This window comes from Arthrobacter gandavensis, assembly GCF_015355785.1.
Classification (GTDB): domain Bacteria; phylum Actinomycetota; class Actinomycetes; order Actinomycetales; family Micrococcaceae; genus Arthrobacter_B; species Arthrobacter_B gandavensis_A.
This window is the reverse complement of record NZ_JADKYW010000005.1, coordinates 933,394-988,704: the sequence shown is the minus strand read 5'-3', so window position 1 is coordinate 988,704 and position 55,311 is coordinate 933,394. Positions and strand designations below refer to the sequence as shown.

General features: G+C 66.5%; 58 protein-coding genes, 1 tRNA gene and 1 riboswitch (1 of these 60 only partly in view). Of the genes, 23 read left to right on the top strand and 36 right to left on the bottom strand.

The features are described 5' to 3' along the window. A protein-coding gene (locus ITX31_RS09780; protein ID WP_194783186.1) for a helix-turn-helix transcriptional regulator crosses the window boundary here: on the bottom strand, positions 1-12 show its 5' end (the start). The gene continues 681 nt to the left of window position 1, outside the view; 12 of the gene's 693 nt are visible here — the first part of the coding sequence; the start codon lies at positions 10-12; the stop codon falls past the left edge of the window. A 70-nt stretch (positions 13-82) separates the two neighbouring features. Between ITX31_RS09780 and ITX31_RS09775 the strand changes: the two genes are divergently transcribed. Further along, the gene (locus ITX31_RS09775; RefSeq protein ID WP_194783185.1) at positions 83-796 is read left to right on the top strand and encodes an alpha/beta fold hydrolase; all 714 of its coding nucleotides are present in this window, start codon (positions 83-85) and stop codon (positions 794-796) included. 9 nt (positions 797-805) lie between these two features. Here the strand turns inward: ITX31_RS09775 and ITX31_RS09770 are convergent, their stop codons facing one another. From ITX31_RS09770 to cynS, 3 genes are all read right to left on the bottom strand, one after another. Further along, positions 806-1,939 (bottom strand): Vms1/Ankzf1 family peptidyl-tRNA hydrolase, encoded by a 1,134-nt coding sequence (locus ITX31_RS09770; protein WP_194783184.1) that lies wholly within the window; start codon positions 1,937-1,939, stop codon positions 806-808. 224 nt (positions 1,940-2,163) lie between these two features. Next, positions 2,164-2,991 (bottom strand): formate/nitrite transporter family protein, encoded by an 828-nt coding sequence (locus tag ITX31_RS09765; RefSeq protein ID WP_194783183.1) that lies wholly within the window; start codon positions 2,989-2,991, stop codon positions 2,164-2,166. A gap of 10 nt (positions 2,992-3,001) precedes the next feature. After that, entirely contained in the window at positions 3,002-3,454 is a 453-nt protein-coding gene (gene cynS, locus ITX31_RS09760) for a cyanase (protein WP_194783182.1), read from the bottom strand. Between the two features lie 219 nt (positions 3,455-3,673). Here cynS and ITX31_RS09755 point away from each other — a divergent pair, with 219 nt between their 5' ends. Both ITX31_RS09755 and ITX31_RS09750 read left to right on the top strand, forming a co-directional pair. After that, a complete protein-coding gene (locus ITX31_RS09755; RefSeq protein ID WP_194783181.1) occupies positions 3,674-4,411 on the top strand; it encodes a helix-turn-helix transcriptional regulator in 738 nt (245 codons plus the stop codon). A 61-nt stretch (positions 4,412-4,472) separates the two neighbouring features. After that, on the top strand, positions 4,473-4,700 hold the full coding sequence (locus ITX31_RS09750) for a hypothetical protein (protein ID WP_194783650.1): 228 nt from the start codon (positions 4,473-4,475) through the stop codon (positions 4,698-4,700). Between the two features lie 21 nt (positions 4,701-4,721). On the opposite strand, the gene ITX31_RS09745 is transcribed toward ITX31_RS09750, so the two are convergent. The 3 genes from ITX31_RS09745 to ITX31_RS09735 all read right to left on the bottom strand — a co-directional run bounded on the left by ITX31_RS09745 (position 4,722) and on the right by ITX31_RS09735 (position 7,188). Then, a complete protein-coding gene (locus ITX31_RS09745) occupies positions 4,722-5,861 on the bottom strand; it encodes a FapA family protein (protein ID WP_228529125.1) in 1,140 nt (379 codons plus the stop codon). A gap of 117 nt (positions 5,862-5,978) precedes the next feature. After that, positions 5,979-6,305 (bottom strand): hypothetical protein, encoded by a 327-nt coding sequence (locus ITX31_RS09740; RefSeq protein ID WP_194783179.1) that lies wholly within the window; start codon positions 6,303-6,305, stop codon positions 5,979-5,981. 88 nt (positions 6,306-6,393) lie between these two features. Next, a complete protein-coding gene (locus ITX31_RS09735) occupies positions 6,394-7,188 on the bottom strand; it encodes a FadR/GntR family transcriptional regulator (RefSeq protein ID WP_194783178.1) in 795 nt (264 codons plus the stop codon). 183 nt (positions 7,189-7,371) lie between these two features. Here ITX31_RS09735 and ITX31_RS09730 point away from each other — a divergent pair, with 183 nt between their 5' ends. The 4 genes from ITX31_RS09730 to ITX31_RS09715 all read left to right on the top strand — a co-directional run bounded on the left by ITX31_RS09730 (position 7,372) and on the right by ITX31_RS09715 (position 11,027). Next, a complete protein-coding gene (locus ITX31_RS09730) occupies positions 7,372-8,856 on the top strand; it encodes an amidase (RefSeq protein WP_194783177.1) in 1,485 nt (494 codons plus the stop codon). A 3-nt stretch (positions 8,857-8,859) separates the two neighbouring features. After that, entirely contained in the window at positions 8,860-9,588 is a 729-nt protein-coding gene (pxpA, locus tag ITX31_RS09725) for a 5-oxoprolinase subunit PxpA (RefSeq protein ID WP_194783176.1), read from the top strand. A gap of 175 nt (positions 9,589-9,763) precedes the next feature. Continuing rightward, positions 9,764-10,276: a flavodoxin family protein gene (locus ITX31_RS09720; protein ID WP_194783175.1), complete on the top strand. Its 513-nt coding sequence runs from the start codon at positions 9,764-9,766 to the stop codon at positions 10,274-10,276. A gap of 67 nt (positions 10,277-10,343) precedes the next feature. Beyond that, a complete protein-coding gene (locus ITX31_RS09715; protein ID WP_194783174.1) occupies positions 10,344-11,027 on the top strand; it encodes an NADPH-dependent F420 reductase in 684 nt (227 codons plus the stop codon). Between the two features lie 64 nt (positions 11,028-11,091). On the opposite strand, the gene ITX31_RS09710 is transcribed toward ITX31_RS09715, so the two are convergent. Together ITX31_RS09710 and ITX31_RS09705 are read right to left on the bottom strand one after the other, a co-directional pair. After that, a complete protein-coding gene (locus ITX31_RS09710) occupies positions 11,092-13,017 on the bottom strand; it encodes a glycosyltransferase family 39 protein (protein WP_194783173.1) in 1,926 nt (641 codons plus the stop codon). Next, complete coding sequence (locus ITX31_RS09705; RefSeq protein WP_228529124.1) at positions 13,010-14,062, bottom strand: glycosyltransferase family 2 protein; 1,053 nt, start codon at positions 14,060-14,062, stop codon at positions 13,010-13,012. The genes ITX31_RS09710 and ITX31_RS09705 overlap by 8 nt, the downstream gene beginning before the upstream one ends. A 233-nt stretch (positions 14,063-14,295) precedes the next feature. Between ITX31_RS09705 and ITX31_RS09700 the strand changes: the two genes are divergently transcribed. Next, positions 14,296-15,012, top strand: coding sequence for an NADPH-dependent F420 reductase (locus ITX31_RS09700; RefSeq protein ID WP_194783172.1), 717 nt, complete (start codon positions 14,296-14,298; stop codon positions 15,010-15,012). Positions 15,013-15,189: 177 nt separating this feature from the next. Here ITX31_RS09700 and ITX31_RS09695 read toward each other — a convergent pair whose 3' ends face one another. Both ITX31_RS09695 and mgtA read right to left on the bottom strand, forming a co-directional pair. Next, positions 15,190-15,504, bottom strand: a complete 315-nt coding sequence (locus tag ITX31_RS09695) for a hypothetical protein (RefSeq protein ID WP_194783171.1) — start codon at positions 15,502-15,504, stop codon at positions 15,190-15,192. 497 nt (positions 15,505-16,001) lie between these two features. Next, complete coding sequence (gene mgtA, locus ITX31_RS09690; RefSeq protein WP_194783170.1) at positions 16,002-18,683, bottom strand: magnesium-translocating P-type ATPase; 2,682 nt, start codon at positions 18,681-18,683, stop codon at positions 16,002-16,004. A 332-nt stretch (positions 18,684-19,015) separates the two neighbouring features. Between mgtA and ITX31_RS09685 the strand changes: the two genes are divergently transcribed. Next, a complete protein-coding gene (locus ITX31_RS09685; RefSeq protein WP_194783169.1) occupies positions 19,016-20,095 on the top strand; it encodes an alkene reductase in 1,080 nt (359 codons plus the stop codon). A 37-nt stretch (positions 20,096-20,132) separates the two neighbouring features. On the opposite strand, the gene ITX31_RS09680 is transcribed toward ITX31_RS09685, so the two are convergent. Continuing rightward, positions 20,133-20,852, bottom strand: a complete 720-nt coding sequence (locus ITX31_RS09680; RefSeq protein ID WP_194783168.1) for a TetR/AcrR family transcriptional regulator C-terminal domain-containing protein — start codon at positions 20,850-20,852, stop codon at positions 20,133-20,135. 248 nt (positions 20,853-21,100) lie between these two features. Here ITX31_RS09680 and ITX31_RS09675 point away from each other — a divergent pair, with 248 nt between their 5' ends. Further along, on the top strand, positions 21,101-21,415 hold the full coding sequence (locus tag ITX31_RS09675; protein WP_194783167.1) for a primase-like DNA-binding domain-containing protein: 315 nt from the start codon (positions 21,101-21,103) through the stop codon (positions 21,413-21,415). Positions 21,416-21,440: 25 nt separating this feature from the next. On the opposite strand, the gene ITX31_RS09670 is transcribed toward ITX31_RS09675, so the two are convergent. From ITX31_RS09670 to ITX31_RS09615, 13 genes are all read right to left on the bottom strand, one after another. Next, a complete protein-coding gene (locus tag ITX31_RS09670) occupies positions 21,441-21,791 on the bottom strand; it encodes a nuclear transport factor 2 family protein (RefSeq protein ID WP_194783166.1) in 351 nt (116 codons plus the stop codon). 343 nt (positions 21,792-22,134) lie between these two features. After that, complete coding sequence (locus ITX31_RS09665; protein WP_194783165.1) at positions 22,135-23,394, bottom strand: glycosyltransferase 87 family protein; 1,260 nt, start codon at positions 23,392-23,394, stop codon at positions 22,135-22,137. Positions 23,395-23,416: 22 nt separating this feature from the next. Continuing rightward, entirely contained in the window at positions 23,417-23,974 is a 558-nt protein-coding gene (locus tag ITX31_RS09660; RefSeq protein WP_194783164.1) for a TOPRIM nucleotidyl transferase/hydrolase domain-containing protein, read from the bottom strand. Between the two features lie 18 nt (positions 23,975-23,992). Further along, positions 23,993-24,418: a hypothetical protein gene (locus ITX31_RS09655; protein ID WP_194783163.1), complete on the bottom strand. Its 426-nt coding sequence runs from the start codon at positions 24,416-24,418 to the stop codon at positions 23,993-23,995. 115 nt (positions 24,419-24,533) lie between these two features. Further along, a complete protein-coding gene (locus tag ITX31_RS15840; RefSeq protein ID WP_267240603.1) occupies positions 24,534-25,685 on the bottom strand; it encodes an aminotransferase class III-fold pyridoxal phosphate-dependent enzyme in 1,152 nt (383 codons plus the stop codon). Positions 25,686-25,996: 311 nt separating this feature from the next. Next, on the bottom strand, positions 25,997-27,430 hold the full coding sequence (locus ITX31_RS15835) for a phosphotransferase (RefSeq protein ID WP_228529123.1): 1,434 nt from the start codon (positions 27,428-27,430) through the stop codon (positions 25,997-25,999). 128 nt (positions 27,431-27,558) lie between these two features. Continuing rightward, positions 27,559-28,017, bottom strand: coding sequence for a universal stress protein (locus tag ITX31_RS09645; RefSeq protein WP_194783162.1), 459 nt, complete (start codon positions 28,015-28,017; stop codon positions 27,559-27,561). Positions 28,018-28,211: 194 nt separating this feature from the next. Further along, on the bottom strand, positions 28,212-30,176 hold the full coding sequence (locus ITX31_RS09640) for a heavy metal translocating P-type ATPase (RefSeq protein ID WP_194783161.1): 1,965 nt from the start codon (positions 30,174-30,176) through the stop codon (positions 28,212-28,214). Positions 30,177-30,322: 146 nt separating this feature from the next. After that, on the bottom strand, positions 30,323-31,036 hold the full coding sequence (locus ITX31_RS09635) for an IclR family transcriptional regulator (protein ID WP_194783160.1): 714 nt from the start codon (positions 31,034-31,036) through the stop codon (positions 30,323-30,325). Between the two features lie 15 nt (positions 31,037-31,051). After that, positions 31,052-31,876 carry a metal ABC transporter permease gene (locus tag ITX31_RS09630; RefSeq protein WP_194783607.1) on the bottom strand — a complete coding sequence of 275 codons (825 nt, stop codon included), beginning with the start codon at positions 31,874-31,876 and terminating at the stop codon, positions 31,052-31,054. A 35-nt stretch (positions 31,877-31,911) separates the two neighbouring features. Further along, complete coding sequence (locus ITX31_RS09625; RefSeq protein WP_194783159.1) at positions 31,912-32,682, bottom strand: metal ABC transporter ATP-binding protein; 771 nt, start codon at positions 32,680-32,682, stop codon at positions 31,912-31,914. Continuing rightward, positions 32,679-33,623, bottom strand: coding sequence for a metal ABC transporter substrate-binding protein (locus ITX31_RS09620; RefSeq protein WP_194783158.1), 945 nt, complete (start codon positions 33,621-33,623; stop codon positions 32,679-32,681). The genes ITX31_RS09625 and ITX31_RS09620 overlap by 4 nt, the downstream gene beginning before the upstream one ends. Positions 33,624-33,777: 154 nt before the next feature. After that, positions 33,778-34,002 (bottom strand): hypothetical protein, encoded by a 225-nt coding sequence (locus ITX31_RS09615; protein WP_152225581.1) that lies wholly within the window; start codon positions 34,000-34,002, stop codon positions 33,778-33,780. A 163-nt stretch (positions 34,003-34,165) separates the two neighbouring features. On the opposite strand from ITX31_RS09615, the gene ITX31_RS09610 reads away from it, so the two are divergent. Next, a complete protein-coding gene (locus ITX31_RS09610) occupies positions 34,166-34,684 on the top strand; it encodes a mycothiol transferase (protein WP_194783157.1) in 519 nt (172 codons plus the stop codon). Between the two features lie 5 nt (positions 34,685-34,689). Continuing rightward, positions 34,690-34,986, top strand: coding sequence for a hypothetical protein (locus ITX31_RS09605; protein ID WP_323745632.1), 297 nt, complete (start codon positions 34,690-34,692; stop codon positions 34,984-34,986). A 9-nt stretch (positions 34,987-34,995) separates the two neighbouring features. Here ITX31_RS09605 and ITX31_RS09600 read toward each other — a convergent pair whose 3' ends face one another. Beyond that, complete coding sequence (locus tag ITX31_RS09600) at positions 34,996-35,403, bottom strand: four-helix bundle copper-binding protein (RefSeq protein WP_194783156.1); 408 nt, start codon at positions 35,401-35,403, stop codon at positions 34,996-34,998. A 167-nt stretch (positions 35,404-35,570) separates the two neighbouring features. Between ITX31_RS09600 and ITX31_RS09595 the strand changes: the two genes are divergently transcribed. The 3 genes from ITX31_RS09595 to ITX31_RS09585 all read left to right on the top strand — a co-directional run bounded on the left by ITX31_RS09595 (position 35,571) and on the right by ITX31_RS09585 (position 36,701). Continuing rightward, positions 35,571-35,643 (top strand) — tRNA-Ala (locus ITX31_RS09595). A 145-nt stretch (positions 35,644-35,788) separates the two neighbouring features. Further along, positions 35,789-36,163, top strand: a complete 375-nt coding sequence (locus ITX31_RS09590; RefSeq protein ID WP_152225587.1) for a nuclear transport factor 2 family protein — start codon at positions 35,789-35,791, stop codon at positions 36,161-36,163. A 31-nt stretch (positions 36,164-36,194) separates the two neighbouring features. Continuing rightward, on the top strand, positions 36,195-36,701 hold the full coding sequence (locus ITX31_RS09585; RefSeq protein WP_194783155.1) for a GNAT family N-acetyltransferase: 507 nt from the start codon (positions 36,195-36,197) through the stop codon (positions 36,699-36,701). On the opposite strand, the gene ITX31_RS09580 is transcribed toward ITX31_RS09585, so the two are convergent. After that, on the bottom strand, positions 36,698-37,282 hold the full coding sequence (locus ITX31_RS09580) for a hypothetical protein (RefSeq protein ID WP_194783154.1): 585 nt from the start codon (positions 37,280-37,282) through the stop codon (positions 36,698-36,700). The two genes, ITX31_RS09585 and ITX31_RS09580, sit on opposite strands and share 4 nt — an antisense overlap. Continuing rightward, on the bottom strand, positions 37,279-37,878 hold the full coding sequence (locus ITX31_RS09575) for a hypothetical protein (RefSeq protein WP_194783153.1): 600 nt from the start codon (positions 37,876-37,878) through the stop codon (positions 37,279-37,281). Before ITX31_RS09575 ends, ITX31_RS09580 begins: the two co-directional genes overlap by 4 nt. A gap of 290 nt (positions 37,879-38,168) precedes the next feature. Between ITX31_RS09575 and ITX31_RS09570 the strand changes: the two genes are divergently transcribed. The 3 genes from ITX31_RS09570 (at position 38,169) to ITX31_RS09560 (ending at position 42,490) form a co-directional block, all read left to right on the top strand. Further along, positions 38,169-40,529, top strand: a complete 2,361-nt coding sequence (locus ITX31_RS09570) for a transglycosylase domain-containing protein (RefSeq protein WP_194783152.1) — start codon at positions 38,169-38,171, stop codon at positions 40,527-40,529. 132 nt (positions 40,530-40,661) lie between these two features. Further along, entirely contained in the window at positions 40,662-41,612 is a 951-nt protein-coding gene (locus ITX31_RS09565) for an ABC transporter ATP-binding protein (protein WP_323745631.1), read from the top strand. Further along, positions 41,609-42,490 (top strand): ABC transporter permease, encoded by an 882-nt coding sequence (locus tag ITX31_RS09560; RefSeq protein ID WP_194783151.1) that lies wholly within the window; start codon positions 41,609-41,611, stop codon positions 42,488-42,490. Before ITX31_RS09565 ends, ITX31_RS09560 begins: the two co-directional genes overlap by 4 nt. Before the next feature lie 64 nt (positions 42,491-42,554). On the opposite strand, the gene ITX31_RS09555 is transcribed toward ITX31_RS09560, so the two are convergent. The 5 genes from ITX31_RS09555 to ITX31_RS09535 all read right to left on the bottom strand — a co-directional run bounded on the left by ITX31_RS09555 (position 42,555) and on the right by ITX31_RS09535 (position 45,871). After that, entirely contained in the window at positions 42,555-43,823 is a 1,269-nt protein-coding gene (locus ITX31_RS09555) for an Nramp family divalent metal transporter (protein WP_416354802.1), read from the bottom strand. Positions 43,824-43,930: 107 nt separating this feature from the next. Further along, a complete protein-coding gene (locus tag ITX31_RS09550; RefSeq protein ID WP_194783150.1) occupies positions 43,931-44,176 on the bottom strand; it encodes a PLDc N-terminal domain-containing protein in 246 nt (81 codons plus the stop codon). Between the two features lie 388 nt (positions 44,177-44,564). Beyond that, positions 44,565-44,939: a DUF1622 domain-containing protein gene (locus ITX31_RS09545; RefSeq protein WP_194783149.1), complete on the bottom strand. Its 375-nt coding sequence runs from the start codon at positions 44,937-44,939 to the stop codon at positions 44,565-44,567. 80 nt (positions 44,940-45,019) lie between these two features. Further along, positions 45,020-45,334, bottom strand: a complete 315-nt coding sequence (locus ITX31_RS09540; RefSeq protein WP_194783148.1) for a hypothetical protein — start codon at positions 45,332-45,334, stop codon at positions 45,020-45,022. Positions 45,335-45,394: 60 nt separating this feature from the next. Continuing rightward, positions 45,395-45,871, bottom strand: a complete 477-nt coding sequence (locus ITX31_RS09535) for a hypothetical protein (protein WP_194783147.1) — start codon at positions 45,869-45,871, stop codon at positions 45,395-45,397. Between the two features lie 126 nt (positions 45,872-45,997). Here ITX31_RS09535 and ITX31_RS09530 point away from each other — a divergent pair, with 126 nt between their 5' ends. Beyond that, positions 45,998-47,296, top strand: a complete 1,299-nt coding sequence (locus ITX31_RS09530; RefSeq protein WP_228529122.1) for an MFS transporter — start codon at positions 45,998-46,000, stop codon at positions 47,294-47,296. Positions 47,297-47,318: 22 nt separating this feature from the next. On the opposite strand, the gene ITX31_RS09525 is transcribed toward ITX31_RS09530, so the two are convergent. Beyond that, positions 47,319-48,809: an amino acid permease gene (locus tag ITX31_RS09525; RefSeq protein ID WP_194783602.1), complete on the bottom strand. Its 1,491-nt coding sequence runs from the start codon at positions 48,807-48,809 to the stop codon at positions 47,319-47,321. Between the two features lie 529 nt (positions 48,810-49,338). Between ITX31_RS09525 and ITX31_RS09520 the strand changes: the two genes are divergently transcribed. Continuing rightward, a complete protein-coding gene (locus tag ITX31_RS09520) occupies positions 49,339-50,865 on the top strand; it encodes an acetyl-CoA hydrolase/transferase family protein (protein ID WP_194783146.1) in 1,527 nt (508 codons plus the stop codon). Between the two features lie 24 nt (positions 50,866-50,889). Here ITX31_RS09520 and ITX31_RS09515 read toward each other — a convergent pair whose 3' ends face one another. Continuing rightward, positions 50,890-51,243, bottom strand: a complete 354-nt coding sequence (locus tag ITX31_RS09515) for a DMT family transporter (protein WP_194783145.1) — start codon at positions 51,241-51,243, stop codon at positions 50,890-50,892. Between the two features lie 2 nt (positions 51,244-51,245). After that, positions 51,246-51,560 carry a DMT family transporter gene (locus tag ITX31_RS09510; protein ID WP_194783144.1) on the bottom strand — a complete coding sequence of 105 codons (315 nt, stop codon included), beginning with the start codon at positions 51,558-51,560 and terminating at the stop codon, positions 51,246-51,248. A 9-nt stretch (positions 51,561-51,569) separates the two neighbouring features. After that, positions 51,570-51,637: riboswitch (guanidine-III (ykkC-III) riboswitch) on the bottom strand. Between the two features lie 409 nt (positions 51,638-52,046). Here ITX31_RS09510 and ITX31_RS09505 point away from each other — a divergent pair. From ITX31_RS09505 to ITX31_RS09495, 3 genes are all read left to right on the top strand, one after another. Further along, positions 52,047-52,994 carry a nucleoside hydrolase gene (locus tag ITX31_RS09505; protein WP_194783143.1) on the top strand — a complete coding sequence of 316 codons (948 nt, stop codon included), beginning with the start codon at positions 52,047-52,049 and terminating at the stop codon, positions 52,992-52,994. 38 nt (positions 52,995-53,032) lie between these two features. Then, positions 53,033-54,415: an MFS transporter gene (locus ITX31_RS09500; RefSeq protein WP_194783601.1), complete on the top strand. Its 1,383-nt coding sequence runs from the start codon at positions 53,033-53,035 to the stop codon at positions 54,413-54,415. 29 nt (positions 54,416-54,444) lie between these two features. After that, a partial coding sequence (locus ITX31_RS09495) for a ribokinase (protein ID WP_194783142.1) occupies positions 54,445-55,311 on the top strand: 867 nt, incomplete at its 3' end.

The window sequence follows — 55,311 nt, the reverse complement described above, 5'->3', positions numbered from 1 at the left end:
GGTCCGCTTCATGGAACTGCTCGAAAATTCATGACATAAATAGTGACATACACCTGACCGGTTGAGGGGTGAAGGTTGGAACATGAACACTACAAAGAGCCCCATTGTCCTGATCGCCGGCCACTGGCTGGGCTCCTGGGCCTGGGATGAGGTCCTGGAACACCTCGCCGCCAAAAACGCCCAGGCCACCGCGCTGACCCTGCCCGGACTCGACCCCGGGGATCCCGCCCGCACCACGCTGACCCTTGAGGATCAGGCCGCGGCAATTGCCGACGTCGTCACCAGCCTGGGTGGACCGGTCACCCTCGTGGCGCACAGCGGCGCCAATTTCCCCGTGAGCCTGGTGCTGGACCGGCACCCAGAGCTGATTCACCGGATGGTGTGGGTGGACTCAGGTCCGGTGGGCGCGGGAAGCGTCTTCCTGCCCGGCTTCCCGGAGGACACGGAAGAGCTTCCGCTGCCGGACTTCGAGTCGCTCGGCCAGCAGGCCAGCCTGGAGGGCCTGAGCGACGAGGTCCTCGACCGCTTCCGGACCCGGGCCGTTCCGGAGCCCGGCGCGGTGCTGCGCGAGCCGCTCGAACTGGCCAACGATGCCCGCCGCAACGTCCCCACCACACTGGTGTGCTGCTCGATTCCGGGCGCCCAGATGATGGAGCTGGCCCGGTCGGGGCATCCGATGTTTGCCGAAACCGCGGAACTCACGGATGTAGAGGTCCTCGACCTGCCCACCGGGCACTGGCCTATGTGGAGCAGGCCGGGTGACCTGGCCGAGATTATTGCCGCTGCGGCTGGCTGAGCCGGCCGGTCAGCTGCCCGGCGCCGCAGGACCGGTAGGCCAGCGCAGCAGGGCCGCAGCTTCGACGCCGTCCGGAAGGACGCCGTCGGGCACCAGCAGCAGACTGGCGTCGGTCAGGGCCGCCGCCCGAATCAAGCCTGCCGGAGCGGGGACCTGGCCCAGGACCTCAGCACCGAGGGACTGCTCCGGGGCGCTGGCCACCCAGGGTTCGGCTCCCAGGGCCAGTACCTGGCGGTCCGCCAGCGCTTTGTCGTTCAGGATCAGGAGGTCCACCTGGGCCTGCTGCAGCGCAGTCAGCACCCCGCCCAAACCGGTTACGGACTCCGGGTTGGCCTGACCCTGCTGCTGGGCCAGTCGATCCAGAATCTGTTCCTGTTCCGCGGCCCACAGCAGGGCAATCCGTTCCTGGACCTTGTCCTCGAACGCCCTGCGGCCGGCCCCGGACTCCGGCATGTGGGAATCGATCATGCTGACCAGCGGCTGGTGGGCTTCGGCGAGCTGGTCCCGCACCAGTCCCCGGGCCCGGACGTCACCGGCCAGCACGATCAGCCTCGCTCCGCTGCTGTCCACAATCCGGTCGATCTGCTCCGCGACCTGGTCCGCGTTGCGCCGCCAGACCTGCTCGGTCTGCCGCTGGAACTTGTCCTGTGACCAGCCGCCGGCAGGGAGCTTGGTGATGTCTTCCTTCTCGCCCTCCACATCCTCGACGGAGGAATCTTCGCGCCCGACGAAGAGCAGGCGAATCTCAGCGTCCTCCCGGGAGACTTCCGCAACAATGTAGGGCAGCTCCTCGGGGCGGTGCTTGAGCAGCGGCAGCAGATCGGGAACCGGATCCACCGAGACCCGCTCCGGAAGTACCAGCTCTCCGGACAGGACTTCGTTCAACGCGACCGCGCCCTGCGAGACGAGGAGATAGCGTGAGACGGGAGAAGGAAGCCCCTCAGCGGGAAGTACCGCAATTTCCGCGGCTTCCTGGTCCGCCGGCGGAGCGCCCTGCTGGGCCAGCGCCCTCCTGACGTCGCCCGGGCGGACCTCCGCGGCTTCCAGGCTGTCCACATTCCCTGCGGAAGCGTCGATGTAGGCGACGCACCAGGGGCCGCTGCGCCGGTACAGGTCAGCAAATTCGTGGAGTTTCCGGGTCATGACGATCTCCTTCCGCAGGGCCCGCGGCCCCGCAGCGAATCAATCCGTGCCTCACGCTAGCACCGGCGTCGGCGGCATTTACAGGTGTGGCGGAGCTGCGGCCCACCTGCCGACGGACTCTTTCCGGGCATCCGTGCCTGCCGGTGCCCCGCTGCTCCGAACAAAAGCGGGCCGGCACCCGGGGTAACCCCGGATGCCGGCCCGCCGCCGTCGTTGTTCTGAACCTAAACCTTCACCTTTGCCGTGAACTGGCGTCCCGGTGCGGTGCGGGCATGCGTTCCGTAGATCATCAGGCCCACGAATGTCAGGCCGCCCACCAGGTTGCCCAGCACAGTGGGAATCTCATTCCAGATCAGGTAGTCCATCAGGGTGAATTCGCCGCCGAGCATCAGGCCCACCGGGAACAGGAACATGTTCACCACCGAGTGCTCAAAGCCCATGTAGAAGAAGAGCATGATCGGCATCCACATGGCGATCACCTTGCCCGGCAGGCTGTCGGACATCATCGCGCCTACGACGCCGGTGGATACCATCCAGTTGCACAGCACCCCGCGCACGAACAGGGTGAGCATGCCGGCCGCACCGTGGTCCGCATAGCCCACCGTCCGACCCTCGCCAATGTGCCCGATGGCCTGGCCCACCTCGCTCACCGCGGAGGAGAAGCCGTAGGTCCAGACGATCGCCATCAGCAGGGCCGTGGTCAGCGCACCGGCGAAGTTGCCGAGGAACACCAGCCCCCAGTTCCGCAGCATCGACTTCCAGGTCACGCCGGGCCGCTTGTCCAGCCAGGCCAGCGGCACCAGCGTGAACACCCCGGTGAGCAGGTCGAAGCCCATCAGGTAGAGCATGCAGAAGCCGATGGGGAACAGGACCGCGCCCAGCAGCGGCGAACCGGTCTGCGTGCTGACGGTGACTGCGAACGCCGCGGCCAGGGCCAGGATGGCGCCGGCCATGTAGCTGCGGATCAGGGTGTCCCGGGTGGAGAGCATCACCTTGGAGTGTCCGGCGTCGATCATCCGGACCGCGAAGTCCTTGGGAATCACATAGCTCATGGCCGTCCTCCTACCACTGGTACTTCAGGAACTTGCCGTCGATGATGACGCGCACGCGGTCCCCGTCGGGATCCTCGCGGCGGGTCAGCTCCACGTTGCAGTTGATGGCGCTCATGATGCCGTCGCCGAACTCCTCGTGGATGGCTTCCTTCAGCGCCGGGCCGTAGACCGCCAGCAGTTCGTAGAAGCGGTAAATCGTGGGGTCATCCTTCAGCGAATCCCCGGCGATCCGGTACGGCTGTTCCTGCAGCGCCAGCACGGTCTCCTCATCCAGGTCCAGCAGCTCGCCGGCCTTCTCGGCCAGGTCCGCCGGCACGGGATGGGATCCAAGGAGTGCGGCGATGGTCCACAGCAGCGGACGGTCCAGCTGCTCAGCGAGCTGCGCCCAGGATGAATCCGAACGGGCGACGGCGGTGCGGACCTTCAGGGTCGCCTGATCGCGGGTGGTGTTCCAGTTCGTCATGTCGATCTCCTCGTACGTGGTTCTGCAGGCGCTTGCCCTGAACCCAAACTAGGAGCGCCCGGCAGCGGCCGGTCAGGCTTTTTGCGCAGCCCATCCGGCAAAAAACGCAGCGACCGCGGCCTTTTACCTGCCCGAAACAACCAGGCAACGGAAGCGCCTTTCGGGGTTCCTAGGGTGTTGAACTGGGGGCCGTGTGAGAGCCGAGGGAAGGGGCGGGAAATGGATCTGCTGACACAGGTGGTCCGCGAAGCACCCGTACCGCTGTGGGTCATTGATTCCCGCGGCCTCGTGTCCCTCGCGAACAAGGCGGCCATCCGGTTCCTGGGCTACCGGGCGGAGGACGACGTCGTTGGCGGTCCCAGCCATGACCTGCTGCACTGCCGCCGCCCGGACGGCACCCCGTACCCCGAGCACGAATGCCCGATCGTCGGCTCCGGCGGCACCGCCCCGGCGTCGGAATGGTTCGTGACCCGTGCCGGGGACCCCCGTCCCGTGCAGTGGACCACCCGCAGCATCTCAGAGGGCCAGGCGACCCTCCTGAGCTTCAGCCCGGCTCCGCGAGCCGAGGCCCGGATTGTGCAGGACCTGCGCCGCCGGGGGCCGGCGCAGCGCACCTCTCCTGCTCAGGCACGCGCCGAGCTGCGCGAGTCCCTCTGCCGCACCATCAGCTCCCGTTTTACGGATCCGCAGTTTACGACGGCGGAACTCGCCGCCGCCGCGCATCTCTCCGCCCGGTCGGTGCAGGCGCTCTTTGCCGAAGCGGGAACCTCACCCGCAGCGGAGATCCGCCGCATCCGGCTGGAGCATGCCCGCGCGCTGCTGGAACGGGGACATGCTGTGCAGGCCGCGGCCCTCGCTTCCGGATTCCTCGACCCCGGCACGTTTGCCCGGGCCTTCCGCCAGCGCTTCGGCTGCGCACCCAGCCAGGCTGCGGCGTCGTTGGCCGGCCAGGCCTGACGCGGCACATCTCCCGCGCGGCCGCGCGATGGCTCCGAACGGGATGTGATTGGGTGTCCCGATGGACAACTATGTAAGCCAAAGCACCTTCTGGTTCACCCTGGCCGTGATCAACGCGGGTCTGGCCGAGCAGAAGAACCGCTCTCGGTGGATCTGGTTCCTCGTCTCGATCCTGCTGGGTCCCATAGCTACCCTGCTCATTGTCATCTGGCGGGCGCCGGAACCGGCTGAGCCGTCCAGGGCCGGCCGCGGAGGCTGGCAGGAACCCGCGCCGGAGCAGCCGCAGTGACGCGGCCGCCCCTGGCGGGTACTACTGCGCAGGCGGCGGCTGAACCGGCGGCGGCTGCACGGGAGGCGGAGGCTGGATCGGGGGCTGTCCGTCGTCGTACCGGGGACCGCCCGCCGGGCCCGCGCCCGGGGCGCCGCCGGGGTGCAGGTCACGGCGCCACGGCCGCTTCTGGTAGATGGCGAGCAGCTGCGCGCCGAGGCCGAAGAACACCATGGCCAGCCACACCAGGATGTTCAGCCATGGGATATGCAGTGCCACGATGAGTATCACGCCGCCCACCAGGGCCTTGACCACCGGATGCTGGTTGCCGCGGAATATGAGCCGGCCAATGTAGTAGGCGCCGAATACGAACGTTGCCAGCGTGAGCGTGATCCATACCAGCAGGCCCGACAACGCGAGCGGCGCTCCGATGAAAGTGATCAGAATGAGCACCAGTCCAACCGGAACGGCCAGGGAAGCGACGAACCCCACGAGCAGTGCTTTCCAGGGCCGCGGTACCAGCTGGTCTGTCACACGCTGCAGCAGGCGCGGAAGAAGCAACCCGGTGAACAACGTGATGAGGCTCAGCGCGATCAGGGCGTAGAGCAGCCCGAGCAGCCAGCCGACGAACTGCTCACCTGCCGACGGCTTGGCTACCGGTTCAGGCGCAATGCGTTCAACGGTGCCGCTGACCGCGCCGTCGGCGATGTTGGCATCCGTCTCGGAATTGTAGGTGACGTTGCCCCCTACCGACCCGTCGATGATGAGGTTTCCAACGCCCACCTCAACATCACGGCCCACGACGCCGGCGATCGCGATATCCGCAGCGCCGCCGACCAGGTCCTGGCCCAGGGAACCGGAGTCGCTGACGTCCACGGTCGATCCGAAGATTGTTCCGCTGCGCGTGACTTCACCGTTGATGGTGATGTCCTGCCCTGCCAGGCGTACGTTTCCATCCACGTTGCCGTTGATGGTGATGCTCTGTCCGGCGGCGATTACGTCACCGGTGATGTTGCCGGAAATGGTGATCCGCTGGCCGGAGGCGTATACGTCCCCGGATACGTCATTGCGGACGTTCACGTTCAGCCCGCTGTAGAACTGCGGACCGGTGCTGTTGTCCACTTCAGCGGCCACGGACTGCGGCACCGGCGCGGCGGCGAACGCCCCCGACACGGTTGCCAATATCAGAATGCCCGCTGCGAGAAGTGCCGAAAAAATCCGCCGAGGAGATGAAGGTCTCATGGGGGATGCCTTTCCGCTATCAATCTACGAACGCATCTTCGACGCTTTTGGCCCTGACTACGGCGCCGACCGCTCATACGTCAGGGACCACGGCTGATTCCCGGATGAGGACTCCCGCCAGCCGTCCTTGGCAAGGTCCTGCTTAAGGCCCTGCAGTGCGGCCGTCATTCCCGGGGCCCACTGCTCCCGCGGGGGAACCGGTCCGACTGATCCCGGAACGGGAAAGGTTTCGCTCGTGTACCTGGTCAGTCCGTTGACCCGGCCGACGAACCGCCGCTGGGTACTTCCATACTGGGACGCGAGGACCGTCAGGATGCCCGCCCACCAGGACGTGCCGCCCACGTCCTCCAGCTCTACCGTCAGGGTTTCGGCAGCGGAGTCCATGCGCCCATGATCACCCTGCCGAAGGCAGCTGTAAAGGCTTGCCGCTATAGGCTGACCGCGGAGGAGGCACCCCCGTGGCAGCGCGCCTCTAGGCGCTCGGGAGCCCTGTCTCCGGCCGGGTTACCTTGGGCAGGGTGGCCACGAGGACATCCGCGGCATTGGTCTCGTTGAGGGCTTCCCGCCGTGTGTCGCCGAGGTATCCGGCATGCCGCTCGAAGGCGTCCTGCGCAGCCTGTGGATCACCGGCTTCGATGGCGAGATAGATGGCTTCGTGCTGATCCGTGACGGTCTTCCTGTCCAGGAATTCGACGAACACCGAGTTGGTGGCTGGGCGGGCGAGGTGCACAGCGGTCATGGCGAGCTCAAGAATCTTGTTCTTCGCTGCCTTGGTGATCGCTGTATGGAAGAGCAGGTCCAGATCGAGCCATGATGCGATGTCCAGGTCCAGGTCACGTGATGCCTCGACGGGGCCCCGGATGGCCTCAAGGTCCGCCGCGGTTCGGCGGCGTGCCGCGAGCTCCACACACTGCAGTTCCAGCACCGAGCGTGCTTCATCGACGTCGTGGACGGAGACGTTCCCGGCCCGGTACCAGAGCTGGATGGCGTCGCTGAGCTGTTCAGCCACCTCTTCCGCATCCGGGACGGAGACGAAGGTTCCCCCTGTGCTGCCGCGCGAAGACACCACCATGCCGGTCGCAGAGAGAAGTTTGAGTCCTTCCCGTGCTGTCGCCCGGGAAACATCGAAGGTATCCGCCAGTTCCTGTTCCGTAGGCAGCCGTTCCCCCGGCTGCCAGACCCCCTGCGAGATCGCGTTCCTCAGCTGCCGGGCTATCTGGCCGGACGCATCCTTGCGGCCCAGCTGTTCCGGCTCGAATTTCGACACGGTCGTTCCCCCTTCGTCTTCTACATGGAAGCACACGCGGGAGGAACTTCAAACGCTAAGGTCATGAGTTCAACGTTGAATGTTAGACATTTAGTGGCTACCATCACTACACCTGCGGAAGGGGCCCCTGACGGTCACTGCATTCCCAGGCTGACAAGCGACGATCGAAGGAACAGTGAACGCATGGCAATTGACCGCCCCATCGAAGAGCTGACCATTGCAAGGGTGCATGAAGGCTACCTCAGCGGAGAGTTCACCGCCGAGGAACTGGTAACCGCGTATCTGGAGCGCATCGAGCGGCTGGACCGCTCCGGTCCCAAACTCAACTCCATCATTTCGATCTCCTCACGTGCCGTGGAGGAAGCCCGCCGGCTCGACGCCCGCCTTGCAGAGACCGGCGTCCTGTCCGGCCCCCTGCATGGCGTGCCGGTGGTCGTGAAGGACCAGATTGAAACAGCCGGGCTGCCGACGACGTTCGGCAGCATTGCCACCGGGGACTACCAGCCGGAGCGGGATGCCACCGCGATCGCCAAGCTGCGGACAGCGGGGGCCATCATCCTGGGCAAGACGACGCTGCCGGACTTCGCCACATCCTGGTTCTCCACGTCATCCCGCAGCGGGGTAACCAAGAATCCCTACGATCTCAGCCGCGATCCGGGTGGTTCGTCCTCCGGCACCGCCGCAGCGGTGGCCGCGAATCTTTCCCTGGTGGGAATCGGCGAGGACACCGGCGGGTCCATCCGTTTGCCTGCGTCCTTCTGTGGCCTGGTGGGGCTGCGTGTCACGCCGGGGCTGATCAGCCGGGCCGGTATGTCCTCCCTGGTCAAACCGCAGGACACAGCCGGACCGATGACCCGCACGGTGGAAGATGCCGTCCGGATCCTGGACGTCATGGTCGGTTACGACGAACAGGACGACTACACGGCCGCTGCCGTCGTCAGCCGGCAGGACAGGCCGTACGCGGACGCCCTGCAGGACGCAGATCTGCACGGAAAGCGGATCGGTGTTCTCCGCCAGGCATTTGGGGACGCTGCGGATCCCGACGGCGCTGAGGTCAACACGGCCATGGAAGCCGCGCTGGCAGCCCTGGAAAAGGGCGGCGCCGAGCTTGTTGAGATCACGATTGAGAACCTCGACGAGCAGGTGGGCTTCACCTCGCTCTACACCACCCGTTCCCAGGCGGACATGAACGACTTTGTCCGCGCCCGTCCCGGCGCGGGGGTTCCCTCCATGCGGCACCTGATCGAGACCGGCCAGTATCACGAGAAACTCGACCTGCTTGAAGCGATCGTCGCCGGACCCGAACAGCCCACCGCCGATGCAGAGTACGTTGAGCGCGTTCTGGGCCAGACCGCGTTCCAGCGCCAGGTCATCGGCATCATGGCCCGCAACCGGCTGGACGCCATCGCCTTCCCGGACGCGAAACTCCCGGCACCCACCCGCGAAGACATCTTCGCCGACCGCTGGACCTGCCTGACCTACCCCACGAACACGGTCATTGCCTCCCAGCTCCTGTTCCCGGCAATCACCATCCCGGCAGGCCAGACGTCCACCGGACTGCCGGTGGGTCTGGAACTCATGGGAATTCCCTACGGTGAACACGGCCTCCTGGCCCTGGCAGCGGCGTCGGAAGCGGTACTCCCGGGCCGAACCGTGCCGGAGGTCTAGGGCATGACGGTCAGCATCAACTCCGACCTCGGCGAAGACATCGGCATCCATTCATTTGGCAACGACGACGCCATCCTGAAGCTCGTGGACACGGTCAACGTTGCCTGCGGCATGCACGCCGGGGACCCCGGTGCCATGCAGCGGACAGTCAGCGCTGCCGCCGCAGCGGGCGTAAACGTGGGAGCGCACCCCGGCCTGCCGGACATCGCAGGCTTCGGAAGACGGCCCATGGCGATCACGTCCGAGGAAGCCCGCGACCTGGTGCGGTACCAGGTCGGCGCCCTGGTGGGGTTCCTGAATGCCCGCGGCTTGCCGTTGGACCACATTAAGCCTCACGGGGCACTGTTCGGCATGGCTGCGTCGGACGAAGAGCTCATGGGGGCAATCTGTGAGGTTGCCCGGCAGTACGGGGTTCCGGTCTACGGGCTCGCCGGGACAGCCCATGAGTCCGCCGCTTCCGCTGCGGGAGTGGAGTTCGTACCGGAGTTCTACGTGGACCTGGACTACGGCGATGACGGCAAACTGATCGTGGAAAGGCGCCCGAAGGAACGGCCGCTCGAGTCCGTGCGCGCGCGGACCGTCCAGGCACTCCGGGACGGCACGGTGACCAGCCGGAACGGCGTCCTGCTGCCCGTAACGGTGGAGTCCATTTGCGTGCACTCCGACCTGCCGTCGGCTCCGGCGGTTGCGCAGGCTGTCCGCGAGGCGATCGCAGCCGTCCAGGCTGCCTAAGCTGCGGCAAGCCCCGGGTGCCTGGCCGCGGCGGCAAATACGCCGTGCCAGGCATCCGGGGCAGGGTGCTCGACCGCGGGTAAAAACGGAGTGTGCAAAGGGCTGACGCGTGCGGGAGCGAAACCTAAACTGTTGGCACGAACAGGCATAGCCTCCGTCCAAACGAGGAGTTCTGATGCGCTCACTGGTTGTTTATGAGTCCCTTTGGGGAAACACGGAGAAGGTGGCCCGGGCGATCGCCGACAGGCTCGACGCGGACGGGGACGTCGAGGTGCGGGACGCCGAATCGGCTCCGTCCTCGACAGACGGATTCGACCTGCTGGTGGTAGGCGGTCCAACCCATGCCTTCTCGATGTCCCGTCCCCGCACGCGCGCCGAGGCCGTCGAGTCCCGCCAGGCACCGCGCGAGCCTGTCGAGGGGATACGGGAATGGCTCGACCGGTTGGCACCGCCGGACACGAAAATTCCGGCGGTAGCCTTTGACACCCGGGTGGCCAAGCCGCGGTTGCCCGGATCGGCGGCGAAGGCGGCCAGGCACGAACTGCGCTCACTGGGCTTTGATACCGAGTTCAAACAGCGCACGTTCCACGTCCACGGCTATGAAGGGCCGCTGGTGGACGGTGAGCTTGATGAAGCCGGCCGCTGGGCGGGCGAGATCCTCAGTCAGGTGGGATCCGCCGCCGGTTAGGACCTCCTGAACGGCCGGGCACGTACATCGGGGGAATGCCGGCGGCGGGGCGCACGTTACCGCAGGCATGACCATTGAAACGGCCACCGTGGACGCTGCCTCCCACCGCCCGCCCCTGCACGTTGCCGTGATCGGTGCGGGCAAGATCGGCACCGCGATTGCCCGCTCGCTGCTCGACGCCGGCTACCGGGTTTCAATCTCCGCCTCCGGTGACCCTGCCCGGCTGGAGCTGATGATCGACTTCGTGTCCCCCGGCGCCGAACCGAAATGGACGCACGACGCCGTAGCGGACGCAGACCTGGTGGTCCTGGCCCTGCCGCTGCACCGGCTCAAGGCCATTGATCCCGGCCTGCTGGCCGGCAAGTTGGTCATCGACACCATGAACTACTGGCCGCCGGTCGACGGCGAGCTCCCCGCCTTCGCCGGAGACCGCCCGTCCTCCGAAGTGGTGCAGGAGATGTTCCCCGGTGCCGCCGTCGTCAAGACCTTCAGCCACACCGGCTACCACCACCTGGAACCGGACCGCCGGGCCTCCGGGCACCCTGAGCGCCGCGGCCTGGCCGTGGCCGGGGACGACCCCGCCGCCGTAGCACTCGTCTCGGCACTCGTGGACCGGATCGGCTACGACCCGGTTCCTGTGGATTCACTTTCCGCTACTGCGTTCCTGCAGCCCGGCGGCCCGGCGTTCGGTGCCCGGCTGACGGCGGCACAGCTGCGTGAACTCGCCGGTGAACCGGCGCCCGTCGCCTGAGCTGCGCTCCATCCCCGCGAAGAATCGGCGGGCCCGCAGCCGTTGGAGGGCACTGAAATCCGCATCAGCCCGCGCCTCGCGCCCCGGCGCCGTCGAGGTCGCTGGACAACGGGGGAGCGTGGCCCTCCGGGGACGGTTCAGTGCCCGGCGGGGGTTGGACGGGCTTGTCCGGTTGCTGCCGAAGCGGCACCTTCGCGGATATGGCTTTGATGCTCGTCGTCCGGCTGGAGAGAACGCTCGCCGAAAGCGATGCCAGCACAATGAAGAACGGCATGTACAGGTAAAGGTAGCGGCTCCGGGCTTCGAAAAGCAGGAGGAAGACGAACAGGCCCAGCAGGGCTACACGCATGATGGTGGCATGCCGGGTAAAGAGGCCCGGCCGGCGTGAGACCAGCGGAAGGCTTAGCAGCCCGAGGACCACGAACCAGGCCACCTGCCACAGGCCGATCAGCCAGGCATAGTTCTCTCCGTGATAGCCGTAATAGGACTGCATTTTCTGGCTGGTGGCGTCCTCTGCGATGAAGGGATGGCTCGCTGCCGACCCCTCGCCCCAAACAAAGAAAGAGCCGTCTCCCATGAACCAGGTGAACTTGTTGCTCAGGAATGAGATATAACCCGATGCCCCCATGGCATCCACCCGGGCAAGATATGACTCGAGATTCCGGGTGGTCCGTTCTTCCACGGGCATGGATGCTGTCGCCCCGACGTCGGGGCCGTACCAGGCCCCGTACAGCGGGTTGAACTTGCCGTTCTGCGCCTGGGCGCCCATGTTCAGGTAATGCGCGGCGGGGAAAGTCTGCTCATTTTCCCTCACGTCGAAGGTGACCTTATCCGAGGAATTGATGAGGGCAGGCAGGACGTAGGAGCCTGCGGTGTAACTCGCGACGACGACGGCCGTGCCGGCAAGTGCACTCACCAGTTCGCGTCTCGTCCTTCGTTTCGCCGCTGATCCAAGCAGTGCCACAGCAGCAATGGCAAAGAGGACAATGATAATCGTGGGTTTGATGTTATAGCCAATAACCGCAATGATTCCGAGGCTTGCCTGAACTCCACCTTTGAGCCACCACCGCCCCGCGCCGGCCTGCACAAGGTACAGATAAAACAACAGGATGGGAAAGATGAGACCGAGGGCATCGGAATAGGCCACCATGATCCAGGGGGAAAGAAGCACGAAAACTGTCGAGGGCAGCAGAGTGAAGAGTGCCGCAGCCTCGCCGCCCACGCGCCGCGCGACTATGTAGGTCAGTACTGCCCCCAGCGTCAGCACTATGCAGTTAAGGACGACGGCGGCGAAGAGCAGGTCTGTTGTGCCGAGCAGCAGCGCCAGCCTGAAGTACTCCGTCAGCCCGAGTGTCAGGGTCAGGTTGTTGGAAAAGCTGGTGAAATAACCGGGCTCCAGGTTGGCGATGGACCCGGTGGCCAGCCCGGCTGCGGAGTCGAGGATGGCCTGCGCATCCCAGCCAGGCTGGACGCGGACAGCAAACCCGATTCGAACCTGCAGGACGAAGAACCCCGCGAAAAACAGGGCGAGCAGCGCGGCCCGCAGCAGGTGCCGAGAAGAGAGATAGTCCGCTGCCCGCTCTGCAGCGCTCCATGCAGCGGGCAGAAGAAGCGATGCAGCGCAGACCCCGGCAACTACCGGCCAGAAGGCATACTTCGACATTCCGTACAGGGGGTGGACGAGGTTGGTCACCAGCCCCCAGAGCGTTAGGGCGCAAAAAACCAGGGTGAGGGCCACCAGCGGAACATTCTGGCGGCGGGAGGCAGCCGCCCGGCGGGTTTTCCGCCAGAGCCCGAGGTAGAAAACAGCGAACGCACGTGCCTGCCATACGGCGAGCCCGGCCGCCAAGCCGATCGCCACCTGGAAAATTCGGTTCTCGGTCCAGATACCGGCCGCGACATAGGCTGCGAGCGCGGCAGCCGTTCCCAGGACAGGACTGTATTTGTATGCCGTGCCCGGCGGACGGGCGGGCGCCAAAGGTTTAGCCATTCTCGAAGGAACCTTTTGCCACAAGGGGGGAGCGTGCCGAGTGGATGGCTCGAAGGCCGTAGAGCGGACGATCCTGGACCTGCCGGTAGATGCGTCCAATATAGCTGCCCAGGACACCGAGCATGATGAGCTGCAGCCCGCCGACGAAGAGCACGCTGATGACGATGAAAGCCCAGCCCGCCACGAGAACTTCGGGAAAGTAAACCTTCTGGATAAGGACATAGAAAACGCCCACTACGGCCATCAGCGCAACCGCGTATCCCAGCCGGCTGATAAGTGTTAACGGGAACGTTGAGAAGCCGAGTATCGCATCCGAGGCGAGCTTCATGAGTTTCTTCACGGGGTAGTTGGTGGTCCCCGCGTAACGCTCGTGCCTGTCGAACGGCACGGCCACCTGATTGAAGCCGACGTAGCTCACCATGCCGCGGATGAACCGGGACTTTTCGTTGAACTTTCTGAGCTCTTCAACCACCCGACGGTCCAAAAGGCGAAAATCCCCCGTGTTGCGCGGTATATCGATGTCTGCGAGTTTCTGCAGGACGCGGTAGAACACGGTGGCGGTGGCCTGCTTGAACCACGGGTCCTTTCGCGTGCGCCGCTGTGCATATGCGACGTCGAACCCCTCTTCCCATTTCTCGATCAGGCTGAGGCTGACGGCGGGAGGGTCCTGGAGATCACTGTCCATGATAATTACTGCGTCCCCGGAAGCGTTGTCCAGTCCGGCACTCACTGCAACCTGCTGGCCGTAATTCCTGGCAAGGTCCACAATCACGACGCGGTCGTCCAGTGCGCGCAGTTTCTCCAATGCATCCAGGGAACTGTCCGTACTGCCGTCATTGACGAAAACTATTTCAATCTCGTATTCCAGCCCGTCAACTGTCAGGCAAAGTTCTTCATAGAGGCGGGGTATAGTCCCCGCCTCGTTATAGACGGGGAAGACGTAGGAAATCATCCCTCTTTTCGTCTTGTGAAGTTCCTCCTCTCCGCCGGGAGCCGGCGGGCGGTCGCCGGCGCGTGCGTTGGGGACCTCCTCGAAGATGCTCATGTTCCTCCTTTAGGTGGCTTCGGCATCAACGTCCTGCCCGGACGTGCATCCGGACGCGATGGATGGACCTGTCAGGCATTGGTTCGCGTGGGGTTGGGAGCACAGCCTGCCTCGTCGCCTTCCGGAACGCAACGGTGGCTGGCGGAATCGGAGAATGCAGGTCATCAATGCGGGAATTTCTCCGAACCGCGCGTTGCTTGCACACACCACAACCACACTGAAGGGACGCGCTCATGGCGACATTGGGAATCATCGGAAGCGGAAACATTGGATCGGCCGTGGCGCGGCTGGCCGTGACAGCAGATCTGGACGTGGTTATCGCGAACTCGCGCGGACCCGAAACACTGCAGGACCTGGTCGCAGAGCTGGGCCCGCGGGCCCGGGCAGGAACGCTGGAAGAGGCAGCCAGCCTGGGGGACGCCGTCGTGCTTTCAATCCCGCTCAAGGCGGTCAAGGACCTTCCGGACGGGCTGCTGGCCGGCAAGCTGGTGCTGGACACCAGCAATTACTACCCGTCCCGCGACGGACGCATTGAGGAACTGGTCAACAGCACGGTCACCAGCAGCGAACTGATTCGGGACCAGCTGGGTGCCGGCCAGTACGTGAAGGTCTTCAACAACATCACTGCCGCGCACATCCCGGCGCTGGCCCGGCCGGAAGGCGCTCCGGAGCGGTCCGCACTGCCGATTGCGGGAGACGACGCCGCTGCCAAGGCGGAGGCAGACGCAATCATCAGCCGGCTCGGATTCGACACGGTGGACGCAGGAACGCTGGCCGACAGCTGGCGCTTTGAGCCCGAAACCCCGGCCTACGGAAGGATCTACTTCTCCAACCCCAACGTTCCGGATGAGCAGCTCATGGACACCCCTCCCGGCCAGACCCCCGCTGAGCAGGTCCGCGCAGCGCTCGACGCCGCCACCCGGGTTAACGTGGCAGAGCGCCGGTTCTAAGCTCCGTGCCTAGCCGGGTTTCCCACCCTCCGTGAACCGTGGTCCGGATGGGGTCACGCCCGTAGACAGGAACACCGGAACGTGGGAAAGCCGAACGCGGAGACCCCCGTGCCCAGCGGAAAGTAACTGCCCCGCGGCCCCACGCGGTGCCAGGCACCAGCGTGGAGCCGTGGCCGGCTAAGCGGGGCGGTTCCCAACCGCACGCCGCTGCGGAACGCGCAGAAACCACACCAGCACCGCGACGCTGCCGGCACTGATGACCAAATGCACGGCGACTACGGCAGCGTCTGTCCGTATGCCGCCGGACAGATTGTCGATGACTGCCGCGGCAGCGAGAACTACGCCGCCGAGGGCGGAGACCAGGAGCAGGCCGGGAGCTGTCACATATCCAAACGCGCGCCTGGCCCAGAGGAGGATGCCTCCCATAATCAATACAGGCGTACCCAGGATCCAGTCAGCGAACCAGTGCCCGCGCCAGGCGGCCTCCGTCACGCTGTTCGCAAAGGCGCCTGCGGTGGTCGTGCCCAGTCCGCCAACGCGAGCACCCCGATCAGCGTCAGGATTGCTCCGACAGCCCGGGCGGGCGCTTCGGCAAACCTGCCGCGGATCAGTGTCCCGTCGATGCCTGTCAGCAGGCAGGCCAGGGCGAATACCGCTGCCAGGGCCGCTGCAACGTTGCCCCTGGGATACCAGGACGGACTGCGACTGCGTGTACCGGCCCGAGCCTGCCAGGCCGAGCACCGAGGAAAGGACGGCAGCCGCCGCGGCTATGAGGGAGGCCGCTACGGCTTGCCCGAACCAGCGCCTCATCGGAAATGGCTTGTCCATTGAACACACCCTGCCGGCCATCTGCATCGTGCCCGTTGAGACCTATCCACATGGTAGGCCGGTCACTTCACGGGAGGAAGCACCGAGTGCCCTGAACACACGGGGAATCGGCGGGATACAGGCATGCAGGACCCAACTGCGGGAAGCCGGGTTGGGACCGGTTAGGCCGGGTTCCGGTGTTCATCGGCCGCACCGGAGGTCCGCGCCGCAAACCGGGCCGAACGCCGGTGGACGCGGTGCCGGTAGCCCCGGGCACGCATGGGAAGCCGCCCGGCTCCGGGCTGGGCAGACCTGCGGAAGAACCAGCGCTTGGCCAGTTCAACGCACACCAGGTACAGGACCACCATCCCCACCAGGGCCAGGAAGAACGCCGCCGGCAGCGGCGAGAAGCCCAACAGGCCGGAAACCGGCGAGTAGGGAAGCCAGACGCCCAGGGCAACGACTGCCAGGGATGCCAGGAGCGGGCCGCGTGACGGGCGGCTGCGGAAAAACGGGGTGCGGCGGGTCCTAATGGCAAAGATGATCAGGGTTTGCGTGGCGATTGACTCGATGAACCAGCCGCTCTGGAATTCGCTCTGGCCCGCGTGGAACACGAAGAGCATCAGGGCAAAGGTCGCGAAATCAAAGATGGAACTTATCGGACCGAACAAAAACATGAACCTACGGATATGGCCGATGTCCCAGTGGGCCGGCGCGTGCAGCTGCTCCGGGTCCACGCGGTCCCCCGGGATGGCGAGCTGGCCGGAATCGTAGAGCAGGTTGTTGGTCAGGATCTGGCCGGGGAGCATAGTGAGGAACGGCAGGGCCACCGAGGCGACGGAGGCGCTGAACATGTTCCCAAAGTTGCTCGACGTTCCCATCAGTACGTATTTGATGGTGTTCGCGAAGATGCGCCGCCCTTCGGTTACCCCGTCAGCCAGCACCCCCAGGTCCTTGTTGAGCAGCAGGACGTCCGCGGCGTCCTTGGCGACGTCGGCGGCCGTCTCCACGGAAATCCCGACGTCCGCGTCATGCAGGGCCGGTGCGTCGTTCACCCCGTCGCCCAGAAAGCCGACGGCGCGTCCGGAGCGCCGCAGCAGGCGCACAAGACGGGATTTCTGTTCCGGGGATACCCGGGCAAAGATCGTTGCGTCCGCCGCGGCGGCCCGGAGGGCGTCGTCGTCCATGGCTTCGATCTCGGGACCGGTGAGCGTGCCGCCCGAACTGATGCCGATGTCCGCCAGGACTTTTTCGGCGACCAGGGCATGGTCCCCGGTGGCGATCTTGACCCGCACGCCAAGCTGGGAAAGCTGCTCGAGCGAGTCCCGGGCGTCGGGCTTGGGCGGGTCCAGGAACACCAGGAATCCGAGCAGGGCCAGTCCGCTCTCGTCTCCGGGCACCAGATGGTCCAGGCCGCGGCCGGATTTGGACGCCACCGCGACGACGCGCGCTCCGGCGTCGTACTGCCGGGCCAGAACCGCCTGTGCCTCCGGCGGCACTGCCGGACAACGGCGCATCACGTCCTCCGGTGAGCCCTTGGTGACCACGAGCTGCTGATCGTCGGGTGTCCGGACCAGCGCACTGGTCATCCGCCGTTGGTGGTCGAACGGAATCAGGTCCAGCCGCTCGAATGCTTCGGGCCCCGGCCCCGGCGGGCGGTCGGCGGCCCACAGCGCGGCATCGAGCGGGTTGAGGCCGGTCACCTGGTCCTGTGCCGAGGCGTAATCGGTTTCGGTGGCCAGCAGGCCATAGAGGTTGACGTGGCTGACTTCCACGGGGGAAGCGGATCCGGTTGCGGAAAGGGCCGCAGAGAAGCTGATCTGCCCCTGGGTCAGGGTTCCGGTTTTGTCCGTCACGAGGATGTCCATGTCACCAAGGTCCTCAATGCACACCATGCGCTTCACCAGCACTCGGCGCCGGGCAAGACCCCGCGAGCCGGCGGCCAGGCTGGCACTGACGACGGCGGGAAGCAGCTGAGGCGTGATTCCCACCGCAATGGCCAGCGAGAACAGCAGGGAATCCAGAATGGGCCGCTGCAGCAGCACGTTGGCCACAAAGATCAGCGTGGTTAGGACGACTGCCACCTGCAGCAGGAGCACCGAAAAACGGCCGAGGCCGCGCTGGAACTCGGTTTGCGGCTGCGCGGTGGCCAGCGCCCCCGCTATCTGCCCGAATTCCGTCCGGCGTCCGGTGGCCACCACCACGGCGCTCGCCCCGCCGGAGCGCACCACCGTTCCCATCAGGACGCAGGACGCCAGATCCCCAATCCCCATCCCCGGGCGGACGGGGTTCGCGGACTTTCCTGCCGGCAGGGATTCCCCGGTCACCATGGCCTCGTCGCAGGAGAGGCTGTGGGCCTGCAGGATCCGCATGTCCGCCGGAACCACGGACCCCACGCTGAGCTGAACCACATCCCCGGGAACCAGGTTCGTGACATCCGCGGAAACCGGCGTTCCGTCCCGCAGCACGGTCACCGTGTGGCGGAGCTGGTCATGCAGTGCGTCGGCGGCCTGCTCGGCCCGGAACTCGTTGACGAAACCGAGCGCAACGCTTGCCGTGAGGATGACGGCAATGATCGCCGCATTTGCCCCCTCGCCAAGGAACACCGAGACCGCGGCCGTCACGAACAGCAGCAGGAGAATGGGACTTCGAAGCTGCCGGCCGAGGATGAGCCACGGCCGGGCCCTGCGGGCGCGGAGCACATTCGGACCGGTGGAGGCCAGCCTGCGTCCGGCTTCTTCGGCGGTGAGTCCCCGGCCATCCGAATGCAGGAGCCGCAGCACGGCATCCGCGTCCATGGCGGCGGCAGCATCCAGCCCGGGCACGTCAACGCCCCTGTCCGCCGCTGCCGCCTGAGCGTCCATGCAGTCTCCACTGGTGTTGGTGCCACTGGGGCTATTCGACACCCAACGCAGCGTTTTGCGGTAGGGGTAGCTTTGGACCGGCGGGCCCGGCCGGGCATTGGACATGGTCCGGAACGCAGGAGCCCGCCGGCCCGCTGGGCCGGCGGCAGGAAACCAAAATCTGGTCCGGGCTGAAGCGCAGGCTGGAGGGCCGCGGATCCGCAGGCAGCGGAGAGCGGATGTGATCTTCGCGGCTGCCGGAATATCCGCGACGTGGCTTGAGGTTGTGGCTGGGTGTACGAACGTCGGGACAATCCCTGCCCTGATGCGGTCGAGAGAAAGTACCTGCCCCAGTGAACCTGTTTACTCCGCTGTCCGTCGGCACCATGGAACTGTCCAACCGCCTGGTGATGGCTCCGCTGACCCGCATGCGCGCTGACCTGTCCGGCGTCCCCACTGACATCATGGTGGACTACTACCGTCAGCGCGCCTCCCTTGGCCTGATTGTCAGTGAGGGCATCTATCCGTCCTTCACCGGACAGGGCAACACCCGCATGCCCGGTTTGGTCACCGACGAGCACGTCGCCGGCTGGAAGCGCGTCACCGATGCCGTGCACGAGGCCGGCGGGCGGATTGTCGCCCAGCTGATGCACTCCGGCCGGGTGGCCCATGAGAACGTCAACGGCGGCCGCCGGCCGGTGGCTCCCAGCGCGATTGCGCTCTCGGGCGAAGCGCACACCTACGACGGCAAGCAGCCTTACCCCGTGCCGCACGCCCTGACCGAAGCTGAACTTCCCGGCGTGGCCCAGGAATTCGCCTCCGCCGCAGCCAATGCCATGCGGGCAGGGTTCGACGGCGTTGAGCTGCACGGTGCCAACGGCTACCTGCTGCAGGAATTCCTCTCACCCGTCTCCAACACCCGTACCGATTCCTACGGCGGTTCTCCGGAAAACCGGGCTCGTTTCGTTCTCGAGGCCTTCCACGCCGTCGTCGCGGCTGTTGGTGCGGAGCACACCGGCATTCGCATCTCTCCGGAACACAACATCCAGGACGTGCTGGAAACCGACCGCGAGGACGTGCTGGCCACTTACACCGCCCTGGTGGACGGCATTGCGCCGCTGAAGCCGGCCTACCTCAGCATCCTGCACAAGGACCCGGCTGATGACCTGGTCCAGGAGCTGCGCCGCCGCTTCGCCGGGCCGGTGCTGCTGAACACCGGCTTCGGTGTGGAAACTACCCGTGAGTCCGCGCTCGCGCTGCTGGAGGAGGACCTGGCGGACGCCGTCGTCGTCGGCCGTCCTGCCCTGGCCAACCCGGACCTTGCCCGCCGCTGGCAGGAAGGCGCTGAGCTGAACGCGCCCGACTACGCCACGTTCTACACCGACGGCGCCGCCGGGTACACCGACTACCCGGAGCTGGCTCCGGTTTCCTAGCCGCTCCGGTTCCGGCCGGCTGCAGCCAGCTCGCCCGTCAAAGGGGGTAGCGGCCGTGGCCGGCCGGATCCTTCTGAAGTTTCTGCGCCAGTCCGGACAGCAGGATATCCAGCGCCTCATCCAGCTCCGCGGCGCCGTCGTACTCCGCCAGGACAGGTGCCAGCTCCCGGAGCCGGGGAAAGTCCCGTGGCGGAAGCCGGTACAGGGCGAGGCGCAGCAAAGGGTCCTCCTCTTCGGGATTCACGACGGTTTCCTGGAGCTCATTGAGAATGTGGCCGTAGAGGAACCCGTAGTAGGTCCGGTAGGCGTGCAGCGCGTCGGCGGGCGTGAAGCCGGCATGGACCAGCAGGGCGACGATCAGCTCCAGTGGCCGCAGCATTCCGAGCGGCCGCATGCCCAGCGGAGTGGACAGGGGCCGGGTGACCAGCAGCGGCACGGCGTGGGGGTGCAGGAGTGCCAGCCGCCGGACGTCGTGGGCGGTGCGGCGCAGCTGCTCCTGCCAGTCCGGGGCATCCGGATCAATGGCAAGCTCATCCAGGATCAGTTCGGCGACGCCGTCCAGCAGTTCCGCACGGCTGGCAGCGTAGCGGTAGAGGGCCATCGGATCGCACTGCAGTTCCTGGCCCAGCCGCCGCATGCTCAGGGCGTCCAGTCCGCCTGAGTCCACCATTCGCAGCGCCGTCCTGAGTACCAGCTTCCGGGTCAGCCGGGGTTTGGCGGAACCTTTCTCGTGCGGCGTTCGCTGCGGCGGAGCCATGGGTTGATTTCCGTTTCTTTGGGGGGACAGCGCTCGTCAGAACTCTATCCGTAAGCTTGCTTAGGAGGCAGTCTACAGCTAGCGTCTACGGTGTAGAACGTTCACGGCTTCCAGGCCCCAGCTACTGTGCTGCCGCACCCACCGACCACTCCGACCGCGCATCCCCAGTTCGTTCAGGGGGCGGCGGCGGCATCCGGGACACTTCCGGACCCCTGCATCACCCGCACAACGTTTCAGAGCTGAGAATCATGGATACGAATACGCAGCAGGTTCGGCAGTTCCTCGCCGAATGCACCGTCCGGGACCTCGACGACAGCGACGTCCTCCCCGTCGCGGATCTCTACGGCATGTACATCATTTGGTGTGAGCACAACGACGGCACCACAGTGGCAGCCCCCACCTTTTCCCGGATGGTGCGGAGCGACGGCATCGGCACCGGAATACGGCGCAGGGAAAACGTGTTCACCGGAGTGACAGCAACCGGCCCCATCCCCATCCAGTACATCCTGGAGACAGACAAAGGGCTTGGACGCAACAGCATGCTGGCGGGGATGCGCGGCTGATCCAGCCTCCCCTGACGATCAGCGCCTAGGCGACGGGCACGATGTAAGAGTCGACTTCGCTGATCAACCCGTCCCGGAACGTGATCACATCGCAGTAGTTGAAGAAGACCGGGCCGATGGTCCGGTGTACGCCGTGGCCGGCGCCGGTAATGGCGGTGGTGTTGCCCTCGGTGACCATGCGTTCCATGGTGAGGTCCGGAGAACCCTCGAAGCCCGGCTCGCCGATCTCGGCGTCGAACTCTGCCTTGCCGCGGGCGGTGCGAGACCCGTGGATGCGCCACACGACGTCGTCCGTCAGGCAGGCGAGGATCGCCTGATGGTCACTGCGCCGGAAGCCATCCAGGTACTTGCTCACCAGTTCCCGCTGCGTGCTCATGACTGGACCTTCTTTCGCCTGGCATCCGGGGGTGCCGGATCCACCGCCGGAGACCGAATGCTGGCTACGCTAGCCGTTTTTGCCCGCTGCAGGAACAGCCGGGCGCTTCCCGCGGCTCCGGGAAAGGGAGGATACCGGCCACAGCTCGTGCCGCAGTACAGCCGTGGACAGAGCGGATCGACCAGCGGATCGCGGAGCTGGAGGACCTCCGGATGTCCCTGGAAGACTGCATCGGCTGCGGCTGTCTCTCGATGACTGCCTGCGGGATCCTTAATCCGCAGGACCAGGCGGCGGAGGAGGGCTCGGGTGCCCGCTGGTCGGGCCGCCGAAAGCGTCCTTAGGCCTACGTAGCCGAACCCTGCACGTCCGCCGCCGAACTGGCTCCTGCTCCTCCGCGCACCGCCCTGGCGGCATTGACGGTAATGACTCCGGCCGCGGCGATTGCCGCGAACATCCAGACGGAGGAAACCAGTTCCAGCCACCATGGCCCCCACCCCCGGATAGTCCCGGACTGGGCCAGACTCAGCGTCAGCGACGAAAACAGGAACAGCAGATACAGCGAGCCGGCCCCGCACCACAGCCGCCGCTTGCGCCGCCGGGATACACCTGGCGGGAACACTAGCGCAGGAACCAGCAGGACAAACCACACCCAGTGGTGGAACCAGCTGATCGGTGAAATCACCAGCATGACCAGGGCTGCGATGCCGACGGCGGAGAGCCGGTCCTGCGCGGCAAGCAGTTTTCGGATGGCGGCGTACCCTCCGCAGGCGGCGGCAAGGGAAAGCACTGCCCAGAGAGCCGCCGCAGAGCCGTCGGAGAGCCCCAGCCGCTGGGTGAAGGCCCGCAGCGTGAGGCTGTACATATCGTCGTCGTTCCCCACCCGGGTGGTGGAGAACAGCGCTTCCGTCCAGTAGCGCACGGATCCCTGCAGTGTCAGGGCGAAGCCGGCGGCGACGGATCCGAAAAACCCGATGCCAAGCCAGAGAACAGCCTTCCAGTCCTTTTGGGCGGCGAAGAAAAGGCCCATGGCCAGTGGAGTCAGCTTCACTCCGGCAGCCAGTCCGGTGAGCAGGCCTCGTGGCAGGAACCTGTGCCGTTCAAGCAGGTCCCACAGGATGACAAGCATCAGTACGGCATTGACCTGGCCGAAGGACAGGCCTTCGCGCCACGGCGCTGACAGGCCGGTCAGAACCACCATCGCCCCCGCGGCCAAAGTCCCCCGTCCCGGAGGCAGCACCTGCAGGCGGTGCCTGATTGCCGGCGCGTGCCGAGCAATCAGCAGGGAGACGGCGATCAGGCAAGCGGTGAGGAACGCCGTGTGCGCCGCGGCCCCAAGGGCAGAAGGGAGCACGGCATAGGGCAGGAAGAATACGACGGCGAATGGCGGGTACGTGAACGGCAGCCAGAAGTCTTCCCGAACCTGCCACAGTTGCGCATCGTAGAGAGCCGTGGTCCCGTCCATGCCCAGGAAGGCTCGTGCGCCTGCCCGGTAAATGAAGAAATCCAGGTTGTGCACTCCGGCTGCGAGGACTGTCAGGGCTCCGGCCTGGAATAGCACCGCCACCAGCGGCAGCCGGCTGGGGGTCCGGGATCTGGAAGGCATCCGGACAGCCTAGGGTGCAGAGTCAGTCTTCGGCGGACCGACATGCCGCCGCAAGGCGGGCCAAGGGGTCCGGAACGTCCGCCGGAGCCAGGGCGCCCACCAGCAGCGGTGCGTAGCGGATCTTGTTGCCGGACCGGCCGGCCAGGAAGCGGTGCAGCTGCTCCTCCACGGTCAGCTTCCTGAGCGAAGGCTGGCGCTGCAGGAGCCGGAAGGACCCAAGCTCGCCCTCAGCGGCAATGATGTCCACTACGACGCCGGCACCGAGTGCCCGGATCAGCTCGTCTTCGAGGTCCGTCCGGCAGACCTGGAACCCCCGCCCCGGCAGGTCTCCGGAGCCGATGCCCGCCCGGTCCAACGCCCGCCGGACGTACCAGGCCTCAGCTTCGTCGCAGAGCCCGAGCAGCCGGTGGCCGGCGCCGTCGGGCCCGTACCGGGCCAGGAACCGGGCGATGTTGGTGACGCCGCCCATCGGCACCACGGTGATGTTTTCCGCCGCGGGGTCAAGGCCGGAGTGGCCGGCGAGTACCTGGAGTGCCAGCCGGTCGCTTTCGCCTTCCACCAGGACCGTCGTCGCGCGCATGCCTCCAGTATGGCGGCCCTAGCGGGTGGCGTCGGTGAGGACGAGCGCAAAGGACAGCGGCTCATCCACGGACTCGACGGTGACATCAAACTCGGAGCCCCGCGGGAAGTTGTCAAAGAGCGTGCGGGTGGGGTTTTCCGTGGTGCCGCAGGGCACCGTGCGGGCCTCCTGCCCGGTCACCCGCAGGCGCAGTTCACCCTCAGTTTGGGACGCGCCCTCGGACCCGCAGGCAAGATACGCGGCGACCGTCTGGCCCTCGGAGACGAAGGTGGACGTTACACCGGAGGAGGAGAAGCCCTCAATGGCACCCAGTCCCGTCTCCGGGGCGGGGTGGACGGGCAGCCGGTCCTGTACCGGTGGAAGCTGCTCCGTCGGGGCGGCCTGGGAACAGCCGCCCAGCAGCAGGGCCGCGGCGCCGACGGCGGCGAGGTTTTTCAAGCGCATGGTGCCTCCCGGAATCTGGCAGTCCAGCTGCCAGGCGTTCTGGGAACGGCGGCTGGTCCACGGTGACCTGATAATTGGACAGCGTACAGTACGCGTTTTGGCGGCCCGGGCGGGCTCACCAGCCTTCGGTCAGCACCCGGTCCAGCATGGACAGGAAGAACAGCGCGCTCTCCGACGTGAAGCACAGCGGCGGCTTCACCTTGAGGATGTTCTGCCGGTCCCCGGTGGGCAGCACAATCACCCCGAGCTCCAGCATGCGCTCGCAGATTGCACGGGTCTCCTCGGTGGCCGGTTCCAGCGTCTGCCGGTCCCGGACGAACTCCACGCCCTGGTACAGGCCCATGCCGTGCACCGCACCGATCAGGGCATGCCGGGCCATCAGTTCGCGGAACCCGTCGGTGAGCAGCTGCCCCACGGCGTCGGCGTTTTCCTGCAGCCGCTCCTTCTCGATCACGTCCAGCACCGTGACGCCGATCCGGCTGCTGAGCGTGCTGCCGCCGCCGGAGGAGAAGAACGAGCCCTCATCGGCCAGGGCGGCGGCGATTTCTTTCCGGGTGATCACCGCGCCGAGCGGATGTCCGTTGCCCATCGCCTTGGCCATGGTGATGATGTCCGGCAGCACGCCGTGTTCTTCGAAGCCCCAGAAGTGCCTGCCGAGTCGTCCGTAGCCCATCTGTACCTCGTCGCAGATGTTCACCCCGCCCTGCGCCCGGACCGCGGCGTACACCTGCTGCAGGTAACCCGGCGGCGTGCCGATCGCTCCGGCGTTGCCGTTGCGCGGCTCGGCGATGAACGTGCCAACCGGAGTACCGGCGTCGTTTAGCTGCCGCAGCTGGCGTACGACGTCGGCGGCGTAGGCCGCACCCGCGCCCTCGCCGCGGTGGCGGCCGCGGTAGGCGTTTGGCGCGTCGGCGATGTGGACCCAGTCCGGCCGGGTTTCAAGCGCCCGCGGATTGTCCGAGACGGAGGTGGAAACTGCGTCGGCGCCCAATGACCAGCCGTGGTAGGACTCGTGCACGCACAGTACGTCCGCTCGGCCGGTAAACGCCTTGGCCAGCCGCAGCGCCAGTTCCACGGCCTCGGAACCGCTGTTGACCAGCAGCACCGTATCGAAAGTCTCCGGAACCTTGGCCAGCAGCCGCTCGGACAGCTCGGCCACGGAGGCGTAGTGGAACCGCGAGTTCGTGTTCAGCCGCCGCCACTGCCGTGCTGCGGTCTCCGCAACCACCGGGTGCCCGTGGCCCAGCGCGGTCACGTTGTTCACCATGTCCAGGTAGTGCCGGCCCGAGGTGCTGATCAGGTGCTCTTTCCAGCCGCGCTCGATCCTCGGCGGGGCGTCATAGTAGTGCGACTGCAGGGCATCGTAGGCGTGCGTCCGGCGCTCCAGCAGGGACTCGTCCGCGGCGGGTGCGGCCGCACGGAGGCCGAACAGCGGCGACGGATCCAGGAACCCCGCGGAGAAGCCGGGGAACTCGGACGCCTTGACGAACCGCGGCGGCGTTCCGGGCGCGGGATAAGCCCCCGGCAGCTGCACCCACACGGTCAGCCGGTCCGCGGTTCCAAGCCGGGCGCCGGCGTCTACCGGCCCGTCTTGCGCGTCCAGCCGGAGGCCGGAAAGCACGACGGCGGCGTCAGCGCCTTCCAGCCGGACAGTTCCGTCCGGGGCGGCCAGGGTTCCGGAAAACGGGGCGTGGACGGCCGCCGGCGAGCCGGCACGGAGTTCGACGGCGAGGGCCATGGTCGCTCGGCATCGTTGGCAGCGGCGCGGGTGAGGCGGGCTTCGCCGAAGCGGGTCAGCGCGGCACCCGCGGCAGACGCATCGGCGAGGATGCGCTCTTCTTCGGCTGGGCCGTCGAGCCAGGACCCGTTGCGGAACTCCTCGCTGTCCCAGCTGAAGTCCACCGGGACCGGAGCAGGCAGTTCGGGCAGCAGCGGCAGCCAGGCCGAGGTGTCGGCCGGGGCGGCCAGCTCCATCCCCAGCGCCATCCGAATGGACGCCTCGGCAGCGTTCCAGTCATAGCGGGCCGGGACCTCGAACATGGCCCATTCCCGGTCCAGGGCGTCGGAGGCGTAGTCGTTTCCGGCGTCGATGGTGACCTGGTGTTCGCCGCTGACCGCCAGCACCGCACCCCGCAGCACGATCAGCGGCCATAGTGCCCGCACCTCGGCGTCGGACAGCGGTGCCTGCGCGTGGAAGGCGCGGATCATGGGCAGCACGGTCAGCGGACTGGCCGGGTCATGATGGAAAAGGGCGGAGCAGCCGACGGCCAGTTCGGCCACCCGCCAGCTGTACATCGCGTCGCTGAAGTCGATGATGCCGGCCAGTTCCACATCCCCGTGTGGTCCGGCAGTGCCGACGATGTTGTCATCCGTCAGGTCGCCGTGCACGGCCTGCACCGGCAGCCGGTCCTTTAGCGGCGCCAGGGAAGCACTGATGCGCTCCAGTGTCTGCAGCAGCAGGTCCCGCTTCCACTCCTCGCGGACGAAGGACAGCAGCGCAGCCACCACGTCCTCGCCGTGCCGCAAATCCCACTGCAGGAACCGGTCCAGCCCGGGGCTGTCCAGCCCGGCCAGCGCAGCGCTGGCCCGGCCCAGCCAATCGCCCAGAGCGGACCGCAGGGCCGGTCCCAGGTGCGGCCGGTCGATGACCGGTGTTCCCTCGACGTAGCTCAGCAGGCGCAGGCAGTGCTCCCGCCCGTCCAGCACGGCGGTTTCCACCAGTTTGCCGCTGACGGAGGCCAGCGGAAGCGGGGTGCTGAACCCGGCTGCGGTGAGGCATTCCATGGCGGCGTTCTGCGCCTCGATCTCGGCGCGGGAGAAAGCCGGATTGCTGATTTTCAGCAGCACGTTCGACCCGTCTGCGGCGGTCAGCCGGAAGTTGCGGTCCTGCTGGCTACCCAGTTCCTTGATGCCGGCCACGTCCAGGCCATAGAAATCCCCGGCCAGCCGGACGGCGTCGTCGGCGGAAACAACGGGGCGGGGCAGGCCCTCAGGCGCAATCAGTGCAGACATTGTCAGTTCCCGGATCTGTGGCGGTGGGTATTCAAACGATGATCCGCCATCGTATTCGGGCCCGGAACAGCCCTTCAATGAAGGAGTACATTATGACGCCGCTGCGGCCGCCGTCAGCGTTCAATGGATCAGGCGGAGGTTACCTCTCCGGCACCCGGAGGCTGTACCACCAGCACCGGGCATGCGGCGTGGCCCACCAGGTAGGAGCTCACGGAACCAAACAGGTGGCCGGCGAAGCGGCCGCGGCCGCGCCGCCCGAGAACCAGCATGGAGGCGTTTTTGCTTTCCCCGATGAGCGCTGCTTTGGGATTGCCGTGGATCAGGCGGGCCGTGACGTTGTGGGGCACCTGGTTGCCGAACGCCTTGGCAAGGGCATCCCGCTGCACTTTTTCAGCGCCTTCCCGGAAGTCTTCCGCCTGCAGGACAACATACCGGTCGTACAGCTGCGGGATTTCCCAGCACGTGACCGCTTCGACCGGCACGTCCAGCGGCACGGCGAGTGCCTGGGCTTGAAGAAGCGCCTGGACAGAGCTGTCCGAGCCATCTACTCCCACAATGATCTTCTTGAACTGAGCTGTTTCAGCCATGCCGTCCTCCTCCGGTCTGCCGGCAAATGTACTGCCGGAGAACCGGTGCCGCCAGAGCAGCCCGGTGTCCTCAGCAGGGCTTCGTGGCCAGGCGGCGTCGGTCTGCGTTCATGACTGTCTCCGGCCCTGGCATCCTGCAATCCGGCGGCCGCGTCCAGTGCGCGCTGAATGTCAGCTCCGGTGCTCGCCACGAGCTACACCGGGCCCGCCACCGTAGCCGGGGCAGCGGCGGCGGGTTTGGTGCTGCGCCGGAAGAAGGTCTTCCCGTGCAGGGCGCGCAGGGCATTGAGGATGGTAGCCAGGTCCACGAGCTCCTGGGTGAGCGCGCCGGCCACGGCCGGAATGAACCCGAATGCAGCCACCAGCATCAGCACCACGCTGAGGACGATGCCCAGCCAGATGCTGCCCAGGGCCACCCGCATGGTCCGCCTGCTGATGTCCATCGCGGTGGCGACCTTGGAGATGTCATCGGCGACGATCACGGCGTCTGCCGATTCGCTGGCGGCGGTCGACCCGCGGGCACCCATGGCGATGCCGACGTCGGCGGCCGCCAGTACGGGCGCGTCATTGACGCCGTCGCCCACCATAATCACCGGGCGCAGCGGCAGCTCGGCGACGGCCTTCACCTTGTCCTCCGGCAGCAGTTCGGCACGCACCGAGGAGATTCCCACCGTGCGGCCCATGCTCTCCGCGGTGGCCATGCCGTCGCCGGTGAGCATCACGGTCTCCTGGATTCCCAGTCCGCGCAGCCGCTCCAGGGTGGCTGCGGCGTTGTCGCGGGCCGTGTCGCTCAGGATCAGGGTGCCGGCGAAGCGCCCGTCCACGCTGAGGTACACCACCATCTGACCCGGAGCTAGGTCCACGGCCTGCGTTGAGCCGTCCACTTCCTCAATGAACCGGCGCTTGCCAACGCGCACGGTCCGTCCGGCAATGAAGGCTTCGACGCCGTTGGTCGCCACCTCCTGGGCGGTCTCCGCCGGCTGGACCGGCAGGCCGCGCTCCGCGGCGGAAGCCAGCACGGACGCGGCGAGCACGTGGGAGGAGTACTGCTCCGCAGATGCGGCCAGTCCTAGCAGCTCGTTGGCTGTGAAGCCGTTGACCGGGTTCACCGAGACCAGCTCCGGCCGGCCGTAGGTGAGTGTTCCCGTCTTGTCGAACGCGGCGCTGCGGGCCGCGGCGAGCTGTTCCAGCGTGGCCCCGCCCTTGACGATGATGCCGTGCCGCGCGCAGCGGCTCATTCCGCCCATGAACGCCACCGGTGCCGCGATCAGCAGCGGGCACGGGGTGGCGAGCACCAGCACCTCGGCGAACCGCACGGGATCACCGGACACCGCCCACGCCACCCCGGCGATCAGCAGCGAGACAATCGTGAAGGGGACGGCGAAACGGTCCGCCAGCCGCACCACCGGCGCCCGGGACTCCGAGGCTTCCTGCACCAGGGCGACGATGCGCTGGTACTGGCTGTCCGCCGTCGTCGCCGTGGCCTGGATGCGCACCGCGTGCGTTCCGTTGACCGACCCGCTCATCACCGTGTCCCCCTCGGACCGGGAGACCGGAATTGATTCACCGGTCAGGGACGATTCATCGAAAGCCGCCGCGGGGGAGAGCAGCACACCGTCCACAGGCACCACTTCGGCCGGCTTGATCAGCAGCACGTCGCCCACTGACACCTCGGTGGCCGGAATGTCCTCGGCCAGCTCGGCCGCGGGTTTGCCGGAGGCTTCGTTACCCCCGGTGTCCGCCCCGGACGGCAGCCGGTGTGCTATCTGCGGGGCGCGATCCAGCAGGGCATCGAGTTCGCCCTTGGCCCGGCCGGCCGCGTAGTCCTCCAGCGCCTCGCCGCCGGAGAGCATCAGCACGATGATCAGCGATGCCAGGTATTCACCAACGGCAATGGTGGCGAGCATGGCGATGACGGCCAGGATGTCCAGGCCCCAGTGGCCCCGCTTGATGTCCTGCACCATGCCGTAACCGGTGATGCCTACGATCCCAAGGGTGTAGAGGGTGGCAATCCACTGTGCCGGGCCGGAGGCCCCGGTTCCCCACAGGATCAGGACGACGGCGAGCACCAGCACGGTAGCCGCGACCACCGGATAATTCCGGACCGCGGATGTCAGGCGGGAAGCCGCCGTTTTCGGAGACGCTTCAGAAGAGGCCATGCTTTCGTTTTAGGCCTCTTCCGTCCCAGTTTCCAGCAAGAGAAGACTTGCCTAACCCTATGGGGGACGGAATCGCTCCGCTATGGGCGATCGTTCCGCGGCGCCGCGGAGCAGATGTTGCAAACCGGAGCGAAAGCCGGCGAAACCTAGTGCAGCTGCGCCTCGATCTGCTGCACGCTTTCGATCAACCGGGCGCCAATACCGGCATCGTCCTTCCCGGTGCCGAAATAGACAACTGACAGGGACGCCGGGAGCTGGCCGGGCACCTGTACCGGAACGGCCACCGAGCCTACCCCGTCGATCACTTCGCTGTGGCTGGTGGCATAGCCGCGGCGGCGGGCCAGCCGGGCTTCTTCCCGGTACGGCTGGCCGGGGGCGAGGCGGTTCCAGTGCTCCTCGGAGACCGCGGACTGGATCGCGATGCCGGGTGCGCCCGCGGTAAAGGAGTGGCGGGTGCCCGGGCGCTGGATCAGCGCGGTGCGGCTGTGCCGGGGTTCGACGGCAACCAGGGTGACGCAGTCGTGCTGGTCCCACACGGCGATGAATGCGGTCATGGACAGTTCGTTCGCCAGCACGGTGAGTTCCGGCAGCGCGGCGGACTGCAGGTCCCGGGACACTCCGCGGGCCAGCGCGGCGAGTCCGGGGGCGGCTGAAACCCGGCCCGCGTCGTCGCGCATCACCAGCGAATGCGCCTCCAGGGTGCGCAGGATCCGGTACGCGATGGAACGGTGCACGCCCAGGCCGGCGGAGAGCTCGGCGATGGTCAGCGGCGTCTCCGATTCGGCCAGGAGTTCCAGTGCCTGGATCCCGCGGGACAGGGTCTGGGACTGGGAGCCGGAACCGGTGGACGCAGAAGTCATGCGCCCATCATAGGCTCAGGCAGCTGCCGCACGGCGCCGCTTCCGGGCGGTGACCGCACGGCCAAGCACCCCCTGGCGTGGGCTGAAAAGGTACGCGAGGGTGAAAACTCCGCCCTGGGCCAGCACCACCATAGGGCCGGTGGCGGTGTCCAGGTAGTAGCTGGCGTAAATGCCGGCCAGTGCGCAGCCCGCCGCCAGCGCCGGGGCGATCAGCAGCATGCGGCTGAACCGGTCGGTGAGCAGGTAGGCGGTGGAGCCGGGGATGATCAGCATCGCGACTACCAGGATGACGCCCACGGCCTGCAGGGCGACCACGGAGGTGAGCGCCAGCAGCCCCAGCAGCGCCGCGCCGAGCAGCCGTGGATTGAGACCGACGGCGTGGGCCTGGGTTGGGTCGAACGCGTACAGGGTGAAGTCGCGGCGCTTGAACAGCAGCACGGCCAGGGTCAGCCCGGCCAGGACGGCGACCTGCGCCAGGTCCGCGGAGCTGACACCGAGGAGGTTGCCGAAGATGATGTGGTTCAGGTCCGTCTGGCTAGGTGTCACGGAGATCAGCACCAGTCCCGCGGCGAACAGTGTGGTGAAGACGATGCCGATCGCGGCATCCTCCTTGATCCGGCTGGTATCGCGGACCAGGCCGATCAACCCGACGGCCAGGAACCCGAAGAGCATCGCACCCAGCGCTAACGGCGCACCCGCCACGTACGCCAGCACGACGCCGGGCAGCACGGCATGGGACACGGCGTCGCCCATCAGGGACCAGCCAATCAGCACCAGCCAGCAGGAGAGCACCCCGCACACCACCGATGCGGTCACGGCGGTGGCCAGGGCGCGGAGCATGAAGTCGTAGGCCAGGGGTTCGGCCAGCAGGTCAATCACGGGTTGGCTCCTTCCGCTTCCGCTGCCGTTGCCGGTGTGCCGTCCGCCAGGACGTCCAGCCCGAATGCGCGGGCCAGCTGTTCCGGGCGGAGAACCTCTTCCGGGGACCCGTGTGCCAGGACCCGGCGCATCAGCAGTACCGCCTCGTCGGCCAGCTGCGGGAGGGCGTGCAGGTCGTGTGTGGACACCAGGACGGTCCGCCCGTCCGCTGCGAGTTCACGAAGCAGGCCGGTGATGGTTGCCTCGGAACGCTTGTCGACGCCGGCGAACGGCTCATCGAGCAGCAGCACCGACGCACCCTGGGCTATGCCGCGGCCCACGAAGGCACGTTTCTTCTGCCCGCCGGAGAGCCGGCCGATCTGCCGGTCTGCCAGATCGGTCAGTTCCACCCGCGCCAGCGCGTCGGCGACGGCGTTCCGGTCGGCGGGGCGCGGCCGGCGGGTGGGGCCCAGATGTCCGTAGCGTCCGGTCATCACCACGTCCCGGACACTGACCGGAAAGGTCCAGTCCACGGCCTCGCTCTGCGGAACGTAGGCGACCAGGCCGGACCTGCGCGCCTTGGCAGGGGCAAGCCCGCTGAGCCTCACCGTTCCGGCGTCCGGTTTCACCAGGCCCATGAGGGACTTGAACAACGTGGACTTGCCGGAACCATTCATGCCTACCAGCCCGCAGACCCGGCCCGGCTGGACGGCGAGGCTGACGCCGTCGAGCGCCGGAACGTCGTCGTACCTAACCGTGACGGAGTCCAGTTCAAGCGCGGCGGTCACTGTCCGCCGGACCCGGTGAGCGCGCTGATGATGGTCCGGGTGTCGTGCCGGATCAGGTCGAGGTAGGTGGGTACCGGCCCGCCCTGTTCGGAAAGCGAGTCGACATACAGGACGCCGCCGAACGCCGTACCGGTGGCCTTGACCACCTGCTGCATGGGGGCGTCGGAGACGGTGGACTCGCAGAAGACTGCGGGAACCTCGTTCTCCCGAACGAACTCGATGGCGGCGGCGATCTGCTGCGGGGTGGCCTGCTGCTCGGCGTTGACGGCCCAGATGTAGCGCTCGCTGAGGCCGGCGTCGCGGGCCAGGTAGGAGAACGCGCCTTCACACGTGACCAGGGCGCGCTGGTTTTCCGGCAGGGCGCCGAGTTCAGCGACCAGCTCGTCCTGGACGTCCTGCAGCTCCTGCTTGTAGGCCTCGGCATTGGCGCGGAAGGCTTCTGCGTTGTCCGGATCCAGTTCGGCGAAGGCCGCCGCCATGTTATCCACGTAGACCTGCGCGTTCAGCGGAGACATCCAGGCATGCGGATTGGGCAACCCCCGATAGGCGTCCTCGGCGATGTTCACCGGGCTAATGCCGCTGCTCACCGTCACCCGCGGAACCTCGAGGTCCGCGGTGAACTGCTCGAACCAGGCCTCGAGGTTCATGCCGTTGTCAAGGATGAGGTCTGCCTGCGAAGCCCTGCGGATATCCCCGGGGGTGGGCTCATAGCCGTGGATTTCGGCGCCGGGCCTGGTGATGGATTCGACCTGGAGGTGGTCCCCTGCGACGTTCGCGGCAATATCCGCCAGCACCGTGAAGGTGGTCAGGACCACGGGCTTGTTGTCGCCGGAGCCGGAGCCGGAGCCGGAGCCTGCGCTGCCGGAGCAGGCTGTCAGGACGAGGAAGAGTGCGGCGGCCGGCAACGCTGCCAGCCGGCGGAAACGAGGGGAGGAACTCATGCCGAAACCATAAGTTCGGCAGCATGATTAAACAAGTTCGCTTAACCGAACTTAGACCCGGACACGGGATCGGGACGCGGAATTGGACGCGCGGTTGTTGCGCGGGGCAGCGGCCCGCATCGGGTTGACCGTAGCGCTGTGACCGGGTTTGGCGTCAGGGAAGGCGGCGGCGGCTCAGCAGGCCGGATCCCAGCAGGAGCAGCCCGCCGGCCAGGGGCCACCACAGGTACATCGATATTGTTCCGCCCACGAAGGCCGTAACCAGCACAGCGATCATCACGGCGCTGACCAGCAGCACCCCCGCCACGATCCGGGCCCGTCCGCGGTGCGGGGGCGGGATAGGCGGCAGCCAAGTGGGGCGCTCATCGATCCACTCCATCCGGTCAGTGTAGAAGTGAAGGAGCCGTCTGCCACCCCGCTCCCGGTAAATTATTTTCGGGTGCGCCGAACCCGGGCCCGCCGGCGTCGTGCATCCCTTTTCTCTGCGGCGCTGAACTGGCACAGTGGCGTGCAACCACTTCCAAACCTGCGGAGGAGTACGTATGGAATCGAGCGACCTGTTAGTTGACGCATTCGGCCGGCTCCCCTCCACCGTGCGGCGGGTGGTGCACGGACTGAGCGCGAAGGACCTGAACCACCGGCCGTACCCGGACGGGAACTCCATCTCCTGGCTTGTCTGGCACCTCGCCCGGGTGGAGGACGCCCAGGTGGCGGCTGTCGCCGGGCACCAGCAGGTGTGGACCGCCGAAGGCTGGGTGGACCGGGTGGGCCTCCCGCTGAAGGCCGAGGATACCGGGTACGGGCACACGTCCGAGCAGGTTGCCAAGGTACAGGTGCAGTCCGCTGAGGTGCTGCAGGGTTACTACGACGCCGTGAGCGCCCGGACCATTGACTTCGTCTCCGGTCTGTCCGCGGAGGATCTGGACCGGGTGGTGGACACGTCCTGGGATCCGCACGTGACCCTCGGGGTCCGGCTCGTCAGTTCCCTGGCCGACTGCCTGGAGCATGCGGGCCAGGCCGCCTACGTGCGGGGGATGCTGGCTGCCGGGGGACCGTCGTGAATATCGTGACGAGCCTGTCGGAGTCCTTCAAGGCCATGGCGGTGGCTCGCGCCTACGGTGAACCCGTGCAGGTCGGCTCCGAGACCCTGATGCCGGTGGCACTGGTCCAGGCCGGTTTTGGCGGCGGGGGAGATGCCGACGGCGACGGCGGGGGAGGCGGCGGCGGACTGGTCCTGCCGCTTGGGGTTTATGCCGGAAAGGAGGGCGGGCCGGCGGTGTTTCGGCCGAACCCGGTGGCGCTGATCGCGGTCATGACCCCGCTGGCGTGGGTCCTGATGCGCGGGATGCGCTCGCGGAGATAGGGCGGCGCACTACGAACCGATGGTCAGCAGCAGCGCATCGCACGCAGAAGCGCAGCGGTGGCAGGCCTCGGCGCAGATGCGGCAGTGGTCGTGGGCAGCGGCGTGCTGCTCACATTCACCCGCACACCGGCGGCACGCCGCGGCGCAGGCGCGGACAAGCTCGACGGCGGATGCGTAGTCCTTCCCCGCCCTGGCCAGCACTTTTCCGGTGGCCGCACAGACCTCCGCGCAATCCAGGTCTGTGCGGATGCAGCTGACCATATCCCCGAGCATGTCCTCGCCGAGGCAGGCATCCGCGCACGCAGTGCAGGTCTGGACGCAGTCGAAGCACGCTTCGATACATGCGGCGAGTGCTTCCATGTCCACAGTGGAGTTCCCTGCCGGGTGGGACGTCAGCATGTCTTTGATCAGGCTCATCGCGTGCTCCTTGTTTTCGGTGGCTTGCCGGGTCCGGCTCGGGCATGCCGCGAGCCTAGCCAAGTGCCGGCAAAGCCCTCAAGGACCGTGCGGCATTTTGCCCCCGGACTAGGCGGGTGCATAGAATCGGCGTAGCCTGACAAGGCCGGTTGCCCGGTTCAGGCTTTGGGGCTTTAGCTCAGTTGGTAGAGCGTTTCGTTCGCAATGAAAAGGTCAGGGGTTCGATTCCCCTAAGCTCCACAGGGTTCGGTCCCGCCCTCTCCGCCCAGCGGGGAGGGCGGGACTTTTTTATGCCCGAGTATGAAGTTCCCAATGGGTGTCAGGGGAGCGGTTCGGCCTATATTTGCCGCAGCCACGTAACGCACATCACACGGAGGAATAAAGCGTGAACAACAAGGAACTGGTCCTCGATTTCTACGAGAAATACAACAACCGCGACGTCGAGGGCGTCATGGCCTACCTGGGGGACACCTACATCCAGCACAACCCCTGGGTGGCCGACGGCCCCGAAGCGTTCCGCCGTTTTGTGACCTACCTGCGCGAGAACTATCCGGACGGCCGCAATGAAGTGAAGCGCGCGATTGCCGACGGCGACCTGGTGGCGCTGCACGTCCACTCCCGCCGCGTTCCGGGCGAAGAAGGCCGGGCCATCGTGGACATCTTCCGGGTCGAAGACGGAAAGGTCGTTGAGCACTGGGACGTCATTCAGCCGATCCCCAAAGAGATCTACCCGCCCATCAATGACAACGGTTACTTCTAGCCAATCCGCCGTGCCCGTTTAAGCTGGAGGGATGCTGCCCCGGGACACCCCCAGACTCCGGTTCCGTGAGATGACACCGGAGGACCTTGACCTCATGGCCGGCCTGCTGGGCGATCAGGAGGTCATGGCGTACTACCCGGCACCCAAGACCCGGGACGAGGCGGCCGCCTGGATCGCCTGGAACGAGGCAAACTATGCCCGCCACGGCTACGGTCTCTGGATCGTGGAGACGCACGACGGCGAGTTCCTGGGGGACTGCGGCCTCACCTGGCAGAGGATCAACGGCGAGAAGACCGAGCTGGAAGTCGGCTATCACATCCGCTGCGACCGGCAGGGCCGCGGCTACGCGACGGAAGCTGCTGCGGCCTGCCGGGATTTCGCCCGTGAAACCTTGCTCGAGCCCCGGCTGGTTGCCATCATCCACCCCGAAAACGCTGCCTCGCGGCGGGTAGCGGAGAAACTGGGCATGTCCCCGGTCGACGAGGACCACGGCGGACCCATCCAGGTGCGAACGGTGATGGGCATGAACCTCAGCTAGGCGGACTCCCGGCCGTGCCGGTAGCCCCGGCGGACCTCGGCGATGGCCCGGGCAATGTTCGGGTCCCGCCCGGAGGCCGTCATGATCGTGTCGAAGTCCGTCAGCCCCACGTCGCCGTGGCGGACGGTCACTTCAATCTCCGTCCGTTTGGCGCTGTGCGGGCGGCACGGCTGTCCCGCCATCACCGGGTTTCCCGCCAGCGCGGCGCGGCCGGTGCGCACCATGCGCATCTCCCCGCCGACGTCATCCCGGAAGCGGAAGGTCTTCCCCTTCCTGGCGGTCATCAGTTCACGCCACTGCTCGCGCTGCAGCGTCGGCGCAGCGGGGAAAAACTGCGCGACGGCGCCGTTCAGGGCGGCGGTCTCCGCTTCCTCCCGGCGCGGGCGCAGGACGAGCCGCTCCCGAAGGATGAGAAGCGGGTAGACCACCAGGAGGACGGCAAGCGCCACGGCGATGAAATTGAACCCGCCGAAAATGATGAACGCGGCGGCTGTAAAGACCAGCCGGCTCACTGCCTTTTCCGAATATGTTCGCGGCGGCGTATACGGAACTCCCACCCGCACGCTGGATTCTTCACTCATGCCCATCCGCCTTTCAGCTCTGCCAGGGCTTCTGCTTCCCGCGCCAGCCGGGTGGCTTCGCGCAGCTCTGTATCGAACGTGTTGCCGGGACCGGCAGGAATCCCGGCGGACAGGCCGCCCAGCCCGTCCAGCCTTAACCGGCTCTGCTCCACGGTGACGGCGAGGCGCAGCTCAGCCTGTGCCTTAACCAGGTCTGCCAGCAGCTGGTGGACCTTCTCCCGCCGGGAGCGGATTTCCGTGAGATGGGCGTCGGCCATTTCCTCGCGGTCAGCCGCCAGTGAGTGCATGCGCCGCGCCGTCCCGGCCAGGGTCAGGACGGCCGGGGAAGGGCTGGCAGGCATGACCTTCTCCACTGCTTCCCGCCGCAGCCGGTAGGCCTCGGCGACCGAGGCGAAATGGGCGGCCGTTTCTCCCGCCACCCGTTCCTGTTCCTCAAGGGTTCGTCCAGCTGCCCGGGCTGAGACCATGGCAGTTTCAAGCCGCGCATGGATTTCGTCGTGGTGGGCCCGAGGCGGCGGAAGCGTCCCACGCCGCGCATCGATGTTCGCCCGCAGGCTGCTGCCCGCTCGGCGCAGATCGTGGAGTAACCGGGCCATGATTCTCCTCAGCCGGGAATGGTTCCGGACTCCCGATGCCCCTCGGCTCTCTGCCTGGAGCCGCCGTGCATCAGAAGGAAGTGTGCAGGAGTCTAGCAGTGGCGGACAGCAGCCGGGATGGGGTTGCACAGATTAGTTGGGCGCCCGCCGGGAGATCTCCCGGCGTGAGTCCTGCCACGTGCGCCGCGTGTGGATTATCCCTATCTGCCGCCCGGATGCAACGGTGCGGTCCGGTATCGGCCGCTCAACAGAACCAGAAATCCCATGTTCCTGCGTTATGCTCCCATATCATGGCTGCGCGTAAATCCTCCGTGTTCACCACGGCAACCACCTTCGGACGCCTGCTCTCCTTCCTCGGGGTCAGTGTGCTCTGCGGAGTGCTCACTGCAGGGCTGTTCGTTCCCATGGCCGCAGGAGCCGGATCAGCGGCATCGGCCTCCATCACCTTCTTCGACGGACTGCCCGCGGACCTGGAGCGAGCCACGCTGGCCACGCCCACCCGGATCGTTGCGGCGGACGACTCGCTGATCGCCACGCTGTACGAGGAGAACCGCCAGCCGGTCACCTTCGACCAGATCTCCCCGCACATGGTGGACGCACTGCTTTCAGTCGAGGACTACCGCTATTACGAACACGGCGGCGTGGACGTGCAGGGCATTTTCGGAGCCATCGCCAGCAACGTGGCCAGCGGAACCAACCGCGGCGCCTCCACCATCACCCAGCAGTTCGTCACGAACGTGCTGATCAACTCCGCCAATGAACGCGGGGAAGAAGCCACCTACAGCGGCAGCAAGGGTGTCTCCGACAAGGTTCGGGAAATCCGGCTGGCCATCGCCGTAGAAAACGAGATGACCAAGGACGAGATCCTTGAGGGCTACTTCAACATCGTTCCCTTCACGGGCAACACCTATGGTGTGCAGGCGGCGTCGCAGTACTTCTTCAGCAAGGACGCCAAGGACCTGAACATCCAGGAATCCGCGCTGCTGGCCGGTCTGGTCAACGGCCCGGGCTACTACGATCCCCAGACCTATCCCGAGCGGGCGCTGGAGCGCCGCAACCTGGTCCTGGGCACCATGCTCGAACACGGCAAGATTGACCAGGCGCAGTACGACGCCGCCGTTGCCACTGGCCTGGACCTCAACGTCACGCCCACCAAGCAGGGCTGTGTTGCCGCCGAGCAGGCACCCTACTTCTGCGACTACGTGAAGAACCTGATCCTCAACAGCGAAGAGTTCGGTGCCACCAAGGCCGAGCGTGAGTCCGTCCTCTACCGCTCCGGCCTGACGATCAAGACGACGCTGGACCCGGCGGTCCAGCAGGCCGCCCAGGACGCGGTCAACGACACTGCCAGCCCGGACACCACCGCCGGCCAGGTGGGCCACTCGATGATCAGCCTGCAGCCGGGTACCGGCAACATCCTGTCCATGGCGCAGAACACCCGTTTCACCCCGGGGGACAACCCCGGCGACTCGGTGCTGAATTTCAACGTGGACCAGTACCAGGACGGGGATAAGGAAAAGAGCCTGGGCGGTATTGGCGGCTTCCAGCCCGGTTCGACCTTCAAGCCGTTCACCGTTGCGGCCTGGGTTGACGCGGGCAAGTCCCTCGGCACCCAGCTGGACGGGCGCAAGAAGACCTATCCGCAGGGTGACCGCTGGACGGCAAGCTGCCTCGACGGCGGCGCCTACGTTGAAGGCGCAGCCAACGGCTGGACCCCGCAGAACTACGGCGACACCAACTATGGAGACGCCACCGTGCTGCGCGGGCTGGCCCAGTCACTGAACACCATCACCTTCTCCACCGCCAAGCAGCTGGATCTGTGCCGGATCATGGAGATTGCCGAGTCCATGGGCATCCACGACGGCAAGAGCGCGTCCGGGCAGGAAGAATCCCTGTCCGTCAACCCGTCTGCCCTGATCGGCGGCGTGGAAGACGTCTCGCCGATGGCCATGGCGCAGGCCTTCGCCGGCTTCGCGGCCGAGGGCAACGTCTGCGAGCCGCGGGCACTGCTGGAAGTCACCGCAGCCAACGGCAAGACCTACGACGTGCCGGAACCCGACTGCGAACAGGTGATCTCCAAGGAGACCGCCCGCGGCGTGAACTATGCGACGCAGGAAGTCATGAAGTCCGGTTCCGGGTCGCAGCTGTTCTACGGCGGCCAGCCCATGGCCGGCAAGACCGGAACCAATGACTCCCGGTCACAGACCTGGTTCATCGGCTACAACTCGGGAATGGCAACGGCCAGCTGGATCGGCAACTGGAAGGCCGGAAACGAGTCCCTGTCCGGTCTGGAGATTGGCGGCCGCCTCTACCCCGAAATCGACGGCTCGCTCATCGCTGCCCCCTCCTGGGCGAAGTTCATGCAGCAGGCCGGCAGCCTGTACCCCGGCGAGCCCTTCGCCAACCCGCCGGGCAATCTCCTGACGAATCCGACTCCCAGCCCGAGCCCGACGAAATCCGAAGAACCCGAGGAGGAGGAGGAGAAGCCGGCCCCCAAGCCGTCGGCCACTCCGGTTCCGCGCCCAACCGTCGAGCCTCCGGCACCCGAGCCCACCCCCACCACGGCTTCTCCGGAGCCCACCCCCTCAACACCGGCAGCCGTGGTGCCGAGTCCAAGTGACACCAAGACCCCGGAGGCTGGCAGCCCCTAGGGACTGCCTCACCGCGGCAGGAAAAACTGCAAGTCAGGACGGAAGGCCCCGAGTCGGATAGTGTTTCCGCTCGGGGCCTTCCGCGCTCCCTCCGCCGGCTGCGCCGGGCGGAGAACTCTTCTGGAGGATCAAGTGACGAAAAACCTGCCGGCCATATCGGTCCGGGGCCTCACCAAGAGGTACGGCGCAAAGACGGCGGTGGATGACCTGTCCTTCGACGTGGAAGCCGGAAGTGTGTTCGCTTTCCTGGGCACCAACGGGGCAGGAAAGTCCACCACCATCAGCTGCCTCACCACCGCCATCGCCTTCGATTCCGGCTCGGCCGAAGTAGGCGGGCATGACGTACGTTCCGCAGGTGAGGGCGTCCGTTCCCGGATCGGCGTCGTCTTCCAGGAATCCGTCCTCGACCCGCTGCTGACCGGCCGGGAAAACCTGCGCGTGCGTGCGCGCTTCTACTCCGCGGACCGCGCGGACAACGAGGCGCGCATCAGCGAGCTGTCAGACTTGATTGGGCTGGGCAGCTTCATTGACCGCCGCTACGGAACCTACTCCGGCGGCCAGCGCCGGCGCGTGGACATTGCCCGGGCACTGCTGCACGCACCGCCCATCATCTTCCTGGATGAGCCCACGGCCGGGCTGGACCCGGCCAGCCGTGCAATCGTCTGGTCCACCATCCATGACCTCCGTGACCGGCACGGACTGACAGTCTTCCTCACCACGCACTACATGGAGGAAACGGAGGAAGCGGACCGGGTCTGTATCATCGACAGCGGCCGGATCATCGCCGACGGCACCCCCGCGGAGCTGCGCGCCGCGTACAGCTCCAGCATCCTGACCATTACGACGGCGGACCGGGCAGGCCTCACGGCGGCGGCGGCGGAACTGGGCGGCTCCGTGGAAAGCGCGGAAGGCGCCGTCGTACGCATTGGCGTGGAGACCGCCCAAACGGCCCGGCAGATCCTGGCCCGGCACGGGGCCTCCGTGCAGGACTTCGAATTCCGCCACGGCACCATGGACGACGTTTTCCTGGCCCTAACAGGCCATGGGATCCCCGCCCCGGCGGTTGAAGGAGCCGAGAAATGAACGTTGTCCTGGACATCACCACCCGTAACCTGCGGCTCTTCTTCCGCGACCGGCTGGGGGTGTTCTTCTCCCTCGTCTCCGCCCTGGTGGTCTTCCTGCTGTACACCCTGTTCCTGGGCAACCTGCAGACTGAAGGGCTGGGCCAGTCCTTCCCGCAGGCCACGGAGGACGAGATCCGCGGCTTTGTGGACAGCTGGATGTTCGCCGGAATCCTGGGCATCACCACCATTACGACGGCGCTGGGCGCCATGGTGGTGTTCGTGGAGGACTCCGGGTCCGGCCGATTCCAGGACTTCCTGGTCTCGCCGATCCGGCGGGAGAAGCTGATTCTGGGCTACCTGCTCTCCGCCGTGCTGATCTCCATGGTCATGACGGCATTGGTGCTGGTGGTGAGCCTGGTGTACCTGTTCGTGGTCAGCGGTGTGACCCTGGCCGCCGTGCCCCTGCTGAAGATCTGCGGATACCTGACGCTGGCCTGCTTCGCCTTCTCTGCCCTCAGCGCGTTTGCCGTGTCCTTTATCCGCACTCCGGGAGCCTACTCCGCGCTGTCCACAATCGTCGGCACCGTGCTGGGCTTCATCGCCGGGTCCTACATTCCGGTTGGCAATTTCCCCGAGGGCGTGCGCCAGTTCGTGAGCGCCCTGCCGTTCCTTCAGTCCTCCATGCTGGTTCGGCAGGAAATGACCGCAGAAACACTGCCCGCCATGACTGGGGACCAGCCTGCGGCGATCGAGGAACTGCAGGGCGTCTTCGGCATCACGGCGCAGGTGGGGGACTGGCAGGTGGGTGCCTGCTACGTGGTCTTTGTGCTGCTGGCGATGACCGTGGTGTTTACCCTTGCGGCGGCCATCCGAATCCGCGGGCGGGTCCGCGCCTAGTCGTCTTGGACAGCGTCCCGGAGCCCGCTTCGGGCTCCGGACCCAGCCGGCGATCCCTGCGGGGCTACCCGGAGCCCGTGAACGTCAGGTACAGCAGCACGGCGTTCAAGGTGATCAGCAGGCCGGCCACCAGGGCGCCCAGGGCGGTGGTCCACCACCGGTTGCGGTGTTCGCCCATCAGGTCTGCCCGCGTGGTCAGCCACAGCAGCGGCACCAGGGCGAACGGGATGCCGAAGGACAGCACCACCTGGCTCAGCACCAGCGCCCAGGTCGGGTCAACCCCGGCAGCCAGGATGGCCAGTGCCGGCAGCAGCGTGATCAGCCGCCGCAGCAGCATGGGAATGCGCACCTTGAGCAGTCCCTGCATGATCTCCGCACCCGCGTAGGCGCCGACCGACGTCGAAGCCAGGCCGGACGCCAGCAGGCCCAGTGCGAAGAGCAGCGCAACGCCGCTGCCCAGGGCACTGCCGATCGCGGCGTGGGCACCTTCCAGGGTGTCCGTGCCCTCCACCCCCTGCAGGGATGTGGCCGCCAGCAGCAGGATGGCTAGGTTGACGGTGCCGGCCACCGCGAGGGCAATGGTCACGTCCCAGCGGGTCGCGCGGATCAGCGTGGAGGTTGTCAGCCCGGCGCTGCGCTGCGGAAAACGGTCCCGGGTCAGCGCGGAGTGAGCATAGATCGCATGCGGCATGACCGTGGCCCCGAGGATCGATGCCGTGAGCAGGACCGAATCCGGGCCGTCGAACCGCGGAACCAGGCCTTCCGCCACGGCGCCGGGATCCGGGGGAGCGACGAAGATGCCGGCGGTGAAGCCGACGGCGATGATCGCCATCATCGAAACAATCACGTATTCGAAACTGCGGTGCCGTCCGCTGCCCTGCAGGGCCAGCACCGCCATGGACACACCGCCGGTGATCACACCGCCAAGCAGCAGCGGAAGGTCAAAGAGCAGCCAGAGCGCGACGGCGCCGCCAATCACCTCGGCGACGTCGGTGGCCATGGCCACCAGCTCAGCCTGCAGCCAGTACAGCCTCCGGCCAGGAGCGGAACGGACCCGCGCGCCGAGCAGCTCAGGCAGGCTGCGTCCGGTGGCCAGGCCCAGCTTCGCGGAAAGGTACTGCACCAGCCACGCCATGACGTTTCCGGCGACCACTACCCACACCAGCAGGTAACCGAAGCGGGCGCCGGCGGTCATGTTGCTGGCCACGTTGCCCGGGTCCAGGTAAGCCACCCCGGCGACGAGCGCCGGGCCAAGAAGCCAGGGCAGCCGTGTGCGCGCCCTGGGTCGGGTGGCCCGGGGCATAGGGTCCGGTGGGGCGGCCTTATGGAGCATAAGGCCAAGGTAACACCGAGAGTTCGGAGCACCTAACAGTTTTTAGCAGGTGTGCTCAACAATTCCGGACCCCGTGACCCAGGGCGCAGTGCGGCACGGCCCGGCACCTATGCCAGCGGGTCGGTTCCGGACTCTCCGGCAGCTGCCGCGCGGGTGCTGTGCTGGAGAACAGCCAGCCAGGCCAGCGCGCCCGCGACCGGAAGCAGGAGCACCACCGCGAACCAGAACACCCGCCTTCCTCCCGTGGTTTCCCCGGTCCGGAACAGGCTGATCAGCGCACCGGCCGTCAACGTCAGGACAAGCAACGCAAGCAGCACTGCGGCAGGAATCCACATGAGGAAATCAACGGACATGGTCGGTGCACTTTCAGGCTGGCCAATAGGAAGTAGAGCAGGAAGCGCGGGGGGGGCACTGCGTGCCGGAAGAGCTGATCGGCCAGTGCTACACGAAAGACTATGGCTCGCCCGGCCGCCGCGGCATCATCCCTGAAGATGACTTTCGGATATGACGGCATCATCCCTTGGTTCCCGGGTGGGGAGCGGCGGTGACTAGGGTTGCAGCATGCCTGAGCGTCCGTCCGCGTCCCGTACCTTCACCGCGGCCATGGCCGGAGCAAGCCTTCCCATGGCGCTGCTGATGCCGCTGTAGATCACCGCAGGACGGATACTCTTTGGGGTCGAGGGGCACCTGGTTTCGGTCTTCGCGCTGACCGGACCGGCTGACCGGCAGCCCGCGGCACATCTATGACTCCTGTCCAGGGCTGGCTGCCTGGACCGGGTAGGGCGCCCGCTGCCACGGCAGCCGGCCGGTTACCTCCAGCTGCAGCGAATAGCTCAGGAAGGTCCGGATGAGCACGATCACCGCGAGCACACCGAGGGACTCGAACGTGGGTGTCACCGCGACCGTACGGATGATATCCGCGGCCACCAGCAGCTCAAGGCCCAGCAGGATGGCCCTGCCCAGCTGCTGCCGGTACACCTCATAGACCCTTTCGCTGCGCTGCAGCAGTCCACGGGCGGCAAGCACGGAAGCTACGAAGGCGCCGGCCACAATCGCGGCAACCCCGGCCAGGTCCACTACGGAACCGGCCGTCTCAATGAAGTAATGAAAGTCCATCCCGGTGACCGCTCCTGCCCGCCTGGAAGGTACCCTGCGCACGCTTCACCATCAACTGAGCTCCAGCCGGCGGCGTGGTGTCAACGCGCGGCGGCCCCGGGGGCGTGCAGGGACGGATAGTAGAACTCGAAGTCGTCATACGGATCCCGCCAGGCTGAATCGTCCCGCGCAATACGCGCGACGGCGGCTGCCGGCACCCAGCGGTTGTGGGCCTGGCCGTCGTCGTCGATCCAGTGCACCAGCACCTCGCTGCGCGTCCACGCTACGGCTTTGCCGTCCACCATCGTCGTCCCGAAGCGGCAGCGCACGTACGGTTCCTGCCGGTACGGGGCATGTGACACCGGGTGGCGGGCCGAGGGGCTGCGGAAGGGGACTGCATGTGCGGTAAGGGTCATGCGCCTACTGTTGCCGACGGCACTGACATTGGGTCCGCGGAAGGGCCGCGGACGGCCAGGTTAGGAAGCCAGGTCCCGCCATTTCGCGGCGGCACGGTTACCCAGGGAAGCGCTGCTGTCCTTCACCTTCCGCGGAATCATGCGGATGACCGGAGCCAGATCGGCACGCACCGAACGCTGCGGCTGGACCGGACGGGCGGTCTCGAAACGCTGGGTCTGTGCAGGACGCTGCGGCTGCGCCGGAGCCTGCTGCGATGCAGTCTGCTGCGCTGTGGTTTTGCCCGGCCGGTTCATCAGCAGGTAGGCCAGGGCAACGGGTGCAATCAGCAGGGAAATCAGGGTGAGGGTGCCTAGGGCATAGAGCGCCAGCATGGCGTAGAAAGGCCGGTCGAAGAGGGACGCCACAAAACCGGCGCTGCCCAGGAGCATCCACAGCCAGAAGATGATGAGGGCGCCCATGACGGTGCGGGCGCGGCGGAAAAGCATCACGGAGCGACGGCGTGCCGAAGGCGCGCTTGCCTGAGACTCACTGCCCATTTCGTTCTCCCCCAGCTACAAGAGCCCAAGACCGGCGGACCCTACCGCTGATATTAGTCCCTTTTGGTCCGTAACTCTGGCATACACAGGCAACAATGGTTTGTGTCGTTCTCCGAGAGGAATATTTTGCGCTCCGCCCCCGGCCCCGGTTTGCTGTTCGTGCTGGTCTCCGCCATGGGAGCCGGGCCGGTCATGAACTACGGTATCTCCGCTACCAGCACGCTGATCATGGCTGAACTAGGCATCAGCGAATCCCAGTTCGGCCTGCTCGCGGCCACCTGTTTCGCCAGCGCTGCGCTGTCCTCTATGTCCCTGGGCCGGCTGAGCGACCGCGTCAGCTCACGCTCCCAAATGCTGATCATCTTTGGCGGCACGGCCCTGGCCCTGGTGCTGATGGCCGTGTCCGGGAACTACCTGTGGCTGCTCGTAGCCGTCCTGCTGTCCGGGCCGGCACAGGCCATCTCCAACCCCACCACCAACCGGATCATCATCCACGCGGTCCAGCCGGGAAAACGGCCGGGGTGGATGGGCATCAAGCAGTCCGGCGTGCAGGCCAGCCAGCTGTTTTCCAGCCTGTTCTTCCCGGCCGCGGCCCTGTTCGCGGGCTGGCGCGGAGCCGCCGTCGGAGCAGCACTGGTGCTGGGCCTGCTGCTGGCCTACGCCTGGCAGCGGCTGCCGGCAGAACCCCGTGGAACGTCGGGAACGGAGCGGGAACGTCCGTCCGCCGAACGCCGTTTCCCGGCGTCGGTGTGGCTGCTGGCCGCATTCGCGCTCTTCTCCGGTGCAGGCATGCAGGCCACCAACGTCTACCTGCCGCTGTTTGCGCAGCGGGAACTTGGCTTCTCGCTGCTGCTTGCCGGCGCCACGGCCGCGGCCGCCGGAGTGGTGGGGGTGGCCTCCCGGGTGCTGTGGGGCCGGCGCATGGCCGAAGGCATCCGTGCCTCAACCCTGTTGCTGATCCTGGCCGCCGGGGCCATCTGCGGCGCGGCGCTCCTGCTGGCCGCCGGAGAAACCGGCAACCCGGCGCTGCTCTGGGCCGGTGTGGTATTCCACGGCGCGTCCGTCCTCGGCGTGAACGTCGTGGTAATGGCCGGCGTCCTGCGCGAGGTACCCAAGGAACGGGTGGGAGCGGCGTCGGGCGCCGTATCCCTGGGCATGTACGCCGGGTTCGCCACCGGCCCCCTGGCGATGGGCCTGCTCCTCGAATACTCCGGGGCCTTCCTGGACGGCTGGATCTTCATCGGAGCGTCCTACCTGGTGTGTGTGCTGGTGGGCCTGGCCTATCTCCGGCTCGGCCGGCGGGCGGCCGGATCCGGTTTTCACAGTTCCGGCACAGCAGCGGATCAGGACGGCGAACGCCCCGAAGGGGAGATCGGAACCGGAAGGGACGCGGCCGGGACCGGAAACCCCCACCGGCCGGAGTAGGGCCCCTGCCATCCGGACTGGCCTAACCCGTGCTGCCCGGTTCCGGCGAGGTGGAGGGAGTCCGCCCGGTTCCGCCGGAGTCTGTGTGCCGCGGGCTGTCCGGGTTCAGCAGCGAGTGTTTCCGGCTGTAGAACCAGTACACGGCCATTCCGATCAGCAGCCAGACGGCGAACCGCAGCCAGGTTTCCCAGTGCAGCTGGGAAATGAGGAAGGCCGAGGCCAGCACACCGAATGCCGGGATCCAGGGCATCAGCGGGAGCCTGAACTCCCGCGGAGCATCCGGCTGGGTTCGGCGCAGCACAATAACGGCGATGCAGACCACCACGAACGCTGCCAGGATGCCGATGTTGGTCAGGTCCGCCACGGCGCGGATCGGGAAGAAGCCGGCGAGCAGGGCGGAGACACCGCCGGCAATCCAGGTCACGCGCTGCGGGGTGCCGTTGGAGTCGGTGCCGGAGAACCACCTCGGCAGCAACCCGTCCCGGCTCATCGAGAACCAGACCCGGGTCACACCGAGCAGGAACGTCAGCATCACGGTGAGGATGGACAGCACAGCGAACGCCGAGATCACGGTGGCGATCACCGGCAGCCCAACGTTCTGGAACGCGGAGGCAAACCCCGCCGTCGGGCTGATCTCGGTGTAGTTCTGCATGCCGGTGAGCACCAGGGTGGCCAGGACGTACAGCACCATGGCTATGCCGAGGGACAGCAGGATGGCCTTGGGCATGTGCTTCTTGCCGTCCTTGGCCTCTTCCGCCGCAGTGGACATGGCGTCATAGCCGAACACCGCGAAGAACACCGTGGCGGCACCGGTGAATACCGGCCCGAAGCCGTTGGGCAGGAACGGGGTGTAGTTAGAGGTGTTGATGAAGAAGATGCCCAGCCCAATAATGAACAGGATCAGCAGGACCTTCAGGCCCACGGCCACCAGTTCAAACCGGCCGAACGTCTTGGTGCCGCGGCTGAGAATGAACGTGATGAACAGGCAGACCACCAGTGCCGGCAGGTTGACCAGCCCGCCTTCCACGACGTCGCCCGTGCCCTGCATCCACACCGGCACGTCCAGCCCGATTCCGGCCATGAACTCGGTGAAATAGCCCGAGATGCCGATGGCGACGACGGCGACGATCGCCGTGTACTCAAGCAGCAGGTCCCAGCCGATGAACCAGCCAATGATCTCCCCCAGAGCCACGTAACCGTAGGTGTAGGCGGACCCGGCACGCGGCACCATTCCGGCGAATTCCGCGTAGGACAGCGCTGCCGCGGCGCTCGCAAGCCCGGCGATCAGGAAGGAAATCAGGACCGCAGGACCCACGCCCTCGGCGTCGGCCCCTCCGTTTGCAACCAGGCCCGCCAGCGTAAAGATGCCGATGCCGATGATGCCGCCCACGCCGATGGCGGTCAGCTGCCACAGGCCCAGGCCCTTGAAGAGCTTGGAACCGGAGACCTCGTCTTCGGTCAGCTCGATGGGCTTGCGCCGGAAGACGGAGGTTCCTCTGTTGGCCGCGGACATATTGGCTCCCTGGGCATCTTGGACGGTGGTGCTGCATGGAAGTATCTGCCCCGCAGGCCGCGGCCGGAACCCTATGCGGTCTTTTCCCCGTCCGTCCCGGCAAAGCGTGTCCCCGCACGGCCAGGGCGCAGCCCCCGCGGGGACTGCGCCCTGGCCTGTGACGCGGCCTTGCTCCTCGGCGGTACGGGTGGTCTGTTCCGCGAGGGTGTCCCAGATGGACGTGTCGGCGGTTCCGATGTAGTCGACGTCGTAGGCGCGCAGCACGTTGTTGTGCAGGGCCTGCGTTTCCGGCTGGATCTTCGCCACGTGGTCCCGGTTCAGGCCCGTCCCGGTGGCGTTGGCGCGGGTGAAGGTGCGGCCGCTGTGTCAATCGAAGGGCCCGCAGTCTTCCCTTTTCGTTGGGTGTCCTATATAAGGCCACGTCAGAGCGGCTTTCCAGCCCTCCGCTGGGTGCGGCTTCAACCTCCGAATGTGAGCTGCCGCTCAGCTGCGGATAGTGTTGATTGATTCGTTCTTTGAAAGGCCAGTTATGCGCGACCGTATTTCCCATCCCGGACTCTCCGAACTCATCATGTCTGCGGAGCAGGCCGCGGCGATGATCAAGCCGGGGATGACGGTGGCGATGAGCGGCTTCACGGGCGCCGGCTACCCCAAGGCCGTGCCGCAGGCACTCGCCTCCCGGATCGAAGAAGCCCACGCGCGCGGCGAGGACTTCCAGATCAAGGTGCTGACCGGTGCCTCCACCGCCCCGGAGCTCGACGGCGTGCTGGCCAGGGCCCGCGGCATGGAACTGCGCCTGCCGTACCAGTCGGATCCCACGCTGCGGAAACGGATTAACGACGGCGAACTTGAGTACATCGACATCCACCTGGGGCACGTTGCCCAGTACGCCTGGTTCGGGTTCTACGGCCATATTGACCTGGCCGTCATCGAGGTAGTGGGCATCAACGAGGACGGCAGCCTGATCCCGTCCTCCTCAGTGGGCAACAACAAGACCTGGATTGAGCAGGCGGACCGGATCATTCTCGAGGTCAACATTCAGCAGCCGGCCGCGATGGACGGCATGCACGACGTCTACTACGGCACCGCGCTGCCCCCGCACCGGAAGCCGATTATGCTGGTCAACCCGGATGACCGGATCGGTGAGCCCCACCTGCGCCTGGACCCGGAAAAGGTGGTTGCCGTCGTCGAAACTGATGCCCCGGACCGCATGACCCCCTTCGCCGCACCGGACGAAACTTCGCAGCAGATCGCCGGGCACCTGCTTGACTTCTTCGAATCCGAGATTCAGGCCGGACGCCTGACGGACAAGCTGCTGCCCCTGCAGTCCGGCGTCGGCAACATCGCCAACGCCGTGCTGGCCGGACTCTCCGGCGCCGGGTACGCCGGACTCACCGCGTACACCGAGGTCATCCAGGACGGGATGCTGGAACTGATCCGCGACGGCGTAATCCGGGTGGCATCGGCCACCTCCTTCTCACTGAGCCCGGCGGGGATCGAGGAGTTCAACTCCAACATCGAGTTCTACCGCCAGCGGATCATCCTGCGGACCCAGGAGATCTCCAACCACCCGGAGCTGATCCGCCGGCTGGGCTGCATCGCCATGAACGGCATGATCGAAGCGGACATCTACGGCAACGTGAACTCCACCCACGTGGGCGGCACCGCCATGATGAACGGCATTGGCGGCTCCGGGGACTTTGCCCGCAACGGTTTCCTGTCTGCGTTTATGTCACCGAGCACGGCAAAGGGCGGGAAGATTTCCGGAATTGTGCCGATGGCTTCCCACGTGGACCACACCGAACACGACACGATGCTCATCATCACCGAGCGCGGCCTGGCGGACCTGCGCGGGCTGTCCCCGAAGCAGCGGGCCCGGACGATCATCGACAAATGCGCCCACCCGGACTTCCAGCCGCTGCTGCAGGACTACTTCGACCGTGCCAGCCGGGAGTCGGTGGGCAAGCACACCCCGCACCTGCTCGACGAGTCCCTGGCCTTCCACCAGCGGTTCGTGGAGACCGGTACCAGCCTTCCGGAGACGGTGAGCAGCTGACTACTGCGCGGGAATCGTCCTCGGTCAGGGGTCGAGTGACTTTCCGGCGGGCACGGGATCCGGCTTGTCCACGAACTTCAGGCCGATCACGCAGCCGATGATCCCGGCCAGGAAAAGTACCTTGAGCACACCGGGTTCCTCGGTGCCGGTGAACATGGCCCAGGCCACCGTGAGCACGGCGCCCAGACCCGTCCACACCGCGTAAGCGGTACTGATGGGGATGTGCTTCATGGCGTAGCCCAGGCCCGCCATGGACAGGGCGGCCGCAACGGCGAAGATGATCGACGGCGCTAGGACGGTGAACCCGTTGGAAGCTTCCAGGGCGGTGGCCCAGACGGCTTCGAGAACGGCGCTGAGCAGGAGGATGATCCAGGCCATGGCTAGGCCACCAGCTTCAGGCCAACAACGCAGCCGACGATTCCCATCAGCAGCACCACCTTGAGAACAGTGGCTTTTTCGCCGCCGAACAGCATGGCGTAGCCGGCCGTCAGCACGGCGCCGATCCCCACCCACACCGCATACGCGGTGCCCACCGGGATGCCGAGCATCGCCCAGGCGAGGCCTGCCATGCTGGCTGCCAGAGCAAGGACGAAAATTATCGTGGGAACGGGTTTCTTGAAGTTGTTCGACTTCCCCAGCGCTGTAGCCCATACGGCTTCAAGCATTCCGGAGGCGATGAGGACAACCCATGACATGGCTAGCTCCTTGGCCAGTCTTGTCGCGTGCCGGGTACTGAACCGTCGTCCGGGGGCCGGAGTATTCACGGCCCTGCCACTACGGTAGCAAATCCTGGATTTCCGTGCCGCGCGCTGCACCTGTGTTGCACCAGACTACGGACCCGGATGAAGGCGCCGGCGGCAAGGAACCGGAGCCAAGGGGCGCGGCAAAGGATATGCACCCGGCCGTGGTGCAGCAAATCGGCCCGGCGGCGGCACGCAGCCGGTTTCGAGGGGCGGCAAATCGAGCCTGCAGACGCCGATATCGTTAACGGTGTGCCCGCCCAGCACGGGCCTTAGCGCTGACCGGACCCCTTCCTTGAAAGCCGGCCCCGGCAGCAGCCAAGACACTCCTGCACTCCGTTGCGTACGCACTGCTGCGCCCGCCCGGAGTGCCAGAGCGGGGCACTGCGACGCCGGGATTACGGTCCCTGGCGTTTGGAACCTCAACGAAGCGGAGAAGCAATGCCCCACAAGATCATCCTGGACTGCGATCCCGGCCACGATGATGCGGTCGCCCTGCTGCTGGCACACGGCAGCCCGGAGATCGACCTCCTGGCGGTGACCACCGTCGTCGGAAACCAGACACTGGAGAAGGTGACACGCAACGCGCTGGCGATTGCCCGTGTTGCAAATATCACAGGCGTACCCTTCGCGGCCGGCTGTGACCGTCCCCTGGTGCGCACCATCGAAAACGCGCCGGACATCCACGGCGATTCGGGCATGGACGGTCCCGTGCTGCCCGAACCAACAGTGGAACTGGATCCGCGCCACGCCGTTGACCTCATCATCGACACCGTGATGTCCCATGAACCGGGCACAGTCACGCTGGTTCCCACCGGCGGTCTGACCAACATTGCGATGGCCGTGCGCAAGGAACCCCGCCTGGCCCAGCGGGTCAAGGAAGTCGTCCTGATGGGCGGCGGCTACCACGTGGGCAACTGGTCCGCTGTGGCCGAGTTCAACATCAAGATTGACCCGGAAGCCGCCCACATCGTCTTCAACGAGAAGTGGCCGCTGACCATGGTCGGCCTGGACCTCACCCACCAGGCGCTGGCCACGGACCAGGTCGCCGAGCGCATCGCCGCCGTCGGCACCAAGCCGGCCAAGTTCGTTGGCGAACTGCTCGAATTCTTCGGCCACACCTACAAGGACGCCCAGGGCTTCGACTTCCCGCCCGTACACGACCCCTGCGCCGTCGCGTATGTAATCGACCCGTCGGTAATGACCACCCAGCGCGTGCCGCTGGACGTCGAGCTGACCGGAACCCTCACCCTGGGCATGACCGTGGCGGATTTCCGTGCCCCGGCCCCGGCTGACTGCAACACCTCCGTTGCCATGGAACTGGACCAGGACAAGTTCTGGGGCCTGGTGGTAGACGCCCTCGAGCGCATCGGCGAGGTGGACCTGTGAGCGCCACCGCCCAGCGACGCGTCAATGTAGGCGCGCTCATGGCGGCGCTGCTGGCCGCCTGCGTTGCGTTCCAGCTCAACGCCTCCATGCTCTCCCCGGCGCTGGTCACCATCGAAGAGGAACTGAACACCACCTCTGCCGCCGTTGGGCTGACCCAGACGGCGTTCTTCACCGCCGCCGCACTGTTCTCCCTGTTCCTGCCGCGGCTGGGCGACATTATCGGCCGCAAGAAGGTCCTCGCCGGAATGCTGATCGTGCTGACCATCGGTTCGGTGGTCGCGGCCCTTGCCCCCAGCATCGAGGTCCTCTTCGTGGCCCGCCTGATCCAGGGTGTCTCCGGACCCGTGGTTCCGCTGACGCTGATCATGCTGCGCGTCGAAATCCGCGACGCCAAGCTCTACGGCACCCTGATGGGCGTCATCACTGCCGTCAACGGCGGCATTGCGGGCGTCGACGCCATCGCCGGAGGCTACCTGGCGCAGAACCACGGCTTCGCTTCAGTTTTCTGGGCCATGGCTGCCGTTGGCGCCGTCGCCACCGCGCTGCTGCTCTTCCTGGCACCGGAATCCACTGCGGATAAGAAGGAAAAGATGGACTGGGTCGGCGTCGTGCCGCTGGTCATCTCCGTTGGCACCCTGCTGACCGCCTTCAACGAAGCCGGCAAGCTGGCGGACGCCAACTGGCCGCTGGTCATCGGACTGATCGTGGTGGCCGTGGCTGCCTTCGCCGTGTTCTGGAAGGTCGAAAACCGCACCGAACAGCCGCTGGTGGCCACCTACCTGCTGAAGCAGCGCTCCACCTGGGCCCTGCTGCTAACCACACTGCTGACCATGACCGGCGTCTTCGCCGTCATGAACGGCATCATTCCGGCGCTGGCGCAGGACGGCGTCATCGGCTTCGGCATGGCTGCTGAGGAATCCGCCTGGTGGACCCTGACCCCGTACGCCCTTGCGGGCCTGATCGTCGGCCCGATCGCCGGGCGCCTGGCCGCGACCCTCGGCTACGGCAAGGTACTCCGCATCGGCATGATCGGTTCGGTCATTGGCCTGACGCTGGTGCTCCTGGTGGTGGGCAGCGACTCGAAGCTGGGCCTGCTGGGCGTTTCCCTGCTGATCGGCATCACCTACGCGGGCATTGGAAACATCATGCTCAACGGCCTGGGAATTGTTCTCTCGCCCAAGGAGAACCCGGGCTTCCTGCCGGGCCTGAACGCGGGTGCGTTCAACCTGGGTGCGGGCCTGAGTTTCGCCGTCATCTACGCGGTGAAGACTGCCACCACGCCGTCCGACGGCGGCGCCGGAGGCTACTACGGCGGTATTGTTGCCGGTCTGATCATCCTGGTGCTGGCCCTGGCCGCATCCTTCCTCATCCCCAAGCCCGTGACCGCTGAGGTGGCTGAATCCGCCCCGGCTGACCGCTGACGCCAGTCCGTTCTCAAGGAGAATCCCGCATGCCTGCAGGAAAAGTCGTAGTCGTAGGGTCGCTGAATGCTGACCTGACCGTCCGCACCGAGCGCTTTCCTTCCCCGGGGGAGACCCTCAACGGGTCAGAGCTTGTAATCGTCCCCGGCGGCAAGAGCGCCAACCAGGCGGCTGCCGCAGCGATCCTGGGTGCAGATGTACGGCTCTTCGGTGCCGTGGGCGCCGACGGGAACGGGGACCTGCTGCTCGAAGCCGCTTCCAGCGCCGGCGTCGACGCGTCCCGCGTGCTGCGCCGCGCCGGTACCGCCACCGGTACGGCCATGATCGTGGTGGATGCGGCCGGGGAAAACACCATCATCGTTTCCCCGGGCGCCAACGGAACCGTGACCGGCGGTGAACTGCCCGCGGACCTGTTCGACGGCGCCGCGGTGCTCACACTGAGCCTGGAGGTTCCGCTGGAAGCGGTGACTGCGGCGGCGAAGGCAGGGCACGACGCCGGCGCCCAGGTGCTGTTGAACCTCTCGCCTTACCGGGAGGTTCCGGCGGAACTGCTCGAGCTGACCGACGTTCTGCTGTTGAACGCACACGAGGCGGCCCTGGTGACGGGGCTTGCGGACCCTTCCGCGGACTGGGAAGCGGTCATCGCTGCCCTGGACGCACTCGGGGTGCGCCGGACCATCGTCACCCTCGGCGGGGACGGCGCCGTCGTCCTGGACGGAACAGCAGCAGGCGACGGGCGTGTGGCGGACGTTGCCTCCACCAAGGTCACCGCAGTGGACACCACGGGCTGCGGCGATGCCTTTACGGCAGCCACCGCAGCCCGGCTCGCTGCCGGGGAATCCCTGGCAGGCGCCGCCCGGTTCGCTGCCCGCGCCGGCGCGCTGGCTGCCACCCGT

Bases quoted from the DNA above. Each gene is read 5' to 3' on its own strand.
- ITX31_RS09670 (WP_194783166.1), bottom strand. From the start codon at position 21,791: ATGAGCACGCAGCGGGAACTGGTGAGCAAGTACCTGGATGGCTTCCGG.
- ITX31_RS09560 (WP_194783151.1), top strand. From the start codon at position 41,609: ATGAACGTTGTCCTGGACATCACCACCCGTAACCTGCGGCTCTTCTTC.
- ITX31_RS09520 (WP_194783146.1), top strand. From the start codon at position 49,339: ATGCGCGACCGTATTTCCCATCCCGGACTCTCCGAACTCATCATGTCT.
- ITX31_RS09555 (WP_416354802.1), bottom strand. From the start codon at position 43,823: ATGCTCCATAAGGCCGCCCCACCGGACCCTATGCCCCGGGCCACCCGA.
- ITX31_RS09665 (WP_194783165.1), bottom strand. From the start codon at position 23,394: ATGCCTTCCAGATCCCGGACCCCCAGCCGGCTGCCGCTGGTGGCGGTG.
- ITX31_RS09680 (WP_194783168.1), bottom strand. From the start codon at position 20,852: ATGGCTCCGCCGCAGCGAACGCCGCACGAGAAAGGTTCCGCCAAACCC.
- ITX31_RS09775 (WP_194783185.1), top strand. From the start codon at position 83: ATGAACACTACAAAGAGCCCCATTGTCCTGATCGCCGGCCACTGGCTG.
- ITX31_RS09535 (WP_194783147.1), bottom strand. From the start codon at position 45,871: ATGGGCAGTGAGTCTCAGGCAAGCGCGCCTTCGGCACGCCGTCGCTCC.
- ITX31_RS09675 (WP_194783167.1), top strand. From the start codon at position 21,101: ATGGATACGAATACGCAGCAGGTTCGGCAGTTCCTCGCCGAATGCACC.
- ITX31_RS09540 (WP_194783148.1), bottom strand. From the start codon at position 45,334: ATGACCCTTACCGCACATGCAGTCCCCTTCCGCAGCCCCTCGGCCCGC.
- ITX31_RS09755 (WP_194783181.1), top strand. From the start codon at position 3,674: ATGGATCTGCTGACACAGGTGGTCCGCGAAGCACCCGTACCGCTGTGG.
- ITX31_RS09630 (WP_194783607.1), bottom strand. From the start codon at position 31,876: ATGCTCCGCGCCCTGGCCACCGCCGTGACCGCATCGGTGGTGTGCGGG.
- ITX31_RS09740 (WP_194783179.1), bottom strand. From the start codon at position 6,305: ATGGACTCCGCTGCCGAAACCCTGACGGTAGAGCTGGAGGACGTGGGC.
- ITX31_RS09705 (WP_228529124.1), bottom strand. From the start codon at position 14,062: ATGAGCATCTTCGAGGAGGTCCCCAACGCACGCGCCGGCGACCGCCCG.
- ITX31_RS09500 (WP_194783601.1), top strand. From the start codon at position 53,033: ATGGCGGCGCTGCTGGCCGCCTGCGTTGCGTTCCAGCTCAACGCCTCC.
- ITX31_RS15835 (WP_228529123.1), bottom strand. From the start codon at position 27,430: ATGTCTGCACTGATTGCGCCTGAGGGCCTGCCCCGCCCCGTTGTTTCC.
- ITX31_RS09525 (WP_194783602.1), bottom strand. From the start codon at position 48,809: ATGTCCGCGGCCAACAGAGGAACCTCCGTCTTCCGGCGCAAGCCCATC.
- ITX31_RS09510 (WP_194783144.1), bottom strand. From the start codon at position 51,560: ATGTCATGGGTTGTCCTCATCGCCTCCGGAATGCTTGAAGCCGTATGG.
- ITX31_RS09750 (WP_194783650.1), top strand. From the start codon at position 4,473: ATGGACAACTATGTAAGCCAAAGCACCTTCTGGTTCACCCTGGCCGTG.
- ITX31_RS09545 (WP_194783149.1), bottom strand. From the start codon at position 44,939: ATGGACTTTCATTACTTCATTGAGACGGCCGGTTCCGTAGTGGACCTG.
- ITX31_RS09585 (WP_194783155.1), top strand. From the start codon at position 36,195: ATGCTGCCCCGGGACACCCCCAGACTCCGGTTCCGTGAGATGACACCG.
- ITX31_RS09600 (WP_194783156.1), bottom strand. From the start codon at position 35,403: ATGAGCCTGATCAAAGACATGCTGACGTCCCACCCGGCAGGGAACTCC.
- ITX31_RS09610 (WP_194783157.1), top strand. From the start codon at position 34,166: ATGGAATCGAGCGACCTGTTAGTTGACGCATTCGGCCGGCTCCCCTCC.
- ITX31_RS09550 (WP_194783150.1), bottom strand. From the start codon at position 44,176: ATGTCCGTTGATTTCCTCATGTGGATTCCTGCCGCAGTGCTGCTTGCG.
- ITX31_RS09715 (WP_194783174.1), top strand. From the start codon at position 10,344: ATGACCATTGAAACGGCCACCGTGGACGCTGCCTCCCACCGCCCGCCC.
- ITX31_RS09580 (WP_194783154.1), bottom strand. From the start codon at position 37,282: ATGAGTGAAGAATCCAGCGTGCGGGTGGGAGTTCCGTATACGCCGCCG.
- ITX31_RS09730 (WP_194783177.1), top strand. From the start codon at position 7,372: ATGGCAATTGACCGCCCCATCGAAGAGCTGACCATTGCAAGGGTGCAT.
- ITX31_RS09710 (WP_194783173.1), bottom strand. From the start codon at position 13,017: ATGGCTAAACCTTTGGCGCCCGCCCGTCCGCCGGGCACGGCATACAAA.
- ITX31_RS09640 (WP_194783161.1), bottom strand. From the start codon at position 30,176: ATGGCCTCTTCTGAAGCGTCTCCGAAAACGGCGGCTTCCCGCCTGACA.
- ITX31_RS09655 (WP_194783163.1), bottom strand. From the start codon at position 24,418: ATGCGCTTGAAAAACCTCGCCGCCGTCGGCGCCGCGGCCCTGCTGCTG.
- ITX31_RS09570 (WP_194783152.1), top strand. From the start codon at position 38,169: ATGGCTGCGCGTAAATCCTCCGTGTTCACCACGGCAACCACCTTCGGA.
- ITX31_RS15840 (WP_267240603.1), bottom strand. From the start codon at position 25,685: ATGGTGAACAACGTGACCGCGCTGGGCCACGGGCACCCGGTGGTTGCG.
- ITX31_RS09765 (WP_194783183.1), bottom strand. From the start codon at position 2,991: ATGAGCTATGTGATTCCCAAGGACTTCGCGGTCCGGATGATCGACGCC.
- ITX31_RS09620 (WP_194783158.1), bottom strand. From the start codon at position 33,623: ATGAGTTCCTCCCCTCGTTTCCGCCGGCTGGCAGCGTTGCCGGCCGCC.
- ITX31_RS09770 (WP_194783184.1), bottom strand. From the start codon at position 1,939: ATGACCCGGAAACTCCACGAATTTGCTGACCTGTACCGGCGCAGCGGC.
- ITX31_RS09505 (WP_194783143.1), top strand. From the start codon at position 52,047: ATGCCCCACAAGATCATCCTGGACTGCGATCCCGGCCACGATGATGCG.
- ITX31_RS09635 (WP_194783160.1), bottom strand. From the start codon at position 31,036: ATGACTTCTGCGTCCACCGGTTCCGGCTCCCAGTCCCAGACCCTGTCC.
- pxpA (WP_194783176.1), top strand. From the start codon at position 8,860: ATGACGGTCAGCATCAACTCCGACCTCGGCGAAGACATCGGCATCCAT.
- mgtA (WP_194783170.1), bottom strand. From the start codon at position 18,683: ATGGACGCTCAGGCGGCAGCGGCGGACAGGGGCGTTGACGTGCCCGGG.
- cynS (WP_194783182.1), bottom strand. From the start codon at position 3,454: ATGACGAACTGGAACACCACCCGCGATCAGGCGACCCTGAAGGTCCGC.
- ITX31_RS09720 (WP_194783175.1), top strand. From the start codon at position 9,764: ATGCGCTCACTGGTTGTTTATGAGTCCCTTTGGGGAAACACGGAGAAG.
- ITX31_RS09700 (WP_194783172.1), top strand. From the start codon at position 14,296: ATGGCGACATTGGGAATCATCGGAAGCGGAAACATTGGATCGGCCGTG.
- ITX31_RS09615 (WP_152225581.1), bottom strand. From the start codon at position 34,002: ATGGAGTGGATCGATGAGCGCCCCACTTGGCTGCCGCCTATCCCGCCC.
- ITX31_RS09645 (WP_194783162.1), bottom strand. From the start codon at position 28,017: ATGGCTGAAACAGCTCAGTTCAAGAAGATCATTGTGGGAGTAGATGGC.
- ITX31_RS09515 (WP_194783145.1), bottom strand. From the start codon at position 51,243: ATGGCCTGGATCATCCTCCTGCTCAGCGCCGTTCTCGAAGCCGTCTGG.
- ITX31_RS09660 (WP_194783164.1), bottom strand. From the start codon at position 23,974: ATGCGCGCGACGACGGTCCTGGTGGAAGGCGAAAGCGACCGGCTGGCA.
- ITX31_RS09575 (WP_194783153.1), bottom strand. From the start codon at position 37,878: ATGGCCCGGTTACTCCACGATCTGCGCCGAGCGGGCAGCAGCCTGCGG.